This is a genomic window from Sphingobacterium sp. MYb388, from assembly GCF_037479535.1.
Taxonomy (GTDB): Bacteria; Bacteroidota; Bacteroidia; order Sphingobacteriales; family Sphingobacteriaceae; genus Sphingobacterium; species Sphingobacterium anhuiense.
This window is the reverse complement of sequence record NZ_JBBGYV010000002.1, coordinates 461,371-519,041: the sequence shown is the minus strand read 5'-3', so window position 1 is coordinate 519,041 and position 57,671 is coordinate 461,371. Positions and strand designations below refer to the sequence as shown.

The 57,671-nt window shown below is 36.7% G+C and carries 36 protein-coding genes and 1 pseudogene (2 of these 37 only partly in view); 15 read left to right on the top strand and 22 right to left on the bottom strand.

The window, feature by feature from the left end:
- From WH188_RS08100 to WH188_RS08085, 4 genes are all read right to left on the bottom strand, one after another.
- Positions 1 to 1,850 carry the 5' portion of a SusC/RagA family TonB-linked outer membrane protein gene (locus WH188_RS08100; RefSeq protein ID WP_339423743.1) on the bottom strand. The gene continues 1,738 nt to the left of window position 1, outside the view, so only the first 1,850 of its 3,588 coding nucleotides appear in the window; it begins with the start codon at positions 1,848 to 1,850; its stop codon lies beyond the left edge, outside the window.
- A 201-nt stretch (positions 1,851 to 2,051) separates the two neighbouring features.
- Positions 2,052 to 3,164 (bottom strand): FecR family protein, encoded by a 1,113-nt coding sequence (locus WH188_RS08095; protein ID WP_339423742.1) that lies wholly within the window; start codon positions 3,162 to 3,164, stop codon positions 2,052 to 2,054.
- Between the two features lie 134 nt (positions 3,165 to 3,298).
- A complete protein-coding gene (locus WH188_RS08090) occupies positions 3,299 to 3,910 on the bottom strand; it encodes an RNA polymerase sigma factor (RefSeq protein WP_339423741.1) in 612 nt (203 codons plus the stop codon).
- Between the two features lie 635 nt (positions 3,911 to 4,545).
- Complete coding sequence (locus tag WH188_RS08085) at positions 4,546 to 5,976, bottom strand: L-serine ammonia-lyase (RefSeq protein ID WP_339423740.1); 1,431 nt, start codon at positions 5,974 to 5,976, stop codon at positions 4,546 to 4,548.
- A gap of 313 nt (positions 5,977 to 6,289) precedes the next feature.
- On the opposite strand from WH188_RS08085, the gene trxB reads away from it, so the two are divergent.
- Positions 6,290 to 7,258, top strand: coding sequence for a thioredoxin-disulfide reductase (gene trxB, locus WH188_RS08080; RefSeq protein WP_339423739.1), 969 nt, complete (start codon positions 6,290 to 6,292; stop codon positions 7,256 to 7,258).
- A 247-nt stretch (positions 7,259 to 7,505) separates the two neighbouring features.
- Complete coding sequence (locus tag WH188_RS08075; RefSeq protein ID WP_339423738.1) at positions 7,506 to 7,967, top strand: Lrp/AsnC family transcriptional regulator; 462 nt, start codon at positions 7,506 to 7,508, stop codon at positions 7,965 to 7,967.
- A gap of 421 nt (positions 7,968 to 8,388) precedes the next feature.
- Here WH188_RS08075 and WH188_RS08070 read toward each other — a convergent pair whose 3' ends face one another.
- Complete coding sequence (locus WH188_RS08070; RefSeq protein WP_339423737.1) at positions 8,389 to 11,328, bottom strand: M16 family metallopeptidase; 2,940 nt, start codon at positions 11,326 to 11,328, stop codon at positions 8,389 to 8,391.
- A gap of 257 nt (positions 11,329 to 11,585) precedes the next feature.
- Between WH188_RS08070 and WH188_RS08065 the strand changes: the two genes are divergently transcribed.
- From WH188_RS08065 to WH188_RS08050, 4 genes and pseudogenes are all read left to right on the top strand, one after another.
- Positions 11,586 to 12,485 carry an alpha/beta hydrolase family protein gene (locus tag WH188_RS08065; RefSeq protein ID WP_339423736.1) on the top strand — a complete coding sequence of 300 codons (900 nt, stop codon included), beginning with the start codon at positions 11,586 to 11,588 and terminating at the stop codon, positions 12,483 to 12,485.
- A gap of 405 nt (positions 12,486 to 12,890) precedes the next feature.
- On the top strand, positions 12,891 to 13,466 hold the full coding sequence (locus WH188_RS08060; RefSeq protein ID WP_339423735.1) for a Crp/Fnr family transcriptional regulator: 576 nt from the start codon (positions 12,891 to 12,893) through the stop codon (positions 13,464 to 13,466).
- A gap of 70 nt (positions 13,467 to 13,536) precedes the next feature.
- A complete protein-coding gene (locus WH188_RS08055) occupies positions 13,537 to 14,232 on the top strand; it encodes an alpha/beta hydrolase (protein WP_339423734.1) in 696 nt (231 codons plus the stop codon).
- 36 nt (positions 14,233 to 14,268) lie between these two features.
- A pseudogene (locus WH188_RS08050) lies at positions 14,269 to 15,066 on the top strand (zinc-dependent alcohol dehydrogenase family protein).
- A gap of 508 nt (positions 15,067 to 15,574) precedes the next feature.
- Here WH188_RS08050 and WH188_RS08045 read toward each other — a convergent pair.
- Entirely contained in the window at positions 15,575 to 16,633 is a 1,059-nt protein-coding gene (locus WH188_RS08045) for a succinylglutamate desuccinylase/aspartoacylase family protein (RefSeq protein WP_339423733.1), read from the bottom strand.
- Positions 16,634 to 17,499: 866 nt separating this feature from the next.
- Between WH188_RS08045 and WH188_RS08040 the strand changes: the two genes are divergently transcribed.
- Positions 17,500 to 19,665, top strand: coding sequence for a TonB-dependent siderophore receptor (locus WH188_RS08040; RefSeq protein ID WP_339423732.1), 2,166 nt, complete (start codon positions 17,500 to 17,502; stop codon positions 19,663 to 19,665).
- A 230-nt stretch (positions 19,666 to 19,895) separates the two neighbouring features.
- Here the strand turns inward: WH188_RS08040 and WH188_RS08035 are convergent, their stop codons facing one another.
- The 11 genes from WH188_RS08035 to WH188_RS07985 all read right to left on the bottom strand — a co-directional run bounded on the left by WH188_RS08035 (position 19,896) and on the right by WH188_RS07985 (position 44,453).
- Positions 19,896 to 21,458 carry a SusD/RagB family nutrient-binding outer membrane lipoprotein gene (locus WH188_RS08035; RefSeq protein WP_339423731.1) on the bottom strand — a complete coding sequence of 521 codons (1,563 nt, stop codon included), beginning with the start codon at positions 21,456 to 21,458 and terminating at the stop codon, positions 19,896 to 19,898.
- Positions 21,459 to 21,524: 66 nt separating this feature from the next.
- Complete coding sequence (locus WH188_RS08030) at positions 21,525 to 24,683, bottom strand: SusC/RagA family TonB-linked outer membrane protein (protein WP_339423730.1); 3,159 nt, start codon at positions 24,681 to 24,683, stop codon at positions 21,525 to 21,527.
- A gap of 473 nt (positions 24,684 to 25,156) precedes the next feature.
- Complete coding sequence (locus tag WH188_RS08025) at positions 25,157 to 26,071, bottom strand: hypothetical protein (protein WP_339423729.1); 915 nt, start codon at positions 26,069 to 26,071, stop codon at positions 25,157 to 25,159.
- A 44-nt stretch (positions 26,072 to 26,115) separates the two neighbouring features.
- Positions 26,116 to 27,744: a RagB/SusD family nutrient uptake outer membrane protein gene (locus WH188_RS08020; protein ID WP_339423728.1), complete on the bottom strand. Its 1,629-nt coding sequence runs from the start codon at positions 27,742 to 27,744 to the stop codon at positions 26,116 to 26,118.
- Positions 27,745 to 27,756: 12 nt separating this feature from the next.
- Entirely contained in the window at positions 27,757 to 30,894 is a 3,138-nt protein-coding gene (locus WH188_RS08015; RefSeq protein WP_168127242.1) for a SusC/RagA family TonB-linked outer membrane protein, read from the bottom strand.
- Positions 30,895 to 30,922: 28 nt separating this feature from the next.
- On the bottom strand, positions 30,923 to 33,787 hold the full coding sequence (locus tag WH188_RS08010; protein WP_339423727.1) for a glycoside hydrolase family 31 protein: 2,865 nt from the start codon (positions 33,785 to 33,787) through the stop codon (positions 30,923 to 30,925).
- Between the two features lie 172 nt (positions 33,788 to 33,959).
- On the bottom strand, positions 33,960 to 37,961 hold the full coding sequence (locus WH188_RS08005) for a hybrid sensor histidine kinase/response regulator transcription factor (protein WP_339423726.1): 4,002 nt from the start codon (positions 37,959 to 37,961) through the stop codon (positions 33,960 to 33,962).
- 284 nt (positions 37,962 to 38,245) lie between these two features.
- Positions 38,246 to 38,824 carry a fasciclin domain-containing protein gene (locus WH188_RS08000; protein ID WP_339423725.1) on the bottom strand — a complete coding sequence of 193 codons (579 nt, stop codon included), beginning with the start codon at positions 38,822 to 38,824 and terminating at the stop codon, positions 38,246 to 38,248.
- A gap of 4 nt (positions 38,825 to 38,828) precedes the next feature.
- Complete coding sequence (locus tag WH188_RS07995; protein ID WP_339423724.1) at positions 38,829 to 40,202, bottom strand: RagB/SusD family nutrient uptake outer membrane protein; 1,374 nt, start codon at positions 40,200 to 40,202, stop codon at positions 38,829 to 38,831.
- A gap of 9 nt (positions 40,203 to 40,211) precedes the next feature.
- Entirely contained in the window at positions 40,212 to 43,304 is a 3,093-nt protein-coding gene (locus WH188_RS07990; RefSeq protein ID WP_339423723.1) for a SusC/RagA family TonB-linked outer membrane protein, read from the bottom strand.
- 288 nt (positions 43,305 to 43,592) lie between these two features.
- Positions 43,593 to 44,453 (bottom strand): HD domain-containing protein, encoded by an 861-nt coding sequence (locus WH188_RS07985; protein WP_339423722.1) that lies wholly within the window; start codon positions 44,451 to 44,453, stop codon positions 43,593 to 43,595.
- A gap of 308 nt (positions 44,454 to 44,761) precedes the next feature.
- Between WH188_RS07985 and WH188_RS07980 the strand changes: the two genes are divergently transcribed.
- The gene (locus tag WH188_RS07980; RefSeq protein ID WP_339423721.1) at positions 44,762 to 46,081 is read left to right on the top strand and encodes a serine hydrolase domain-containing protein; all 1,320 of its coding nucleotides are present in this window, start codon (positions 44,762 to 44,764) and stop codon (positions 46,079 to 46,081) included.
- A gap of 348 nt (positions 46,082 to 46,429) precedes the next feature.
- On the opposite strand, the gene WH188_RS07975 is transcribed toward WH188_RS07980, so the two are convergent.
- From WH188_RS07975 to WH188_RS07965, 3 genes are read right to left on the bottom strand one after another with little or no spacing between them, the layout of a single operon-like run.
- Positions 46,430 to 47,374: a HipA domain-containing protein gene (locus tag WH188_RS07975; protein ID WP_339423720.1), complete on the bottom strand. Its 945-nt coding sequence runs from the start codon at positions 47,372 to 47,374 to the stop codon at positions 46,430 to 46,432.
- Positions 47,367 to 47,702 carry a HipA N-terminal domain-containing protein gene (locus WH188_RS07970; RefSeq protein WP_132770668.1) on the bottom strand — a complete coding sequence of 112 codons (336 nt, stop codon included), beginning with the start codon at positions 47,700 to 47,702 and terminating at the stop codon, positions 47,367 to 47,369. The genes WH188_RS07975 and WH188_RS07970 overlap by 8 nt, the downstream gene beginning before the upstream one ends.
- Positions 47,683 to 47,901 carry a type II toxin-antitoxin system Y4mF family antitoxin gene (locus tag WH188_RS07965; protein WP_132770669.1) on the bottom strand — a complete coding sequence of 73 codons (219 nt, stop codon included), beginning with the start codon at positions 47,899 to 47,901 and terminating at the stop codon, positions 47,683 to 47,685. The genes WH188_RS07970 and WH188_RS07965 overlap by 20 nt, the downstream gene beginning before the upstream one ends.
- Before the next feature lie 369 nt (positions 47,902 to 48,270).
- Here WH188_RS07965 and WH188_RS07960 point away from each other — a divergent pair, with 369 nt between their 5' ends.
- On the top strand, positions 48,271 to 50,472 hold the full coding sequence (locus WH188_RS07960) for an alpha-galactosidase (RefSeq protein WP_339423719.1): 2,202 nt from the start codon (positions 48,271 to 48,273) through the stop codon (positions 50,470 to 50,472).
- Between the two features lie 76 nt (positions 50,473 to 50,548).
- Here WH188_RS07960 and WH188_RS07955 read toward each other — a convergent pair whose 3' ends face one another.
- Entirely contained in the window at positions 50,549 to 50,923 is a 375-nt protein-coding gene (locus WH188_RS07955) for a winged helix-turn-helix transcriptional regulator (RefSeq protein WP_132770671.1), read from the bottom strand.
- Between the two features lie 91 nt (positions 50,924 to 51,014).
- On the opposite strand from WH188_RS07955, the gene WH188_RS07950 reads away from it, so the two are divergent.
- The 6 genes from WH188_RS07950 (at position 51,015) to WH188_RS07925 (ending at position 57,037) form a co-directional block, all read left to right on the top strand.
- The gene (locus WH188_RS07950) at positions 51,015 to 52,007 is read left to right on the top strand and encodes a quinone oxidoreductase family protein (RefSeq protein WP_339423718.1); all 993 of its coding nucleotides are present in this window, start codon (positions 51,015 to 51,017) and stop codon (positions 52,005 to 52,007) included.
- A complete protein-coding gene (locus WH188_RS07945; RefSeq protein WP_339423717.1) occupies positions 52,000 to 52,473 on the top strand; it encodes a cupin domain-containing protein in 474 nt (157 codons plus the stop codon). The genes WH188_RS07950 and WH188_RS07945 overlap by 8 nt, the downstream gene beginning before the upstream one ends.
- Before the next feature lie 415 nt (positions 52,474 to 52,888).
- Positions 52,889 to 54,637, top strand: coding sequence for a hypothetical protein (locus WH188_RS07940; protein ID WP_339423716.1), 1,749 nt, complete (start codon positions 52,889 to 52,891; stop codon positions 54,635 to 54,637).
- A gap of 10 nt (positions 54,638 to 54,647) precedes the next feature.
- Complete coding sequence (locus WH188_RS07935; protein ID WP_339423715.1) at positions 54,648 to 55,349, top strand: hypothetical protein; 702 nt, start codon at positions 54,648 to 54,650, stop codon at positions 55,347 to 55,349.
- 705 nt (positions 55,350 to 56,054) lie between these two features.
- Positions 56,055 to 56,534 carry a hypothetical protein gene (locus tag WH188_RS07930; RefSeq protein WP_339423714.1) on the top strand — a complete coding sequence of 160 codons (480 nt, stop codon included), beginning with the start codon at positions 56,055 to 56,057 and terminating at the stop codon, positions 56,532 to 56,534.
- A 134-nt stretch (positions 56,535 to 56,668) separates the two neighbouring features.
- Positions 56,669 to 57,037 (top strand): nuclear transport factor 2 family protein, encoded by a 369-nt coding sequence (locus WH188_RS07925; RefSeq protein WP_339423713.1) that lies wholly within the window; start codon positions 56,669 to 56,671, stop codon positions 57,035 to 57,037.
- 83 nt (positions 57,038 to 57,120) lie between these two features.
- On the opposite strand, the gene WH188_RS07920 is transcribed toward WH188_RS07925, so the two are convergent.
- Positions 57,121 to 57,671, bottom strand: the end of a protein-coding gene (locus WH188_RS07920; RefSeq protein WP_339423712.1) for a GH92 family glycosyl hydrolase. It continues 1,693 nt past the right edge of the window; only the last 551 of its 2,244 coding nucleotides appear in the window; the start codon falls outside the window, past its right edge; its stop codon occupies positions 57,121 to 57,123.

Below are 57,671 nucleotides of genomic sequence, written 5' to 3'. Positions count from 1 at the left end.
TTATCTGTACGGTTGTCCTCATATTGAAACATAGGTCGGATCGTCAATCCAGGTATTATTTTAATGTTCAAGTTAACATGATACCGCGTGTTCAACTTGGAAATGTTATTGAAATCGCGTTCCAGTTCATCTAAGTGATTAAAACTCGTAGAGAAAAGTTCAGGAGTTGTTTCGGTGATATTATTATATGCATTATAATAAATCCTCAGGTCTGACCGACTTCCATCCGCATCATACAGCCCCATATAAGCGGGCGCACTCAAGGGATCAATCGCAAACCTACTATTATGTTGTCTACTTTTCCCGATTACACTGTTAACCCCATACTCTGCGTCTAGCCAATCATTAAACTTATAAGACCCCTTGTAGAAAAGATTTACTTGCCGGTCGTAGGCATTTATAATGCCACCATTGTCATCCCTGTAATTAATGACAAGGTTATTCTGGGCTTTTCCTGAATTTGTCCGAAATGCAACATTATGTTGTTGCAGGAATTTATTACGAAGTGCATGTTTTCTGTAATCCTTTAGGAAATCATTTTCCTTATACTTGTTCAACAATTCATTAAGTTGCCCTTCGTTAAAATTTGCAGGATCTGATTTGAATCGGTAGATTGCATAGTGAACCGGGGTAATCATACTGCCTTGTGCTACAGAAGATTCAAAAGAACCTATCGGATCTGGTATAGTACCTCCTCCGCCATTAAACCACCATTCACTATATTTACGCTCATAATCGACCTGTTCTGTAGCTGTCATCATATTGTAATAACTATAATCTGGCTTTTCTGTAACCGTTAAATTTGAACCAAATTCCACTATAGTCTTGCCAATTTGCTTAGCGCTTTTTGTGGTCACTACAATAACGCCGTTTGAAGCTCTGGCTCCATAAATCGAAGCGGCGGCAGCATCCTTTAATATAGTGATGTTTTCCACATCATATGGATTGATATCGGCAATTGAGCCTTCGATTGGTAATCCGTCTACTACGACCAATACCCCCATATTAGCCTGCATTGTACTCACTCCTCTAATCGTTGTCACCCCCTGGTACTGGACTAAACCAGGTACAGTTGCTTCAAGATTATCTAAAATATTTACTGTATTACGTTTCTCTAATTCTTTGCTACTCATCGTTGAAACAGATCCAACGACGTTTTCTTTACTTATTTTTTGATAACCGGTATTGACAATTGAGACTTCGTCCAATAGCCCTACCAGTGCAGATAATTGGATAATCAGGTAATCTTTACCTTCCAGATGGGAGGAGGTCACTTTGAACTCACGCGATTCATAGCCTAAAAAAGTTACAATAAGCACATCTCCAGCTACTAATTCATTTAGCGAAAAAGAGCCGGATTTTTCCGTTGATTTAACCACTTGCTTTCCTTTAACTTTCACTGTAGCGCCAGAAAGAGGGCTACCTCTTTCATCGGTTACCACACCAAATATTTCTTGTTGCACTGATTTTTTTTCCTGAACACGCGATTTAGAGCTATTTCTTGTCAATACGACAGAACGTCCTTCTATAGAGTAAATGATATCGCTATTAGCAGTGATTTTTTTAAGAACTTCATTTAGGCTTACGTTTTTGACAACCAAATCAATTTTATCAAAACTGTTTAGTATATCTCGATCTAATAAAAAATCATAACCAGTCTGTTCCTGTAGCTGGTTAATGATGGCTTCTAAGGAAGCATTCTTTTTATTCAGGGAAACAACCTGCCCAAAGGTTGATCCTGAAACCTGGATTATAAAAATTGTCATGAAGACAAAAATCAACTTCATAATAAGCAATACTTTAGATGGCTGTACTATATGCCGTACGAGATAATTAAAAGTATTTTCCATACCTTTGATAATGGTTTAGTTTCTGTACAATAATTGGGTTAGTTAGTCAATTGAATGTAGAGATTTACTTCACTTTTTGGCCGTGAAGTGGTGGTACACTTTGCGGCTTTATTCAGTATATCCTACTACTTTAAATTTGTCAAGGTACTTCTCTTTTCTTCTTCATAATTCTCTTAGGTTGTTAATGTATAAATTAGATTGTCATTGGGTTACATAAATTTTGCGCCCCTTCATATTAAAATGCACTTTGTTGGTTCGCTCTATCTGTCTTAATACTTCCGCTAACGTATTATTTCTAGAAATTCGTCCCCATAATTTTAGATCCATGGGAGCAGACAATGTAAATTCAACATCTACATCATACCAAGTTGATAGCATAGCCATAGCAGTCTTAAGATCCCCATCAAAAGTAAAATAGCCGTTCTTCCATGCAACTGCGGTTTCTACAGCTTCTTTGCGTACTGCTAATTGACCATTACGATTTATAGACTGCTGCCCAGGTCGCAATTTTTTTGTTTCTATTTTCGTTAAAACATTCACTGAGCCTTCGAGCAGAGTGGTTTTAATATTGCTTTTTTGATAAGCATTAATATTGAAATGTGTACCTGTTACCTGTACCTTTTGTTGTTCGGTTTCAACAAAAAAGGGAAGCTCATCTTTGGCAATTTCGAAATACCCTTCTCCTTCTAGCTTCACCTCTCGCTTATCCTTTCCTTCGAAATTTATATCGAAAGTTAAACTAGATGCTGCATTCAACCATACTTTGGATTTATCAGGGAGAATAACTTTAAAAGTTTCACCATTTGAGGTAGATAGTTTATGTATAACATTCTTTTCAAGACGATCAGTCGTTTTTCCGTAAACCAAAAAACCATCTTTTGACTTAGATATGGAAATTCCTGCTTCTTCTGTAAGTTCTCCGTCCAGTATTTCTGATAGTTTTATCTGATGACCGTTTGACAACGTTAAAGTCGCCCCTGTTGTCCCGGGGAGAATTTCTTGTTCGACGTAATTATTCGATTCTTTATGAATTATCTGATTTTGAAAAAAGTAGAGTACACTAATACTGCCAATGATAAATAGTGCTGCCGCAACTTTCAAAAAGCTAGATCTGTAGAAGGTGCGCTTATTTTCGATTGCAAGTGCAGCCCACATTTCCGATTTAATCCTTTCGTAATCTTCAACTTCAGTTTTTTCGGAAATATTTGCAAGCAATTGTTTCGCATACCACTCCTCAACGACTTTCTTTTCAAGTTCGTTACTATTATCCTCCAAATAATTGGTTAAAAGGTCACGTCCGGTCTGATTGTCCATAATAATTTACCTATACCCCTGAATTGTTAATCATATAATAAGTAATACCCTTGAAGAACATCAAGGGAGTAGAAGAAATTAAAAAAAAAGTAACTTTAATTTAATAATTAGATTTTAAAAAACAGAATAGTCCTTTAAAAGCTTCTAAACAAGGCTAATATAAGTAAACCATAAGTGTTATACTTTGAAAGTCGTTCCCGTAGTATACGTAGTGCGTTTTGAACTTGTTTTTTTACGGTCGCTTCACTTATATTTAATACTTTAGCAATTTCTCTATGTGAAAGGTCTTGGACACGGCTTAATTGAAAGACTTCCTGCATTTTAGTCGGTAACTTAGAGATTTCGTCGGCAACGAGCATCATCATTTCCTTTTCATCAAGTTTCTCAATAGTATCGTAACTGACCGAAGAAGAATATTTCCCTAATTCAGTAAGGTAGTCGGATCTTGTCTTTCCTTTTTGAATAAGCTTTAACACCCTATTTCTTGATGCTATGTATAAATATCCCGCCAGATTTTCTTCGCTCTTTATATTTTCACTCTTCGACCAAATCGAAGCGAAAAGATCTTGGACTAAGTCCTTTGAAGCATTTTCATCACGAAGTATATTATTCACTTTGTAATACACCGTGATGGCGTAACGATCATAAATTTCCGTAAAAGCAAGACGATCCTGTTCCTTAATCAAAGAAATGAGCTCACCATCAGTAAGTTTTTTATAATTGATTACATTTGACAGGTGCCTCATCTTTTTACTCCAAAATTTAAAATTGATATTTTGCTTTTAATAGGAAAGCCTTATAATTTAATTCCTAAAAAAACCTAAAATTTATGATTATTTAAAGTAAAATTAACAATTTTTAAGACAAATCCTTCTTACAATACACTGAATATGTCATTTTTTCTATCAGTTTTAATGCTATTGCTCATTATTATTGAAAAATTCAAAAGTTACAAAATCTACCTGATACTGTTCTGAGTGCTTCCAATTTATTAACTTTTGACTAACAAATGTACTGCACGTTATAATATTGAGCCGACTTTTAGCTGATAATCAGTAATCAAGATTGCTGTACATTGAACATAGAGTGAAAATCTACTTTTTAATTAATAACGGAAATCAATGCTAAATTGAATTTCTTTTGTAATCATAGAGACAAATACGAGAGTCTTTTTTTAATGAGACGTAAGATAATATAATTTCTACCAATGATGCTTTGACTTTAAGATCACTAGTATCTATGTTAGCAGATTTTTTTATTCCATCAGATGGTTAAAAAAATATTTCTAAGCAATACTATGGAACTGATTTCCTTAAAAATATTATGGTTTCTGTAGATTTATAAATACAATGGATAATTAAATCAGCTGGAATTTTTTTTTTTAACACTCAGCTAGACTTATTGGAACTTTTTTCGCCAGTCCGCCTTCCGCTGTTTCTTTGTATTTGGTATTCATATCAATTGCTGTTTCCCACATGGTAGCTATTACCGCATCAAGACTCACCTTCGCTTTCATCGGATCTGAATTTAAAGCTAGCTGGCTAGCCAAAATCGCTTTGATAGCCCCCATCGAGTTTCGCTCTATACAAGGAACCTGTACAAGGCCTCCAATCGGATCGCATGTCAATCCAAGATGATGCTCCATCGCAATTTCTGATGCCATGATAACTTGTCTAGTAGTACCACCCAAGCATTCGGTTAAAGCCCCTGCAGCCATAGCAGAAGACACACCAATCTCTGCCTGACAGCCACCCATGGCTGCAGAAATAGTAGCGCCCTTCTTAAATATTGAACCGATCTCTGATGCTGTTGCAATAAATTGATAAACAGCCTGTTTATCGGATTTGCCACGAAAGATGATCATATATAAAAGTACGGCGGGAATAACGCCCGCAGAACCATTTGTCGGTGCTGTAACGACTCTTCCAAACGATGCATTTACTTCATTAACTGCAAGTGCAAAACAGCTTACCCAATCTAATATTGATTCAAATGATTTCTCACCCATTCCAATCTTTTTAATCCAACTATCGAAATTATTATAATTACCTGCTTTTAACCATTTCTTATTTAGGTCTCCAGCACGCCTTTGAACGTTCAACCCTCCTGGAAGATGCCCAAAACTATGACATCCTTTATACACAGAAGCACTGAAGACTTCAAATATATCATCCATTTTCCTTAATGTTGATGCTTCATCCCTCCATACTAATTCATTTCGAAATACCAGTTCGGATATTTTGCAATCTAATTTGTCGGTCCATGATACTAAATCAGCAGCAGTATCCACAGGGTAAGGTAGATTGAATTTTGAAAAGGCAATCGACACTTCTTCCTTCTGCACCACAAAACCACCTCCAATGGAGTAATAGTTTTCACAAAAAGACGAACCGTCATTAAAAAATGCGACAAAAGACATTCCATTTGGATGGTAGCCATCAATTTTGTTCCAATGAAAAATTAGGTTATTCTGATAATCAAAATCGATTTTATGGACACCTTTCAAGAAAAGTTGGCGACTATCTTTAATTCTGCTATACTTAGGAAGTACATCATCAACATCAAAGATGATAGGGTCATCTCCGGATAGTCCGAGTAATATGGCAACATCAGTTCCATGCCCTAGTCCCGTTTTGGCCAAAGAACCATAAAGATTAACAACAAGGCTGTTAACATTCTCAAGTTGATTGATTTTGACGAGAGCATTAATGAATGACTGTGCAGCACGCCATGGGCCCAAAGTATGGGAACTCGAAGGTCCAATACCAATTTTAAACATATCAAATACGGAAATTTGCTCTTTCTCTCTCATTATCAATAACTTTTAATAGTAAATTTTTAAAACTAAATTAGTTAGAACTAAAAATGGTAGAAACAGGTTTATAGCTCTCTTATAATATTTAAAACTTAAATCAAATATCAATAAATTCAAAAATAATATCAAAACAGTTCTATTTTTACCGAAATTTCTATTGCTTAAAACTCACATAACAAGAAAATATTCAGTTACCGAATGTTATAATGATTGCATTTGATAATTTTTTCAAATATTTAACAGGTGATATAATCTTCAATTTATTCATCCTATTTTTGAATTAATTACAAACTTAAACAGTCCATTATTTATGAATGAAATCTTAACTGAACATGTGCAATGTTTAATAATTGGTTCTGGACCTGCTGGATATACAGCCGCTATCTATGCTGCAAGGGCAGATTTAAAACCAGTGATGTATACAGGTATGGTGCCTGGAGGACAACTTACACAAACCACTGAAGTTGATAACTTTCCAGGCTACCCTAAGGGAATAACGGGCCCATTAATGATGGACGATTTGAAGCAGCAGGCACAGAGGTTTGGTGCAGATGTACGATTTGGAATGATCACTCGAGTAGAATTCTCCGCAGATGCCAATGTGCACCTAATCGAAATAGATAACGGAAAAACAATAAATGCACAAACGGTTATCATCGCTACAGGTGCAACTGCGAAATGGTTAGGAATTGAATCGGAAGAGAAATATAACGGTTTTGGAGTATCAGCATGTGCAGTATGTGATGGTTTTTTCTTTAAAAATCAAGAAGTTGCGATTGTAGGTGCAGGAGATACTGCTGCCGAAGAGGCCACATACCTTGCAAAAATGTGTACTACCGTCCATATGCTAGTAAGAAAAGCGGAATTCAAAGCTTCCAAAGCGATGTTTGCCCGCGTAATGAGTACTCCAAATATAAAAATCTATTTTAATACAGAAGTTAAGGAGATACTGGGTGATGATCGGGGTGTCAATGCTGTTATTACCATTGACAATAATACGAACGAACAATTTGTTATACCTGTATCAGGCTTATTTGTCGCGATAGGCCATACCCCAAACACTGCTATTTTTAAAGGAAAGATAGCATTAGATCAATATGGATATATAAAAACATTACCAGGATCAACAGCTACAAATATACCAGGTGTATTTGCCTGTGGCGATGTTCAGGATCATATCTATAGGCAAGCTATAACTGCAGCAGGCACTGGTTGTATGGCTGCACTGGACGTTGAAAGATATTTAGCTCATCAAATGGCCGATCTATCATTTTTCTAAATTGCACTTTGGATGCTAAAGTTACAAAATAGATATTTTTGAATATGATAAATGCTTATTTATCATATTCAACGAATATTCGCATAGATAACTACAAAATCATTTTGAAGCATAAAACCTTAAAAATAAAGTGTAAATTTCATAGTAAAAAAATTAACATCCGGAGATATACTTATTTCAACTGTTATCGACATGCTATTCTACTGGTTATAAATCATGATAACTATCACCTATTAAAAAAAAGCAAATGAATAAACTAGACGATACAGATATTAAATTACTACGATTGCTGCAAGAAGATGCGACAATGAGTAATAAACAAATGGCTTATGCCCTTCATAAATCCATTCCTGCGATTCACGATCGGGTTCGGAAACTTAAAGCCAACGGCTATATCAAGAAAATAATTGCCATCTTAGATCGACAAAAAGTAGGTATTGGATTAATTTCCTTTTCACAAGTTTTTTTAAAAGCGCACACTGCAGAGGTACTTAATGACTTTGAAAAAGAAGTGTCAAAATTTTCAGAAGTAATGGAATGTTACCAAATGGCAGGATCATATGATTTTATGCTTCGAATTGCCACCCGGGACATGGAAGCCTATCACGTCTTCCTAAGACACAAATTAGCCGTTCTTCCACAAGTAAATACCGTACAAACGTATTTTGTCCTCTCAGAAACTAAAAGTGACACTAAATTTCCAATTTAATTTACTAGTGATTAGAAATTTAAAATCTTTTATATCACAAAAAAATTGGTCTGCATCTCTCATTTTGCTAATACAGTTATCTAAAATTAAAATAGATAATTAGTTTAAAAAGATAAAATGCTTTAGAAATGGAATTACATATCAGAATAACATGTAAAAGATAAAGCAATTTTAAAAAAATCAGCTTCAACATCACTAATATAATAGCTAAAAAATTATAAAAACGAAATTATGATCGGGTTATAATGATAAGTTCAGAAAAGTTCAATTCCTTTGCGATCTATTATTACTAAATATAATATTCTTTAAAACGGTTCTGCTTGGATAGATTTAAGTAAACAATCTCTAAAATAAAAAAGGGCCATCGTAAAATAACGTGACCCCCTTAAAAAACTAAAATATATCCGGTATAGATATGCTATTAGTACCCAAATATTTCACTTAGATCTAATTTTTTCATATCGCCAAGACTGGTAATATTGCTATCATTTAAGTCTTTTTCATCTCCTACGATACAATATGTGTACGGTTTTTGGCTGATATTTTCAGTATGAAAAGCTTTGAGATCTATATAAGAAAGTTGAGGTATTTTTTCATAAATGACTTTCCGAGAATCATCTGTAAGACCTAAACGCTGAGCACCCAAATAACTGGAAAGGATACTAACACCGGTAACACGTTCGCTAGCTAATGACTTTAAAAGATTTGTTCTTACAGATTCCATAGCAACAGTAGACTCAGGCAACTCATTGAGGAGTTCATTCATACCACTTACCGCATCTTTAAATTTATCTGATTGTGTTCCGATATATGCCCCAACCATACCATGGTTTGCTTTCTTTTGGGGTTGACCATAGTAAGCATATGTTGAGTAAGCTAATGCTTTTGATTCACGAAGAGTCTGAAAAACAATACTCCCCATGCCACCTCCAAAGTATCCGTTAAAAAAAGTGATGGTAGGCATCTGATTTTTATCAAATAATCCAGAATTTCTTAGCCAGAACAATTCTACCTGCTTCATTGAATATTGTGCAAATAAGACTTTATTTGCATTTGTTGGTTTTTCCACAAATTTTAGTCCTTTTTCTAATGAATAATATGAAGTATTTTTATCTTTCAATGGCTTTAAATCCACCACTAAATCAGTAACTGCTTTAGGACCATAATACAAAATACGATGTTTTGCATTTGCTAAATTATGCAATACCTCAACTAGATCCTTAGGATTTAATGCGTCTAATTCTTGGTCAGTGAACGTATAATTAAAAGGATTTTTTTCACCATAACGTGCATAAGCTTTTAAACCCTCCATGATAGTCGCTTTACTTTCCTTTGCATTTGCTCTGGCTTTTTTCAAGCGCTCTATATAAGATTTGAATGCGGCATCATCTACGATGCAGTTATGTAAAAGATCCTGTAATAAACTTACAGATTCTTTAAAATTACTGTTCAAGCCAGAGATGGAAACACTACTTTCTTCATTACCGGAGGAAACAGAAAAATCTGAAGCCAACTTATAGAACAATTTGCTAAATTCCTCGCTTGTTTTATCTTTTGTACCCAAAAATTCCAGATAGCCTACTGCTATACCCAATAACTTATTATCCCATTTACCGAAATCAAAATGATAGGTCAAGCTAAAAAGTTCGTTATTTTTATTTTGAACAGCTAATAATTCTAAGTCTTGTAAATTTGATTTTGAAAGATCCTGCTCAAAATTTATCCATTTCGGTTTTATATCCTGCTCGGGCATCTCATTGATCTGTTTTAAAAATGCAGATTGCACATTTCTATTTACAGTGATCGGGGTAATAGCTGGTTTCTCAACTTTAGCGACATTCATGTCCTGCCCTTTTTCCTTCAGAATGGTCACATAGTTGACATCTGAAAGGTATTTATTTGCAAAATTTACAATGTCTTTTTTTGTAATCTTGGATAAACGGTCTGTATATGCCAGTTCGTTTGCCCAGTCTAGCTCTGAAGTAAATGTAGACATCAACTGTTCCGCAGTTTGATTATAATTTTCGTACAGTTTAATCTGTGATTTCTTTTCATTATTGACAATTGAAGTAAGAAGGTCCTCTGAAAAATCTCCTCTTTTTAATTTATCCAACTCCATTAATAAAAGTTTTTTAACTTCTTCTAAACTCTGGCCTACTCCAGGATTTCCCTGAAGAAGCAACATCGAATAGTCCTTCAAATTATAAGAAAATGCTCCTGCACCTAGCAATTTTTGCGATTTCACAAGATCAAGATCAATCAGTCCTGCCGAGCCATTTGTAAGCACATTGGCCATGAGATTTAATAATTGTGCGTCGGAACTGGCCGCACCTGGGAAGCGGAATCCCATCAAAATATATTCTGAAGATGGACCTACAATTGTTTTTGAAATTGGCGTCGTGATAGGTTTTTCTTTTTCAAAAGTATAAGCCGGAACTGGCTTGGATTTCATAAATGAAAAAGCATGATCAATACGCTTGATTACATCTGTCGGATTAAAATCGCCTGACATAATGATTCCCATGTTGTTGGGAACATAGTAGGTCTCATAATATTGACGAATTGCTTTCAGAGATGGATTTCTGAGATGTTCTACCGATCCCAGAACAGTTTGTTTTCCGTAATTATTATTAGGAAACATTGCTGCGAAAATTGCTTCTGTTGATTTGCTATTATCATTATCCAGACTGATATTCTTTTCTTCATAAACTGACTCAAGCTCGGTATGAAACAATCGAAGAATAGGATTTCTAAATCTCTCGGCTTGTACAGCTAAATATTTATCCACAACATTGTTTGGAATATCCTCTACATAAACCGTTTGCTCGAATGATGTAAATGCATTTGTACCCTTTGACCCCATGCTGCTCATCAGTTTATCATACTCATTTGGAATAGCATATTTAGAGGCTTCGCCTGATACGCGGTCAATTTCTTTATAAATAGTGGCACGTTCGGTATCATTAGTGGAATGATTATATTTTTCATAAAGATTGTCCACCTGATCTAACAAAGGTTTTTCTTTTGACCAGTCTAAACTCCCAAATTTATCAGTACCCTTAAATAGCATATGCTCCAAATAATGAGCTAATCCAGTATGATCTTTCGGGTCTGTCTTACTACCTGCCTTAGTGGCGATATAAGTTTGTATACGGGGCTGTTTTGTATCTGGACTAAGTATGACCGTAAGACCATTCTTCAATTTGTAAAATCGGGTCTTAATGGGATCATTAGTTACGTATTTGTATTGATAACCTCCTTCTGATGCTTCTTTCCATTGATACTTATCTACTTGGGCATAAGTACCCGTAGTAATAAACAATAGAGAGAGAAAAGCTATTGTTTTTAGGTTTTTATTCATAATAAAGCTTTTGTTTTAAAATAGTGATATGAAAGTTTGATTGTAAATAATTTAACAAATTATTTTATAGCAATTATCGAAATTAACAACACAAAATACAATGCAAACACTAAAAAACAAGAAAAATCACTTATTTAAAACAGTAAAACAATAAAAAAAACAGATCTCCACTTAATTAAGCAGGCTCTCAATTAATTTTTCTGTTTATGAGCAATAAATTAACCGTGCTAGCAAGTTCACTATCCAAATAATAATATATGAAAGACAGTAATAAAAATACTTCAGCGGAAAAACAACATGGCGGACTGAACCGTCGAAGCTTTAAGAGCAGAACTATACTGATCGGAGCCAGTCTTGCTTTAGGGCCATTATCATGGCTTTCAGCTTCAAGGAAAACAGTTGATAGCACGTCAATGGAAAATAATCTAGGTACAAGTCCCGAAGACTTCATCAACGGAATGGCTGAGATGATGTCTCATTCCACACGTACACCTATATTAAGAACACCAAATGAATATGATATGGAGCATGAAGAGATCTTTTTTCAGGCTATGGATGGCGTAACGATAGAAGGACGTTATATTCCCGGGAAATCGGATAAGCTGCTAATCTTTAATCATCCGATGCCCTGCAATCGTTACGGATATCCTGGACACCTTGAACCTTGGAAAAATTTTGGAGAATTTGAGGTAAACTTTCTTCCGGAATACAAAATCTTGCATGACGCAGGATACAATATTCTAACCTATGATATGCGTAACCATGGTAGGAGCGTTATGGGAAGCGGAGGTATCAACGGACATGGATTATTGGAATACCGTGATGTGATAGGTTCGTTGCGCTATGCTAAATCACGTCCTGATACGAAGAAAATGAAAGTCGGTCTGTACAATCGTTATCTAGGAGCCAATGCAACTATTGTTGGGATGAAGAAGCACACCAAAGAATTCAAACATATAAAGGCAATGATTGTACTTCAACCCGTAACACCTGCTGTATTTGTACAGAAAGCTTTGGAAAATCAAAAAATTGATAACGGACTTGAACTATTTGACAAGGTATTTTATATAAAAACAGGTTTTCATATCGCCTATGTCTGGCCTCGATTTTTCAAGTGCGGTAACCCTTCCTACATTAGTTGTTCAAGTGAAGGATGATTTTTTAACCAAGCCTTCAAAACGTACAGGAAATATACTACAAAATTTCCTCTACTCACAAGAAACTCTTCTGGATTGAGGGAACGGATCAATGTTTTCAGGGCTACAACTACTTTGGGAAAAATCCACAACTGGTACTTGATTGGTTCGAGAACCATATGTAGGAGTCTACAAAACTGGTAAGTTTTGTTTCTAGAATCTTTGATGTATTTATTTAGCCGACATTCTAAAAAATTATAACTGAATAACTCCTATGGAAAGCATTTCACTATATTTGCTTTTGAAAGAACATAAAAGATACTAAAAAATCAATAAGAATAGTTTTTTTATTCACAAAAGTGATCAATTAATAAAATTTATTTCAGTTTATTAATGTGGTTAATATATATTATTTTTCAAAAGGATATGGATAATAATTTCAAATTATACAGTAATATTTTTCACCTAAGTGAATTCCATTTCGACAAATTTTTCCCATTGCTCAAAACAAGGCTTATTGAAAAATCAGGATACTTTTTAAGACAGGGAGACCGTTGTCAGTATTTTGCATTTGTAAAAAGCGGTACATTACGTAGCTTCCATATAAATGACAAAGGAGCTGATATCAGTTATAATTTCCACTTTTCTGGGCAGCCATTTACAGAATATGAGAGTCTTTTGTCGAATAAGGAATGTACCTTAAATATCCAAGCTGTCGAAGACTCTGAATTATTTCTTCTTCACAAGGATGATCTTAAAAATCTGTATTCCGTTGATTCCTATTGGCTGTCCTATGGACGAGAAATGAAAGAGATGTTGTATTTGGAATCCAGGAAGAGAATTGAAGATCTGCTTTATTTTGATCCGGAAACTAGATATACAAATCTACTAAAAAAAAGTCCTCATATCTTTAGGTTTATACCTCAAAAATATATTGCAAGCTACCTTGGTATCACGCCACAGTCATTAAGCAGAATAAGAAAGCGTATTTCTAAAAGTTAACTTAAGTGAATTTTTAAGAAAGCAATATCTTGTAAATTTGTCTTAGATAAGACAATCTTAAAGAATGGAAATGACAAAAAATCTGACAATAATTTTAGTGCATGGTGCATGGGCAGATGGTTCTCAATGGAAAGGTGTTATACCTTTTATACAAAAAGCAGGTTATGTCGTTAGAGCCGTACAGCTTTCACTATCTTCTGTAGAAGAAGATGTTGCAAGAACAGTAGATATGATCGAAAATGCCGGAAGTCCGGTTTTGCTGGTAGGTCATTCCTATGGTGGCATAGTCGTAACTTCAGCTGGAAATCATAAGAACGTTGTAGGAATAGTTTATTTAGCAGCCTTTGCTCCTGATACAGGGGAAAGTCTGGAAATGCTGTTGGGAAGAAGGCAAAGTTACGGTGCTGAAAATATTTACCCCGACAAGAAAGGATTTCTCTGGTTTAGAGAAGAACAATTTCATAATTCGCTTTGTCAGGATCTTGATGCTGAGAATGGAATGGTATTAGCCGTTTGCCAACGTCCCATCCATAGCGTATGTATTGGCGCAGAAATGAACGATCCTGCTTGGAAGAATAAGAAATGCTGGTACCAGATATCAACCGATGATCAAATTTTACCGGCTGAAACCCAAAATGAAATGGCAAAGAGAATGAGCTCGGAAAAAGTATTCAATTTGGATGCAGGACACCTTTCTATGCTTTCTAAATCCCAAGAAACTTCATCAATTATTCTAGAAGCAGCTTCTTATATCGAAGAATTTTGAAAATAAGAACGCTCAAGGACTAAAAAATTAGACCTGATGCTAGCTAAGGGAGCTTTTGAGAAACCGCTACCACATATTCTAGGATCAGACGCTGTTGGAGTTGTAGAGCAAATCGGCAGCAAGGTTACGGCTTTCAAACCCGGGGACCGTGTCTCTACTCACTACATACAGGGTTGGCAAAATGGGAAACTAAAACCTGAAGATTTGAAAACGCGTCTGGGTATAGAGCAGCGTGGCGTATTTTCGGAATACATTGCAGTACCGGAAGAATTTCTAGTAAACGCACCATCCACTCTGATCTTTGAGGAGGTTGCTGTTACGCCTTTGGCGGGTGTAACCGCTTGGGAAGCCATTTCAAATATTAACGAACTAATGGCGGGACAAACTGTCCTGTTGCAAGGTACCGATAGTGTTTCCATTTTCGCCCTGCAATTTGCAAAGGCAAAAGGAGCTAAAGTGGTGATCCTTTCGGGTAGTGATAAAAAATTGAAAACGGCAAAAGAACTGGGAGCAGATGTGACCATTAACTATGTTTCGGAACCAGAGTGGACTGATAAAGTGCTGGATACAACGGCCGGTTTAGGAGTAGATCTGGCACTGGAGATGTCTTGAACAGGAATTTACCAAACCTTAAAGGCTACAAAATTTGGTGGCAGAATTGCCATTGTCGGTATGCTTGGCGGTATCAGTGCTGAAATATCCGTACTGGATGTAATGCTGAAAAGCATTTCCATAACCGGAGTACAGGCCGGCTCAAAAGCTTCATTTGAAGACATGAACGAATTTATCGAGAACAATCAGATCAAACCAGTAATTGACAAAGTATTTCCGTAAGACCATTCTTCAATTTGTAAAAACGAGTTTGAATGGGATCATTAGTAACATACTTGTATTGATAACCTCCTTCTGTTGCTTCTTTCCATTGATACTTATCTACTTGGGCATAAGTACCCGTAGTAATAAACAATAGAGAGAAAAGCTATTGTCTTTAGGTTTTTATTCATAATAAAGCTTTTGTTTTAAAATAGTGATATGAAAGTTTGATTGTAAATAATTTAACAAATTATTTTATAGCAATTATCGAAATTAACAACACAAAATACAATGAAGAGGCTATAAAACAAGAAAAATAATATATTTTAAAACAGCATAACGATAAAAAATACAGGTTACTAATGAATTTAATAGAATCTCAATTAATTTTTCTATTTATAAGCAATAAATTAAAAGTTTGGTTGTGAAGAAGTTTGCTGAATAATTTTCTAAAGTTCAAAGAATGTGCTATTTAAAGCATTGATTTATTTTAACAGTAACAATATATTTTCTAAATATTCACAAACTCTTATTCTGAAAAATTATCATCAATACCAATGCAGCATAACGTCTCTCCTATGTTGACAGGGGGCGTACCGATTTTATAAAGAATCACTCCGGTTGCCGGTGCCAAAATTGTACTGATCTTATTACCGAAAAGATCAGTGATAAAACCGATCTCATCATCGCGTTGCACATGGTCGCCAGCCTTGATATTGCTATAAAATATACCTTGAACAGGAACCGAAATATATGCTTGTTTGGTATACCTGATCTTTTTAAAGGAAGTCGGACTAATATCTTTCTTATCATACATCTTCAAAGCAAATAGCATACGGTAAATAGCATCATTGGTCTTTGAGACTTCGTCTTTATTCCAGTAACCTAGTTTTCCAATTTCTATGCTTAATGCAGTAATCCCTTGACTGACGGCTTGCTTAAAAGCATACATCGCAGGTTGATGAGCATTGAGAATATAGGGATAGGACACAATGGTATCAAACCCACTAATCTCACTGAGATGAGCAGCCTTTTTAGTCTGTGCTTTGAACTCTTCATTATTATAATAACATATAAAAGGAATAAGATCTTCTCCTACATCTCCACCGTGCATATCCAAAAGCACATCTGTTGCGCTAAAAACTTCGCGTGTAAGAAAATCTGCCATCACCTCAGTAATGCTGCCATTGGGATGACCTGGAAAAACCCGATTCAGATTCTTTTCGTCCATTGGATTTACGAATGGAGTACGGCTATAAAAAGATGGTACATTGGCAATTGGAATTATAATTAGATTTCCCTTTAATTTTTTAGGATCTATTTCTTTACGCAATTGCAATAGCGACAATATGGTCGGATATTCCATTCCATGAATCCCGGCTATAATGGTAAAAGTAGGTCCCTTTTCTGAACCGCTAACCAATGTGATAGGAATAGGTACAGTTCGTTTATCTCTAGTAGTTAACTGAAAAGTAGTATCGGTTATAACTGATTTTTCTTGATCTAAAATACGCCGTATACTTAATTTCTGTGCCTTTAAAGATTGAAAAGTGATCAGGATAAATATCAAAAAAGAAAAATGCTTCATATAAGTACCTGCTAATGCAATGATGTTGCAAATATATTGAAAAGATTAAAAAAATCAATTATATTTGCATCGGTTTAACATATTATCACATCGCTTTTGAAATCATTCACAACAATATTGCTATTGATCTGTATCGTTATGATGAGCTTAAGCAAACTTTTTATAGTTGTGAGTTTTTATGCAAACCGTTCCGAAATAGCGGCAAAGTATTGTGTAAATAAAAATACGGTGACAATGCACTGTAACGGTAACTGTTTTTTGATGAAGGCTTTGAAAAAAGAAGGCCAAAGAGAAAAAGATATTCAAGAAATTTTCTCCAAATCTACCTTATTAATTTGTCATAGTTATTTCCCGATATTAAAAAAAAACCGTCCTTCTACAATTTTTGACCAAAGTTATTCACTACTTACTGATGTCCCTTTGTGGAAACTAAATCTCTACAACCGGTTACTAAGACCTCCTACTATCTATACCACATAATTATATTTTTATAGCAAATTTGCTAAAAGTCTGCTACCAAAAGTTGTACAATTTAATTATAGGTACGCATTTTCTTATCTCAAATACTTAAAAATAAAAATCGTAAAGGAGTTGCCTTTATTCAATAGAATTTATTGATGAGGGATATAGCGCTTTGTCCTTAACGAGAAGGAAAAATTGCACATACGTGCTTCGCACAACACTATAACATAACATTCAAAATTAGCACATTCATTAGTTAAAATTCAGGTAAATACACGACCAGCTATTTTGATGCGTACTGCGAACAATTTAAAATATTAAACCAACATTGATCTAATAGACACAACTCTAAAAAAGTTGTATTCAAAATTTTTCAACTATTTATAATTCAACATCCGTAACTCATGTCTTTACGTCCAATATATTTTAAACTCTTCTTAACCCATGCAATCGTCTCTTTCCTTTTTACCTGTAGAGTAACCGCACAAACTACAGACTCCCTTAAATTAAACCGGTTAGATTCCGCATATGTGAAAGGCCGTATCAGTGATAAAGACAGGTCTAGCTTTCAGACTGCACGTTTAAATATTCATGATCATGAAAATCCACAAGTAACGACGAGCGTGGGAATAAAACTTACGCAGAATAGAAATTATTATACACAAACAGCTATGCTGTCTAATGCAACCGGAGTGACACCAAGCTGGGCGGGACTAGCTCCCAATTTTTCAATCCGCGGTTTTAGAACTAGAAGTAATTTTAGAAATGGCCTAAATGCTTATTTACAATATAGTGATGATAATAGCAACATACAACAGTTAGACGTGGTCAAAGGGCCTAGCGGCACCTTATTTGGAGGCGCTAATATGGTTTTTGGAGGACTCATCAATGTGGTTACATATGTTCCCGTAGACAGTACTTTTACCAATTTCTCACTTACAGCAGGAAATAATAATTTTCAGCGTGCAAGTTTGGATGTCAATACTGTTTTAGACTCCAGCCATAATCTGCTATTCAGAATGTTCGGCACCTATGTAAACAGAAAAAGCTTCCAAGATCAAGGTTTAAATAAAAACATATTTTTATCTCCAAGCTTTAACTATCAAATAAATACCAAGTTAAAAGTAAAGTTTGAAGCTGAGTTTTTAAGGAAAGAAGCGACCAATAGTCCATTATTTACTCCGGGAAATCCTAAATTAAATGGAAAATTAGTGAATATAGAAAATTCAAGAAATTTAATGCTTGACTACAATAGATCGTATACAGATAATAGCATATTATGGAAAACAACATCTATTAATCTTTATGGTAAAGTGACTTACTTAATATCTGATAAGTGGCAATCAGAAACGAACGTTGCCACAACTTATGGCACTTCAAGCGGTGATTACCAAACCAACTTATTGACCAATGATAATAATTCAGTAGCAAGAAGAGTATTACGTTATGATGCGGAAGATATCACTAACCACCAAGTACAACAAAATTTCATTGGCAATTTCAGTATTGGTAATTGGTACAATAAACTCCTAATAGGTCTTGACTATTATCATTACAGTTATACAGCAAACTATAAAAATGCTGGATACATAGATACAGTTTCTATTAGAAACCCTTCTTTATCGGCAAACTTATTTAATGTAGATCTTATTAGTAAATTGGTTATTTCTAAGCAACCAAGTCACACAATAGCACCTCAAAATACGTATGCTGCGTATGTTTCAAATGTCCTTAAACCATTTGATGCGCTATCAATCATGTTAAGTGTCAGATATGACCGATTAATAAATAGTGGTACGAAAGATTTAGTATCACAGACCACTACGGGCGCATTTAATCAAACATCTTTAACACCTAAGATCGGTTTTACTTATCAGTTCATACCTAAAGTATTTACTTTATTTGGCAACTACATGAGTGGTTTCCAAAACATTGCGCCCACAAGTATCAACGGTATATTGTACAGTTTCAAACCGCAGTACGGTAGCCAGTGGGAATCAGGTCTAAAAATTTCTTCCCTGCATCAGTTGTTGGAAGCGACAGTAAGTTATTACGATATTAATATCCGCAATACTGTTATGGCAGATCAAAACGACGCTACAAAATATATACAAGGTGGCAGGCAGTATAGCCGTGGAGTAGAAATCGACATCCAGACGGAACCTATAAAAAATTTATATTTACATGGCGGAGCTGCTTACAATGACAGTAAAATAACAGAAGCAGAAGATGCAACAAAAGGTCTAAGGCCAGTTAATGCAGGACCTAAATGGTCAGCTACATGGTATGCAAATTACCAATTTCCAGTATATGGTGACAACAAATGGACGGCAGGTATTGGAGGAAATTATATCGGACAGGATTTAATAATCAACAGCAAAAAAGCTGGAAGTTTTTCCACAGACGATTATACACTTTTTAATGGTATGGTCAGTTATCAATACAAAAAGTTCAAATGCAATTTTACGGCAGACAATATTTTTAATAAACATTATTATTACGGAGGGAGAGGGTTTATTACTCAGGGCAATTTACGTCAGTATAACTTAGCTTTAAGTTTACATTTCTAAAAAAGGTACACCCTCCTCATAATAGAAAAAAAATCGAATAGATAACATGAGTCCTGTAATTGTAGATTTACTATGCTTAAAGGGTTTTGAAATCACAGATCTCCTTTCGCTATTTAAATAAATATTTAGATTTCAACTACAGGGACTCAAAATATAACTATTCAAAATTTTATCAATCTCAATTAAAGTATAACGGCCAACAAAAATATTGGCCGTTATACTTTAATTTTTTATTGTTTGTCCCACCAAACGCGAGATGTCATCTGGTCTCCTTTATCCAATCGGCTAACGGCCTGCTGGTAATTAGTTGCATTGACTGTTCCTTCTTCTGTTGGATAGGTAAATCTTCTTGGAATGGTACCGTTTGTTGCATTACCAATATAATTAACCTGCTTTAATACCGGATATCCTGATCTTCTCCAGTTAGCAAAAGATTCATACTCATCCGAAAATGTATTAATATAGTATTGTGTATTGATCTGCTCCAATGCCTTAGATTCAACAAATGGATTTTGTGTTAAATAACGTGCTATTGCACCGTCATCTATACCGGCTATACTAAATTGGGCAAATTGCTTCATCGCAGCTTGGACTCCTGCTTCATAATAGTTTTTAGCTGAACCAGATATCCATCCTCGATATGCCGCTTCAGCTAACAAAAGCTGATTTTCTGCATAAGTCACTAAAAATGTAGGTGCATCTAGACGAGCATAAGTATATCTATTGACAACAGAGTATTTATTCATTGCTCCAGGATACAGTGGATAGTCTTCAATAAAAGTCGCTCCTCCTTTTATCTGATCATAACCATTAGGCATGCCGACTTGTTTACTCGCAGCGGTATCACCTCTTGACCAACGGGAATCATCTACTTTAATAGCAGGATCTGCTACAACAGTTGAAATGAATCGTAATCTTGGATCATTCGTATTTTTCAATAAATTGATGAACGATTCACTCATGCGGTAAGCATTAGGATCTTCGTGCGCGTAAATCTTGGCGAATGGTTCTGCACTATTGTTTGCTGTAACCGCACCGGGATGTAATACAAGTGCACTTTCATCGTTACTGGTAAACAGACCTCCTGAAACGGCTGTATTAACCCAAGTTTTGGCCAGTTCTGCATTTACTTTGGAAAGACGCATTCCCAAACGTAACATCATAGAATACGCAAATTTTTGCCATTTGACTACATCACCTTTATAAATGATATCTGCATTTCCAATTGTAGAAGTCTTACCATTTAGATTCGTTGCAGCTTCCTTAAGTTCTTTCAACATATCCAAATAAATGGACTCCTGGGTATCGTAAACGGGATATCCTTTTCCTTGATAAAAAGCTTGACCTGCCTCAGAGTAAGGGACATCACCGTAAAGATCTGTCATTCTGTGAAAAATAAGAACTTTCATGATCCGTGCCATCTGGTATTCCGTATAAAAATTCTCCTTATCTTTCCAGTTCTCCATTAAATCCACAACGTCACGAATACCGTTAGGATACATACGATCCCAATATGCTGCATTATAGCCTGCACTGTAGGTATATTTATCGCCATTCCAATAGCTTTCTACAGATGCTGTATGCTGGATCATTGTACTGATATAGATCAAGCCATTACGCCATGCTTCATACTCTGTACCGTAGCCATATTGCTGTACATTTGTAAAGATCAATTTATAATCCATATTATCTTTCCCTATCGCTTCTGGATCGACATTCACGTCTCCAAATTTAGTACAAGAGGACAGTCCAAGTCCAAGTACAGCACAGAGGTATAGTAGTTTTGTTTTCATTTTTTCTTTCTTTTTCCTGTTACTAATTCTCAATCTGATCTTTTAGCAAACTGCTAAATCATTCTTTTAGAATTTTAGATTAAGGTTAAAACCAACATTTCGTGTCATTGGATAACCATTCAATTCAAGCCCTTGAGCATTGCTAGTATTATAAGCTGATTCGGGATCTATATTAGGTGTGTTTTTATGAATTGTCCATAAATTGCGCCCTACTAAAGATAACGAAGCACTTCTGAAAGGTGTTTTTGACAAGATTGAACTCGGCAACTTATAACCAAAAGAGATCTCTCTTAACTTAACAAAGCCTGCATCATACACAAACTCTTCGGTAAAAGACTGATCTACAACATATTTCCAATAAGTTTCCGCATCGACGGCAGTGGTATTCGCCGCACCAGAAAGATTAACTCCTTTACCTACAATATTACCATCTCTACCTTCTAAAGTTGCTTTGTGTAAACCGGAGCCATAAAGGTTTAGGTTTGTACCCGAAAAGATCTTCCCTCCTAACTTAACATCCAACAACATGCCTAGGCTAAAATTCTTATAGGTAAAGTCATTTCTAAATCCGCCTGTAAATCTATGGACACCGGTACCAAGTACTTCTACTGCGTCAGAGCGAACAGGAAGACCTTTGTCGTCAAAAATACGATTTCCAGATGCATCTGTTTTATACTTGTAACCAACGATCTGTCCATAAGCTAGGCCAACAACATTCTGTACGGAAGCATTTCCCGATCTTGAAAGTCCACCCTCGAAAATCAAGTTATTTTGAGCACCAAGACTCATCACTTCGCTATCATTGAAAGCAAAATTTATAGAACTTTTCCATGTGAAATCAGTAGAGCGGATGATATCCCCATACAACATTACCTCAATACCTTTGTTGCGCAATTCCCCTATATTTTGAATTGCTGAGGAATAACCTGATCCAGTACTTGTAGTTACACGAACAATATCATCAGTTGTTGTTTTTTGATAAACAGCTAAATCCAAGCCCATTCTATTACCCCAAAATTCAAGATTTGCTCCAGCTTCCCATTCACTAATGCGCACCGGTTTCAAATTGGCATTTGGAACAGTCTCATTTTTAATCGTTCCGATCGGTTGGCCTTGAATCTCAAACGACTGCATTTGATATGCCAATGCCGTTTGATAAGCGCTAGTTCCATTAGAGGATGATGCTCGAGATAGTCTCAATTTACCCATATTGATCCACTCAGGTAAATCAAGATGGTCCGTAAATACATAACTTAAACTGGCTGATGGATATAGATACCCATTATTTTCAGGATCAAGTGTTGAAAACCAATCGTTACGTGCGGACAAGTTTAAAAACAGAAAATCTTTAAAGCTAAAATCCGCGGTACCATACAAAGATTTTACTTGATATTCATTATATAACTTTTTGAAAGTACGTGTACCAGCCGCGACATTTCCTGTCGAATAAAAACCATCTAAAATAAAAGGGCGGATACCGCCGTCAGTTCCCCAAGTTTCACTGCGGGTTTTCTGATGGTTACCACCAACTGTTGCCGAGATCGAAAAATCACCAAGTTTTTTCTTCGCACCGATGAGGTAATTAAAATTTGTTTCTTCAAATTCGGTATTATATTCGTTGATATATCCATTTGGATCAGCGGATGCACCTTTAGGTTGAACCTGTTTGAAAGCTAGGTTGTAGCCATCACGTGTGGCAGCTCCTTGTGCATACAACCAATCGGTTATATCATAACGCAAGTTGAATCCACCTGTGAGTCTTTTTTTAGTAGACTTATTTGACTTACGGTTTTGTAAAAAATAAGGGTTATTAAAATAAACGTTATTTCCGGGTTGTAATTCTTTTCCAAATTCATCTACCTCAGCTTCCAACCAACGAACATCATAACCATTTGCTAAGTAAAGAAGACTTGCATTGGTATTTCCATTACCATCTGAAAGATTTGCCCGGTTATCGACAAACTCAAAAATATAATTAGCATTGATACCCAATTGTACCTTTGGCGTAATTTTATATGTAGTATTTAAATTGGCTCCACGTTGATTAGACTTGGCATTTGGCAATATTGAACCTTCGTACATATTGTTTAGACCGAGACGAAATGTTGATTTTTCGTCACTACCGCTAACTGCTACAGATGTTTGATTGCTTAGGCCTGTACGGTAGAAGTTCTTCCAATTGTCGATCGGAGAATAGGCATAATTATTTCCAAATTTGTTGACGGCTTGACTTCCGTCCATTTTCGCTCCCCAACTTTGGTTATAGGTATCATTTGCAGCACCAATAGCAGCAGGTTTAATCCCCTGTCTTCCTTGACCATATGTGTCCTGAAAATCACGAAAATCGTATATTGTATTTACGGTCATGTTGTTATTCAAATCGACGCCTATACCTTTACTACCCTTTCCTGATTTGGTCGTGATCATAATTACACCATTTCCACCTCGATATCCATAAAGTGCAGAAGCTGCTGCTCCTTTTAGCACCTGAATATTTTCAATATCATCGGCATTGATGCTATTCAAACCATCACCCATATCCATTCCTCCATACTGTCCAGCAGAACCTTGATTACTATTAGTTAGCGGAATACCATCGACAACATATAATGGCATGTTATTGCCTGTCATTGAAGCTGCACCACGAATAACCACACGGCTACTTCCACCCAGGCCAGTTGAATTACCCGCAACACTAACCCCAGCAACTTTACCGCTCAACGCATTACCTAAATTCGGGTCACGAGCAGCTGTGAAATCATCTCCTTTGACAGAAGTGGTCGAATAACCCAAAGATTTCTTTTCGCGCATGATTCCTAGTGCTGTAACGACAACTTCTTCCATCTGAGTACTTGAAGCTGTTAACCTTAAATCAAGCGAGGTCTTATCTCCGACAATAACTTCTTGAGTTTCATAACCTATAAAACTGATAACAAGCGACTGACCTGAGGTTGCAGCGATTGTATATCGGCCAGCTGCGTCGGATTGAGTTGCGATATTAGTTCCTTTCACACTAATGGTCACTCCTGAAATTCCCTGTCCTGTACTAGCGTCCTTAATTGTACCGCTTATTGATTTCTGAACATTCAATGTACTTCTATCCTTACTTGTAAAGGATAAGGTACTTGCTGCCTGTACCTGTGAATAGCTAGTTGCGAGGGCTACAAGCGGTATAATCCACTGTTTGGTCGCGATCGCCAGTTTAATTTTGTCAGAATGCCACATAGTTTTTTAGTTAATAAATGGAATAGTTTTACAATTGTTAAAAAACAGAATATCTGCCTTTTTTAATACCTTAAGCAAACGGTTGCTTTATGGTTTGGTAAAAATAATATAATAATTGTAATTTAGACATATAAAATCAAAAATAAACCTACAATTAAAACCTTTTAGCTAAATGCTAGACCTCAAATATTAAATGAATGGAATTAATAAAAAGCACGCAGTTCATATAAGAACGAGTAGGCTTCAGGGACAGAGAATAGCGGAAGTATAACTAAACGCCAAAATAAAAGGTCTAATTTTCATTAGACCTTTTATTTTATAATAACTATTGATACTACGATCAATCTATCTCTAGATTGAAAAATTTTGCTAAACGGATGCGCAGTAGATTGTAGCATGGCAAGATCAAACAATCTTGATTTCCGTTTTTCAGTATCTGTTTTTATGGAAAGCTCAATACGTAATTCCCATTACTAATCGCTCGATTCCAAACTTTCTCGATAAGCTTTACTAATAAAATTATACGTCAACATGGCGGCACCTTCTTGCGAAAGAACAGGATCTCGTAAAACGGCCAGTTGCATGGTATTTTCATTCAACGACATAATACGAACATCGCCCCAATCGACCACGATACCATCTTGAGGTTTACCATGTAAGGGTGTTGCATCAACCATACGGATCGTCTTCTTGTCCGTATCAATCATAAAGGATCCTTTTTGCTTTCTACCTAGCATATTGTGGTTGACGATTACATTGGCGCCTCCTTTCAAATTAAAAGTCATTTCTCCATAATCACCCGCTGGCATAAGCCAGGTATTTTCTTTCCAGGTGGGATCCCAAAGCCAAGAATCGCTATTAAGAGGCTTTCCTTGCTGGTTGACATTGCCCCACCAGTCTCCTGTTCCATAAAAATATAACGGCCCTTTAAAAACTCTAGACAGTCCATTTTGATCTAGATCCAGATACCAGGTTTTCTCTTCTCCTGCTCCACCTGCCAACAGTGTCCAGGTTTCGTCACTGATAAATTCGGCATACATATCATCTACCTTAAAAGTGGCAGGTTCTCCATATACAATACCACCGCGGGTTTCAACGCCGAACTTCACTTTGTATTCTCCAGGGAATGGAATTCTCAGGGTAACCTTTTTATCTTGGCTACGTCCCTGAGGATGCTCCCACAAGGGTGTATATTTTGCATCCACCAAACTGGTCAAGTAAATAATATTGGGATTCGAAGCATCATGTTCAATTTTATACGATACACCCTCTACAATCTGGGCAGGCGCAATATCGATATCCCCTAATTCATATTTTTCAGGAGTACAGGCTCCAAACAGAACTATTCCAATAAAGAAATAGATGCTATACTTTACTATATTTTTCATCTTTGTACAATTTTTATCAAAGCAAAATTCAACGATCGGCTTTACTAATTCCATCCGTCATTTTGTTTTAGCACGCCATTCGATAGGGTGATCTGTTTATTAGGAATCTGCATAAAACCTCTTGTCTTTAAGAAGTTCTCTTTTTTAACGGTGACTTTTTCAGGAACAGAACCACTGAGCACATCTTCGGAAGTTTCCAGTATGCCCGCAGCATTATTTAATCCCTGTCTTAAAACGTCCCAATAACGAATTCCCTCGAAGGCAAACTCAAATTCTCTTTCTCTCAAAATAGCAGCCTTGGATACAGCGGTAGCTGTGAAGTTGCTTTTGTAAGCTCTTTTTCGCACATCATCAAAGTATTTTTGAGCATTGCCCGAACCCAGCTCTGCCGCCATCAGTAATACATCGGCATAACGGATCACAAAATAATCTTGATCTTGAGAAAGCTGCATATCTTTCTCTCCCCCCGTATTGGTCGTTCCGTCCGGTAAAGCGGTTGGTGCATATTTCTTTACGGTATATCCGGTATATTCACGTTGATCTCTCAGATCAAAATCAGTAATGCCCTCGCCATCGATGTCTATGATAGAAGCTTGTTTTCGCGTATCATTATTACTAAATTTATTAAAGAAGTTTTTACTAACGGTACAGGCGCCCCATCCTTGACCATAAGGAGACCAGCTTTTACCTCTGAGCCCTAAGAAAACGACCCAGCGATTGCCATCAACATAACCATTATAGTTGGAGGTATTATTGAACTTTTGCGCAAACACCACTTCTGAATTCCCTTTTCCGACGTACTTGGATATATCTAACGAGTTGTTGGTTTTGTTAGGAATATAACTCGCTGCCGGCCATAGCGCACTGAAATTTTGTACTAAGGCAAACTGCCCACTGCTGATCACATCTTCTAATCCGGCGAGTGCTTCGGCTTTAGTGACACCTATATCTTCAGTACCATAGTATCCGGTATAAAATAAATAGACACGTGCTAATAATGCTTTTGCCGCTAAAGGTGTTGCCCGGCCATCATTGGTTCCTGCAGCCGATTTTGGATAGGCATCTGCAGGAATATGACTTGCCGCAAACTTAAGATCTTCGACAATCAGTTTGTATACATCCTTAGGATCTGCTTGGGGTATATTTTCATTAGTAGCACTCGTTAGCAAAGGGACTTTTTCAAATAAACGCACCAGATCAAAGTACATCAAGGCGCGTAAAAATTTTGTTTCCCCCTCAATCCTTGCTCTAGCAGCGGTTTGATTAGCAAAGTCTGTCCCGTCCAATTTACCCAAAAGGGTATTCGCTCTAAAAATACCGGCATAATAATCTGACCAGGTACCATCAAAAATATTATTATCTGAAGAGGATTCTGAAATATCAAATCGATCGATCGCTTGAAATGCTCGCCCATCTGTGGTACCTGTACCGCCAAAACACTGGTCTGCGGCAACCTCAGCTGTTAAATAAAAGGACTGGCTACCATTGGATACAGTACGCTGATAACCATCGTAACAACCCACTAAGGCCATATCTGCATCGGCTACTGTTTTATAGAAATTACTTTCTAAAACACTTGTCATCGGCTCGACATCGAGAAAACTGGAGGAACAAGAGTTGAACAGTAAGGCCGACATTAAAAAAGAACTGTATATGAAATGAGATTTATTCATGATTTTTAGTGTTTAAAATTTAACGTTTAGACCAAACAAGACACTTTTAGGTCGTGGATAATAACCTAAGTCTATACCTGAAACCCAACCATCTGTGCCGTAACCGATTTCGGGATCCATCCCGTCGTATTTGGTGAACGTGAATAGATTTTGACCCTGTACGTAGAATCGGATCTGATTGGTGAATTTCCAGCGGAGAACTTTGGATAGATCATAACCCAATGTAATGTTACTGATGCGCAGAAAATCGCCATCTTGCAGGTAGAGATCAGAGAATTGCCAGTTTACATTTGTTTCAGTAACCCTCGGTATGGTATTGGAAGTGCCTTCACCAGTCCATCTGTCCAAGATCCGTGTGGTGTAGTTTCCTTGTTTGTTCGCATGGTTGCGATAGGACTGTACGATCTTGTTTCCTACCGATCCATAGGCTTGAATTGAAAAATCGATCCCTTTATAATCCAGGCCTAGATTAAATCCATAGGTAAAACTTGGCATACCTACACCTAGATTTACTTTATCGGTTGCGTTTATAACACCATCGCCATTTTGGTCTACATACTTGACATCACCAGGTCGTACGTCTGCCTGTAGAACACCCTTTCCGGTATCTCTCCATGCATCAATTTCGGCTTGATTTTGAAATAAACCATCGGTTTTATATCCCCAAAAATATCCAATCGGCTGACCGTTTTCGGCACGATAAAACTCTTCCGAGTTGTCATAAAGCATAGCTGTTCGACCATGAATAATACCGTCTTCAGTCGGAATCTGACCAACTTTGTTTTTGTTATAAGCACCATTGACACCAAAGTTATATTTCAGTTCATTGACGCGGTCAGACCAATTGACCGCAAGCTCAACCCCTGTATTCTTGACATCTCCACCATTGATAAAAGGTGGCCTTGTACCTGTTGTGGCCAGTACGGGCGCCGTAACCAACCAGTCTTTAGTTGTTTTTATATAGAAATCGGTAACAATGTCCAAACGATTATTGCTAAATTTGGCGTCTATACCGATATTGGTCTGCTCGGAAGTTTCCCATGTCAGGTATGGATTAGATAACCGGCTTGGATAAGCTCCAGCAATATTGTTATTGCTTGTTCCAAATACATAGTGCGCTCCGGGGTTGCCAGAAGTGATACCCGTTGAAGTACTTATCGGCGAAGCATATTGAAAATCATCAATATCTTGATTACCTACCTGACCCCATGATGCTCGAAGTTTAAAAAAGTTTATCGCACTTAAGTTGTCTTGAAAAAAATCTTCAGAAGAGATCACCCATCCGGCAGATACCGAAGGAAAATAACCCCAACGGTTGTCTTTGGAGAATTTGGATGAGGCATCGGCTCTTAGGGTTGCATTTAAAAGATACTTCTCTTTGTAATTATAACCCATACGTCCAAAATAAGATACCCTGCGGGTAATATTCTCCGGTTTACCAGCCACTGTGCGGGTTTCTACAACATTACCTTTCTCATCTAAGTGCGCCTGACCTGTGGTATTATCCAAGTAAGCATGCGAAAAATCATTGAACTGCGATAATAGATTCCAATTGGAAGCAGATAGATATGTTCCTTGATAACGCAATGATTCCATACCCACCATAGCTGAAAACCGGTGATCGCTATTGATACTAAAATCATAGGATGCTGTATTAGTCCAGGTCAGCGTATGACCTTTGCTCATGTTCTGAGAAGTTGTCGTATGATCTTCGTTGTAGGTGTAAATTGAAAAGCGGTACATGGGCGTAAAGCTTCTGTATTCGGATGCATAATAATTGAATCCCAACAGCGACCTGACTTTTAATCCCTTGATTGGTTCAATTTCAGCAAATACATCGGCCAGCAATTTCTGACCATCATTGCTATTATTGGAATTGGTCATCATGCTACCATAGGGATTACCGTCTCCATTGTACCAAGGCGAATTGGAAGTATCGTTAAATGGACTTCCAAAAAGACCATTGTCCGAATAGACTGGAGACAATGGCGATGTGCTAAATGCACCACGTAGCGTATTGCTGTACTGATCTCCAACACTTACACCTCTATTTTTTATGTAGTTGAAATTGAGATGCTGTCCTATTTTTAGAAAGTTATTCAATAATTTATGTTCCGAATTACTGCGGAAGCCATAGCGTTCGTAGTTGGAAACATCCTTGCCCCCAACAATCCCTTCTTGAGCAACATAATTTAAGGACATTGCGTAGGTTGACTTTTCCGATCCACCGGTTAATCCAATATTATAGTTATCCATCCGGGCATTGTCTTTAAACATGTGATCCAGCCAACTGGTATTGGCTAAACCTTCCATACCATCAAAATTGATAACGGATGCCCCAGAATTAAGCGACTGTTCATTCATGATGACTTTATATTGGTCGGCATTCAATAGTTTTGCTTTGCGGGCTACATTCTGAATTCCGGTAAAGCCATCAAATGACAAGATACTTTTACCGGCAGCCCCCATTTTTGTAGTCACTAAAACAACCCCATTTGCAGCCTGAGACCCGTAAATGGCTGCAGATGCGGCATCTTTTAATACATCGATCGACTGAATATCTGCCGCATTTAACACCGAAATATCTCCTCCGGGTACACCATCTATCACATATAATGGTCCGGAGTTGCCTATTGTACCTAAACCGCGAACGACAACTTTCATGTCTGCTCCCGGTTGCCCTGAGGTCGATGTGATGGATACACCCGGTGCCTGTCCTTGAAGTGCCTGTAGCGGATTGAGCTGATTACGTTTTTGCAGATCCTCGCCTTCTACTTTAAGATTTGCTCCTGTATTTAATTTCTTTTTTTGTACGCCATAACCAATGACGACCACCTCATCCAGATCGGATACCAATGGTTGTAGACGAATAACCAGATCTGTACCTGAGGCCGCAATTTCTTCTGTTTTATAACCGACATAGGAAATGATCAAGATCGTTCCTTTTGCTGCAGGTATGGAAAATTTCCCAGATTCATTACTACTTGTTGAGGTTGCCTGATTTTTCACTTTAATACTTGCGCCCCCGATTGGCAAGTTGGAATCAGCAGAAACTACTGATCCCGAAAAGGATTGTGCACAGACAACTGAGGTCATGCCCGTCATGACGACGACGGCAATTCCCTTTTTAAACAATTGCTTACTTATCATATAATTTAAAATTTAAAATCGGTTGTATTTATTTTAGTTTAACCTGTAGTGTTTTTCCGAAATAAGAAATCATCTTTGATTTTTTGGCCTGTATATCAATACCGGCGCCGTGAGCAGGATCAACAAAAATGATATTGAATTTTCGATCCTTCAGCATGCCATCAAACGTACCAACACGGTCTGCTAACACGAGTGTTTTCGTCTTGTTGTCATAGGTCATGTCGATACGACTATATTGTCCTTTTTCGTAATTATAGTTGATTCCTTCATCTTCATATAGCGCAAATTCACCATCTGCACCATCGTAAACATACAGGTTGATCAGATCTTGTTTTTGCTCAGTGGTAAACTGAATGGTTCTGCCTAATGGCAATATTGATCCTGCTTTTACAAATACCGGCATACGCTCATAAGCAGCTTCTGCTGTAATATCTTGTCCTCCCCGACTCATTTTGCCCGTGTAGAAATTGTACCAATCTCTTCCTTCTGGTAAATGAATGACTCTCGAGGTCGCTCCCATTTCTGTAACTGGACTGATCAATAAGGATGGTCCCCACAGGTACTGGTCATTAATATTAAACCCCTTCTGATCTTTGGGAAAGTCCATTGCCAGTCCACGAATCATCGAGTAGTCTTCAAAAAATGTCTTTGCGGCTATACTGTAATTGTAAGCCAGAAGTTTATAGCGCAGATTGATGTAATAAACCATGCTTTTATATGCTGGATGATCTTCTGGCGCTATATTAAAAGGTTCGCGAAATGGAAATTGACCATGAGCGCGGAATATAGGCAGGAAAGTTCCATACTGATACCATCTAGCATTCATTTCGCGCCATTCTTCCTGATCTGCAGGATTGGGCTTATGAAACCTATTCTCTACTAAAAAGCCACCGGCATCCATCGTCCAGTAAGGCGTACCTGACATTGAAAAATTGATTCCAGCAGCAATCTGATCCTTCATATCATGCCATCTTGAAGCTATATCGCCACTCCACGCTGCTGCCGCATAGCGTTGCTGGCCCGCAAAATAGGAACGTGTTAAAATAAATACACGTTTATTGGGATCTGTTTCGCGCTGTCCCTCATAGATTCCTTTCGCATTTTGAAGTGGAAATGCATTGTAATAGCGGACTGATGATCCGATATTTGGCTGAAAGACAGATTTGCGTTCGTTCAGATCGATATTTGAATGTATATCAGGTTCACTGGCATCCATCCACCAGGCATCGACGCCAATTTGAAAAAGATTTTTATCTAATAATTGCCAAAATCCATCGCGTGCTCCTTTATTGAAGGGATCATAAAAAGTCGATGTATATCCTTTTCCAATCCAGTCTTTCCGTCCATCATAAATATTTCTGGTGTAAATCCATTTATTGTCGCTGAACTGTTTGTAGACGGTAGATTGTTCATTGATCTTGGGCCATGCCGAAATCATCAACTTATAATTTTGATCATGTAATCTTTTGATCATCCCTGCTGGATCAGGGAATCGCGTCTTATCAAACTGTTGGCTTCCCCAGTCGGGTTCTGACCAATATGACCAATCTTGTACGATATTGTCTATGGGAATTTTTCGGTTTCGAAATTCTGTTGCCACACTTTCAATCTCCGCTTGCGTTTTATACCGTTCGCGACTTTGCCAGTAACCAAAACTCCACAGTGGCATAATCGGTGCTTTTCCTGACACGTGGCGATATCCAGAAACGACTTCATCCATCGATTGACCATGTACAAAGTAATAATCAATCGCATCACCGGCTTCAGAGTTAAAAGAAAACATATTTTTACGTGGCTCTGGAATAGGGCTTTGCCAATTGAAAGTAAAATAAGATTCTCCACCGTCTGGCAACCATTCTATACGGATATCATGACCCTCATCCCGTTTAAATTGCTGTTCAATTTCAAAGGTTCCTGCATTCCAGGATTGTCGCCACCGATCAGCGACCAAATGTCCATCAATCCAAACTTTCATGTAACCCGAGTATTTAAAATGAAGCACATGTTTTCCTGAATAGGGAGAAGATATACGGCCTTCGTAGATAACTTTACTGTCTACGAGTTTGACATCTTTGGGAAACTTATGCTGATCAGTCAGATAACTATATTCGATAATTGATTCGGGACGTGACAGGAAAACTTCTTCATTTTTATGCTTATTCACATAGGTTGCTGTCAACCAACCTTGCTCGCCCTCTTTAGAAGTTAATTTAAACGCATTGAGAGGCAGAAAAGCACGTGTATCTCCAGCTTTGGTGATGGAATAGTTGTGCCATAAAAGCCCATAATTGTTTGTCGAAACCAGAAAAGGAATTCCAATTTCGGTATTATATTGCAACAAAGTCACCTGTTTACCGCGATTGTAGTTCATAATCGCATTTTGATGCTGCCCAAGTCCAAATATGCCCTCAGCGGTGTCTACAATAAAATCTTGATTTAATCGATAAAATGCATCGCCAGCATAACTGTCGGGAATGAATGCATCTGCATTTCTTTTTGATTCACTGAAAATTCTCTTGCCTGATGAATCAAAGAATTCGACTTTCCCGCTCACCAAAGAAACCTTAGCGATAAGATCCGATGTTGTTAAGTTGATCGTCGAATCAGTTGGTTGTACATGAAAGGATTTGAGCTGACGTTGCAAAGAGTCTACAACCACCAAACTTGCTTGTGATGGAAATGGATCTCCATAAGGAAGTGCAGTGACGCGAATGATTTTATCCGTGATTACATCCAGATAAACATCTTGATCAATGGCACTTTCAGATCCCTTGAAACTGACCTTGACGCCTGATTGGGTTTTTATAAAATTGGATTTATTCACTTGCGCATTTCCATTATGGACAAGTGCAAAAAGCATAATACCGCTCAGAGCAAACTTTAGGTTTTGCATATATAAATAATTACTGGTTTAATTTTGGTTATTCCCTTTTACCTTATGAATTGGTAGGATCAAATATAGCGCAGTAGTTATTTCCAGGAGGGGGTGTTATGTTAACAATTAGGGTATCTAATGTTAACTGGCGTAATCTATAAAGACCCCTAATAAATTACAACATTTTAACTTACAGACTTTTACGATAATAGGAAGGTGAAAATCCAAAAGTAGCTTTAAAGTATTTCGTAAATTGTTTGGGATTACTAAAACCAACTTCATATGCAATCTCTGAAAGCGATAAACTGGAATGTTGTATGAGGTGCATCGCTCTTGTTAGACGGATATGCCTGATGTATTCTGTTGGTGAATATCCGGTAATGGCTAATATCTTTTTATAAAGTCCTACCCGGGTCATGTGCATGTTTCCTGCTAATATTTCGACAGATAACGTCGAGTCTGACAAATCTCGCTCGACTTCAAGAATGAATTCGCGGATGAACTTCTCGTCGGCAGACTCTACCTCTGGCTGGTTAAGTTCGATTGCGATTTGCTTTTTGTATTTTTTGACCAGGGATGATTTTTGATCCAGGACACTGGCGATTTTAGATTTCAGCAATTCAAAATTAAATGGTTTTAGAACATAATCTGAAGCCCCTGCACGAAGTGCCTGCAGCTGTATTTTTTGATCCAGCACAGCGGTTACCATAATGACAGGAATATGTCGGTAACGTTCTGATGATTTTAGATACATACAAAAATCGATACCGCTTTCACCAGCAAGCTGAATATCGGCAATCACTAAATCATACTCCTTTTTTGTCAGATGGTCTTTTGCTTCCTGTACGGTACAGACACCATCAACTAAGTATTCATCGTTTAAATTTCTTTTCAAATATTCTAAAAACTCGACATGATCTTCAATCAGCAAAATCTGATTTCTCTTGTTGATTTGTTTCTCTGGGAGTACTGATGTTTCCGAAATCGCTTCAATCGGTATTTCAACCACAAAACATGATCCTTCTCCGACTTTGCTCTGAACGGAAATATTTCCATTGAGAAACTCGACATATTCTTTCACAATGGCTAATCCAATACCTGTACCTTGATTTAAACGGCCACTGTTGATATCATATTGAAAATAACGGTCAAATATCCGATTTTGATATTCTTCCGGTATCCCGGGACTTTGGTCTTTAATCTCTAATCGCCATATATCGAGGTCATCGTTTTGTTCCTTAATTGTGCTCGTGATATGTATTGTACCTCCCGATCTGCTGAACTTAATGGCATTGGACAATAGATTGAATAGGATACTTTCCAATTTTCCTTTGTCAAAATTACCGAAATAATGATCGCGGTTATATATTACTTCAATGCGGAGCGAATTGACTTCGGCCAATTGGAAAAAGGGCTCAATCTGTTCTTTAGTAAAAAGGATTAAATCGCCATATTCGTCCATACGGCTAAGCTGGTTTTTTTCCAGTTTTCGAAAATCCAGCAATTGATTGACCAAAATCAATAGACGAGATGCATTTTTATTGATCAGTCTTAAATTTTCTTTTTTATGTTGATCTGTTTCTTCTTTTAGAAGTTGCTCAGATGGGGTCAAAATTAAACTGATCGGCGTTCTGAACTCGTGGCTTACGTTAGTAAAAAAGCGTGTCTTCAACTCTTCGAGTTCTTTGGCTTGCAACGCTTGTTCTTTGACCATTATCAATTGATTTCGTGTCTTTGTCCGCAGTTTTACCCACGCTTGCCACAGGTAAATACAGGAAATAGAAATCAGCACGTAAAGCATTAATGCCCAATTGCTCCTCCAAAAAGGAGGCTCAATCACGAGGGTTAATAATAATGTTTTTTCAGACCAGCTTTCATTATCGACTGAATGTCGGATGTAAAATCGGTATGTTTTGGAATCAAGATTCGTAAAATTGGCCTTCATTGTTCCGGTTTCAAAATCAAACCATTCCTCGCTGAGTCCATCCAACTGATACTGGTAAATCCGATTATCCTGCTGCAAATAATTAAATGAGGATAGTTCCAAGGAGATCGCATTTTGATCATATGGCAGTTCTAATTTTTTCACATTTGTCAGTGCCTCATCATAAATCACCTTGCCGTTTACACGTTCGCCAACATTGATTTTACGATTAAAGAGATAGATATTGGATAGAACAGGTGTTATATTTTCTTTTGATCCCAAAATTTGATTTGGATCAATAATATTATAACCATTGGGGCCTCCAAATATAAGCTGTCCGTTATCCATCTTTAAAGCTGAATTTTCATTAAAGACATTGCTTTGTAGTCCCTGCTCTTTGGTGAAGTTACGAATGACAAATTGCTTAGCATTTTGATTGGGAACAATTTCAGATAATCCTTTTGCTGTAGAAGCCCACATATTGCCCTTATTGTCTTTGATTAATGCCAGTACGGCATTGTCAATCAGACCGTCGCTCGTATTGAGGTATTGGATCGTTTCATCCTCAATGATATTTATTCCCTCTTGAGTGGCTACCCAGATGCAACCTAGCTCATCTTCCTTAATATCATATATCAAATCATTGGAAAGACGCAACTTTCCTTCTTTTTCATTAAATTGATGTATTTCTCCATTTGACCGAATCAATTCGATGCCTGTAGCAGTTCCAACCCAGATATTATTTTTTGAATCTTCAAATAAAACAGATACATAGGTACTGGAAATTGTCTTTCCCTCACGCGAGCGATAGGTGGAAAACGTTTCCGTATCCTTATTAAACAAATATAAACCAGCAGATAGTGTTCCGACCCAGAAACGACCTCTTGAATCTTCAAATATTTCCCAGACGCTATCGTCTGGTAATCGATCAGCGCCTTTGTTGTATGTTTTGAAACTTTTACCATCGAACCGACTCAATCCCCCGTGGTAAGTACCTACCCAAAGTATATTTTTTTGATCCAGATACAGACTTACGACAACGTTACTGGGTAAAGAAGTTGCATCATTTGGATTGTGTAGATATTGTTTATATACTTTATCTTGAAAGTTATAATGCAAGAGACCGCCACCATTTGTACCGATCCATAAGTTATGATTTTGATCTTGAATAAACCTGTTGACATCATCAAATGGCAATGTTTTGGCGTATCCTGCATAATTTTGGTATACCGGAAAAAGCAGTAAGTTTGGATGATAATAACTGATACCGCCCTTATATGTCCCAACCCAGATAATACCTTTCGGATCTTTATACAGGGATGTAATACTATTATAGGGTAAACTTCTTAAATTATACGCCTCGTGATTGATCACAATAATTGATTGCATCTTTTTATTAAAGACGTTGATTCCACCATGATCAGTAGCTAACCAAATGAGACCTTGTTCATCTTGAACGATACTGCCTACAAATACATTCGAAAGTTGCTCTTTGATGTGACTGATCTCATCCGATCCAGCTCTGACCCAAAATACGCCGATTGGAACATCTTTTGAATAAATCCACAGATCTCCTTCGCGATCTATAAATAGACCATACGTAACGCGCTGTTTGCTGGCAGGTAAAGAAAATTGTTTAAGAATCTTCCAGGTCTTTTTTTGTACGAGCTGTGTCAAACCGTTTTCATAGATTATCCAAAAAGATTCCTTCGAATAATTTACAACATCGACTATTTTTTGATTCTTAAGTGGTGAAAATTTTCTCGTTTCTTTTGAAATCGTATGTGTTAGCATGAATGAATTATCGCTGTACAAAACAGCATATTCATCATCTTCAAAATGGCGGATAATTTGAGGATCTCCGATCGGTAAATTCCATGTCTGAAGAATGGAATCTATATTTTGAATGATTACTCCTTTTTTTTGATCGTACACATTCATTTTCGAATGGGTACGGATCCAAATTTGTTGCCCTGGTCCTTCAAACAATGCCGATATACGATTACTGCTCAATCCAAAGCCTTTGTTTGATGAATAACGGAAATTTGTAAATTGAAGTCCATCAAATCGACTAAGTCCAGATTCCGTTCCAAACCACATGTAATTATATTGATCTCGTAGGCTGCAATTGATATGGTTATGTACCAATCCTTGATCGGAAGTGATGTTCTTGAAAGAATAGACTGTCCCTTGCTCTTGACCGAAACAAAAACTAGTAATCCATGAAAAAAAAAGTATACTGATCGAAAGTAAGGTACTACGGAGCATCAAAATTTATAATTAGTACTGTAATACCAATATTAACAAAAATATTATTCAAATAAGAATAACCGATTGAAGTTTCGACATTTGTGTAGACAAATTATATGGATCTTTAACAAGCGATGAGGGGAACTGATACTGAGCCAGCAGAACGGGAAAGAACAAAAAAACTATTTAATCAGGCTTTAAAAATAAGAAGTAATTGGATCAGGTCTTGAACATCCGGTACTTTCTCAAAGAAAATTACGTTCCTGCATTTTAACTGTTGTGGAAATGCAGGAACAATATACCTATTTTACCTTCTCGGAATAGAAAACAACCTGATCAACAATATGGATGACACCATTGTCCGGAACAAGATTTGACGTACGGATTTGCCATTGCTTATTGGTTCCTTCATTGATGAGCCCCACATACGTACCGGTATGGGATAAATACATGATCTCACCTTTTTCAGTCTGATATGCAATGGGCTTGTTCTTTGGAGACAATGCAGGATCATTAAAATTCACTACTGCTTTTACAATATGATAACGCAACATATCTTTCAGTATGGATACCGGTACTGTGCCAATAGCGTCGTAATTATTTTCTTCTAAATATGCCTTAAACGCACGATTCGTGGGCAGAATAAAGGTCGATTTCTCTGTACGTTCGTATAATGCTTCATCCTTAGCTAGCGTAATTGCTTCTTTTAGGGAAGACAAAGAATCATTTTTTTGGATATAGGCCCATGCAGACATATTTAATTTGCTATTGTCTTCTGCATAATCGTATTCAAAGCTGTCCTGTACTTCGCAACTAAAAAAAGTAACCAGCACAACAAAACTGCACAGCAAAAGCGTAACGATATATTTGATCTTCTTCATATGATTATCTATAAAATTCATTTTGTTTCAAATTTGGATTTTTTAATAGTTCGCCTTCGTGTATTGGCCACAGGAGATTTCGATTGTCCGAGAGACCGTTGATCGGTTTTATGGTTGAAATTGCAGTACCAGTCCGTACAAGATCAAACCACCGATGTCCTTCAAAACAAAGCTCTATAGATCTTTCGTGCAAAATACCGGTTAGTAAGTTTCCAAATTGGATGTTGGCTTTATTTTGATCCAAAGCAACGAGTCCTGCACGAATGCGGATACGGTTCAGTAAGTCCAATGCTTCAACGGGCTGGTTTAAATTTGCATGTGCTTCGGCCTTCAGTAAGAGTATATCAGCCACTCTGGTAAGTACCATATTTCCTGCCGAAGGTTCTGGACTCTCGTCATTAAATCCCTGTCCAAAAAATTTCCAGATCTTACGTGGCTGTACTTGGGACACATCGTAAATCCGTGGTTTGCGGAGATCCCCCGGTTCGATAGACGCAATAAAAGATGTACTGGGTACATAGTCACTATCTGATCCCATGGCGTACCATATACGGAGGTTATTGGTCTGTACTTCATTGTAGCCGACTTCAAAAATACTTTCAGCACTGCTCCCTTTTACAAAAATGTTATTCCAATCCTCGATCGACACCAAGGTATATTGCGGATCTGCGAGCACCTTTTCGGACATTTCTATGGCCTGCGCATATTTCTTTTGCCACATATACAGTTGCGTCAGAAATGCATAAGCAGCTCCTTTGGTGATTAACACGCGATTCCCGGCACCTGAATAATTTGTAGCACAATTCTCCGTCGCGAGCATCAAATCTTCCTCTACCTTAGCCAATACTTCAGCCTCCGTGTTCTTTTTGACAAACAGATCTTGACCCAAACCCTCATACGGTTCGATGACTAAAGGTACCTCCCCCCAGATCCGAACTAAGTAAAAATAAGCGAGTGCCCTCAACGCATGTGCCTGCCCGAGTAATTGTTTTTTTAGTTCGCTATCCTCATCTCCAAATGCTTGGGGAATATATTTGATTGCGTAATTCGCGCGGGATATAACGGTATAAAAATTATCCCACCGTGCTGAATTGATAATTGGCGTTAGCGTATTTTGTTGCAGCGCTCCAGGATCACCGGCATGACGGGTCACCACATTATCAGCCCGGCCCTCGCCCCAGTGGGCATAATTTTGACGGAAAAGAGTTTGTAGACCATTATAGATTCCATTGACTCCAGCTTGGGCATCACTGGGCTTTTTATAATACCCTTCTCCAGAAAAATTGCTAATAGGTTCCTTATCCAGCAATGAATTAGAACAGCTGGTAACAGATAGAAAAAGAATAGACCAAAATATGTATTTATACAATTTTTTCATCGTTATTTATTAAAGTCCAAAGATTAAACCAAACGTAAATGTGCGGCTCTGTGGGTAAGAACCTTCATCCAACCCTACACGAAGGCCGGAATAGGAATTGACATCGGGGTCAAAGCCAGTATATTTGGTCCAAGTGACCAGATTCGTAGCAGTAACAAATGCATCCAGCTTGCGCAGGCCGATCCGTTTGCTCAAAGCTGAATCAAAAGAATATCTTAAATTGACGTTCTTTAATTTGAGATACGAACCATCTTCAACCCATCTACTTTGGACCCTGCTATCGGACTGTTTTGGATCGTCCCGAATCAATCGTGGAAAATCTGTTTGATCCCCCTGCTCCCGCCACCGATCAAGGGCATCGGTAGATAAATTGTTGTAACGAACAATTGAGTTTCGTTGATGATTCAATTCGTTGTAAATCTGATTTCCGACAGCATACTGAAAAAACACATTCAGATGAAAGTTCTTATAGCTAAAATCGTTGGAGATTCCGCCGAAATACTTAGGCTCTGCATATCCGATTATCTCCCGGTCATTCTGATCGATAATTTTGTCATTGTTGACATCCTTCCAAATGGGGTCTCCACCTACAAAGACAGCTCCGTTGGCACCGTTTGTTAGCTTGTTTGTATTGTCTTCGTCACGCGCATACACGCCAAGAAAATTCCAGCCATAAAATACGCCAATAGGTAAACCTTCTTGCAGTATATGGAAATTACCGTTTTGGATATGCCCATTGGTCAATAAATTCTTAGGTAAAGAGGTCACTTTATTCCTATTCAAGCTAATGTTTACATTCGTGCTCCAACGAAAAGCGCCTTCTAGATTGCGGGTCTGTAGGCTAAATTCCAGGCCCCGATTCTCAATCGAACCTATGTTTTGTGTAATATATTCAAAGCCAGAAGTTCCGGGGGTAGGCACATTATACAGTAGATCCTTTGTTTTCTTCAAGTACGCATCTGTTGAAAACAGGATTCTATTTTTAAAAAACCCTAGCTCTAAGCCCAGATTATATTGGTGGGTAGTCTCCCAAGTGAGGCTCGGATTGGGCATCACAGTTGGCGCAGCACCCGAAAAATCCAAATAGTTTGTTCCTAAGGTAAACTCTCCTCTTGATGTGTAATCACCGATGGCTTCATTTCCAGTACTTCCGAGGCTAAAACGGAGCTTACCGTCGCTGAGCCAGCCCAGATTTTTGATACCTTCTTCTTCCACGAAACGCCATCCTGCGGATGCAGAGGGAAAGAACCCAAACCGCCGATCACGGCCAAAGCGAGAAGAACCGTCAGAACGAAGATTGAATTCTAACAGATATTTGCTCTCATAATCATATGTAACCCGGCCGAAATAAGAAAGCATAGCATGTTCGGAAGCGACATTTACACCCTGGTTCGAAATCACAGATGCACCATTTAGGGTACGGATATCATCGCTTGGAAAATATTCTCCATTGAGACCTGTTCGGTCATAACGCCATTTCTGAAAACTCATCCCAAATACCGCCCCAATATTGTGCTTATCCGCTACATTTTTGGTGTAAGTAAAGTAACTCTCATTTCCCCAAGTAAGATTTCCAGAAGATCGTACAGCACCGCTATTGTATCCTTCGCGGTAGTCCAGTATCGATGGCATAAATTCATCTTCCTTCATTGAAATATAATCCAGATTGACATTGCTCCGGAACTTAAGATCCTGATAAATATCAATTTCTAGATATTGGCTTCCAATGATACGATTGCTCTTATTGAGATTGGTCGAAAACAAAGCCATACCGACAGGATTACGCTGTCCAATCATATAGCCGTTCAGTGATCCATCAGGCAAGTACATCGACATATTTGGTGGCCTTACCAATAAACTCCTGATAATACTCAAATTCCCTGATCCAGCAGCATTCGTTCGGTTGTTGACCGCGTTTGTGTAGGAAATGCTCTGCCCTATCCGCACACGATCTGAAATTGTAAAGTCAACATTCAGTCTGGAGGTAAACCGTTTATAATTCGAATTTAATATGACTCCATCTTGATCCAAATAGGACGAACTCCAGGCGTATTTTGTTCCTTCATTACCTCCTCTTACAGAAAGATCCAACTTATATTGTTTTGCTGTACGCATCAATTCATCCTGCCAGTCTACATCACCATTGTTCATGGGGTTGAGGGAATCGATAATCGTATAGAAAGGGTCTTCTGGGATTGTCATCCCACGATAAGAGTCCAACACTGCTTCTCGGTATTGTCTGGCATTAAGAACACTTAGTTTTCGCGTCAAGGAACTCACTCCTGCATTTGCATTCAATATCACTTCCGGCTTACCAGCTGCACCACGTTTGGTCGTAATCATCACAACTCCATTGGCAGCGCGGGAACCATAAATTGCTGTTGAGGCTGCATCTTTTAGGATTTCAATAGAGGCGATATCGCTTGGATTGATATCCGCCATTGGATTTAGACCTGAATTTTCTGTACCATTTAAAGAAGAAATAGAATTGGATTCCAGCGGAATACCATCCACAACAAAAAGCGGATTATTACCCGAGTTCAGCGAAGAACTTCCCCGGACACGGATACTCATCTCTCCCCCAGGTGCTCCCGAATTGGACGATACCTGCACGCCGGCTGCCCGTCCCTGTAAAATGGAAATCGGATCCTGCAACGTTGTTTTCTCAATTTCAGCAGCACCCACAGAAACAATAGCTCCTGTTAGATTTCGTTTTTTCTGACGGCCGTATCCCACCACAACCGTTTCTTCGATCACATTGGAAACAGGTGCTAAAGCTATTGTATAGCTTGTACGCGTATCTATTTTTATCGTCTGACTGGAATATCCCAAAAATGAAAAAGTAAGCGATTGTCCTATTGCCCCATTGTCTAATACAAAACCACCCTGTTTATCTGTCGTTACGGTCGTACCATTTTTATCGTCAAGCTTTATCGTAACCCCGAGTAAAGGTGTCTTTGTCACCGCATCGATCACTTTACCAAGGATCGTTTTTTGCTGCGCTGCCGAAGCGCAAGGAATAATGAATAGGACATGCAAAAAAAACAAGGATGGTGCATAATACGACAACCATAGTTTACATTGGGTAGCACTAAATTTCATACAAAGGTTTTAAGTTTAGATCATCTAAAAATTGTCGATAACGATTAATAAAAAGTATTTTAATGAAAACATTTACATTAAAACTTAAGCATTATCAAATAATTAACGACGAAAAAAAACCTATAGTATATGAAGTAATACATTTTGTAACATTATTGTTATAAATATAGGTTTCCTGCTCCTGAAGCACACACTTATTCTGACCGATTTATGAGGGGAATTGGCAGATATAAATTTATTATATAAGATTAATGAGAAATTTAGTGATGGTAAAAAAGATTTCCTTTATTAAGTACCTATGACCATAGGCTTTAGTATTCTCTCTTTGAAAACCTCTCCAGATCGAGATTCTGAAAAACTTTCAAAACCTTCCAAATTTTTGATTTTTTCAAGTTCGGCATTGAGATCAGGATCGGTCTTTATTATGGATAAAACTGCAGGATCATCTTTCCAAAGATCTAATAAAACAAGAATACCTTTTTCCAGTCCCAAAGCAATCAATTCTGCAAGCTTGGTATTGGCGAATATATGTTCCGGTTTTCTGAAATATGCATTATTGAGCTGAAGATATTTACTGGTAATCCATGAAGCTACTTTTTCACTCTGAACACCAATCTTACCATCCTGAACACCAAGTTCGCTTATAAAATCATGTGCCTCCACAATATCGATTAGGCCGAAATGATATAAATCCCTAATGGTATAATCTATTCGATCTGCACAAAGCGCAGGTAGCGGCATCTCAAGCAAAGTATGCTTTGGATCTTCCAGTAAAGAAGTACTGAATCCATATTTAGTGAGAATAGAGGGGATAGTGGACGTTGCTATTACCTCTTCAAAAATTTGCTCATGATAATCTTCGCCTTTATGCTGCAGAACATAATCGATAACATGTGAAAATGCCGTATGGGAGACATCGTGCAAAAGCGCAGCAACCTGTTCTTCCAAACTCCCTCCAAGTTTCCTCACGAGAAGCATAACGCCGGTAGAATGTTCATATCTGCTGTGATCAACATGTGGAGAAACCAAAAAAATGGCACCTCCCTGATGAATATTTTTTAACCGTTGAACAGGCTCCGAGTTTATTAGCTCGCTAAGAATATCTTCAAGTTCGAAATTGCCGTAAAAAATATCACTTACTATCATCATTCAAATATAAAGTATTTAAGGTAATGATAGAGGTAAAAATGAAAACACCCTTCTTTGTACAGGAATTCTATTAAAAAAAATATTTACAGTGCAATTGAACCAGTATGATTTACTATAAAAACTTATTTACACTGTTGGGCTCCATTTTTTAAAACACAATTCTAATGATCGCATGGATTTTATTCAAAGAAAATCAAACTCGTAAAGTATTAAAATATAAACTAAAACAATTATCTTTAAAGTCTAAGAAGCTGTAAATTACGACAGGCTCTTTATCCATCAAATTAAAAACCATAAGACAAATTATTATGCTTAAAAAAATTTCAAGTTACTTCGTACTTCTTTTGATCTCGACTGGTAGCTATGCGCAAAATATCGATTCACAAAAACTAGACTCGTATTTTGCATCACTGGAGCAAAATAACAAGTTTATGGGAAGTGTGGCTATATCAAAAAATGGTACACTTATATATTCCAAATCGGTCGGCTTTTCTGATCTTGAAAACAATAAGAAAGCAACTACAAATTCTAAGTATAGAATTGGCTCCATTTCAAAAACATTTACTTCTGTTTTGGTTTTGAAAGCTGTAGAAATGAAAAAACTAAAACTAGATCAAACCATCGAAAGCTTTTTTCCGACGATTAAAAATGCTAAAAAAATAACCGTAGAACATTTATTAAGCCACAGAAGTGGAATACATAATTTTACGGATGACAAGGATTACCTGACCTGGAATACACAGCCTAAGACCGAAAAAGAAATGGTAGCAATTATTGCAAAAGCGGGCAGTGATTTTGAACCTGACAGCAAAGCGCAATACAGCAATTCAAATTTTGTACTGCTAACTTACATGCTTGAAAAAAGTTTCAAAAAAAGTTACACAGATCTGTTAAAAGAATTTATAACAAAACCTCTTGATTTGAAGAACACCTATATGGGAGGAAAAATTAATCCAGCGAAAGAAGAATGCAAATCATATACCTTTAATGAGAAATGGATTCTTCAACCTGAAACAGATATTTCTATACCTCTGGGAGCTGGAGGAGTTGTTTCTACACCAAGCGATTTGGTCGATTTCAGCAATGCACTGTTTAATGGCAAATTGTTGAATCCTGAAAATCTTGAAATCATGAAAAGCATCAAAGATCAATATGGGGTAGGCTTATTTCAAATTCCTTTTTATGATAAAATTGGATATGGACACACCGGAGGAATTGATGGTTTTAGTTCTGTCTTTTCTCATTTTGATGACGAAAATATTGATTTTGCTTTAACTTCAAACGGAACTAATTTCAATAATAACAATATTGCTATTGCGTTATTAAGTGCAGTTTATAATAAACCATATGATATTCCAAATTTTTCCAGCCATGAAGTATCTTCAGAAGATCTGGATAAGTATTTAGGTATTTATGCGTCCAAACAAATCCCCTTGAAAATTACGATTACAAAAGACAAAAAAACGCTGATGGCTCAAGCAACAGGACAGTCGGCATTTCCTCTTGAAGCAACAGAAAAAGATAAATTCAAATTTGAACAGGCAGGGATTGTTTTAGAATTTAGACCGGAAGAAAAAACAATGAAATTGAAACAAGGTGGTGGAGAATTTCTGTTCAATCTGGAATAATAAATCAGTAGGTCAAGGTAAGACATTCTAAGCCGATTACAATATAAAATGCTTGTAAATATACGATTTGCAAGCATTTTATATTAACCAATGACTTGTCCTCCAATACTTTTGTAATTTTTATTATTTAAATAAAAATTTTAGCCCCTTCTTTAATTTTAATTATAAAATCAGTTTTAGCACCTCTATAACTTACACAATTATACTCATACTTTTTTTTGCGAACGCAACTTTTAGCGTCTTATGTGATGTCCCTATCTCAGGAAACGGAATCAGAAAATCCCTATAACACTTCTAATCCATGATTTCCAAGTCCTATTTGAATATGAAATGTAGAAAAGAAAAAAACTATAAAAATAAACTTGCTCTTTCCTCGACTAACGTTTTGAATGCAGATTTATTATCATCGTTTAAAAAAGAAATATCAATGAGCTGTAATGCTTTTGGATTCCATTCTAGTATTCTTTTGTAAACCGTTTTAACTTGCTTATCATTTAAACCCAAAACTTCAGCCAATCGATTAAAATATCCTTTACTAAAATTCATCTTTTTCCCGCCTAATAATAAAGCTGTATCTTCCTTATCTTTAGGAAAAATGATCTTGACATTAAGCAAATCGTAAGCTGGAGAAAACACCCAGCCCATAGAAGAATCGTTTAGCATAGAAAAGTTCTTTAGATGCATATCGTTATTTCCAATGATAAAGTTAAAAACAGTTAGTTCAAAAAATCGACGTTTATCTAACAAAATATGGTTTGACAATTTTCCTATCATATTACCCAACAATTCCATACTACCTTTATACTTGTTTTCCAACTCCAATATCTGTAAAAAGTCTATCATATGATTTTTTGAACCATCTACATTGCGATCGATACGCTTAGTAATATAACAGAGCTCTCCAGTGATTAGTCTGATCATAGCATATGGAACTGTTTTTATATTAAATAACTCTGCTAATTTCATGGATAAATGTTCATTTTCTGGCATTTGGCTATACAAAGCATTTTGTGGCTTTAAAATATAATTACCTTCCAAGGCGTCTAAAATCGTTAATCGTCCTCGTTGACCATCAGTTAACAAATTTTTTATCCAGCCCAGAGAAAGTTTGGGTTGTACACCTGGTACTGTGATTGAATGTTGTACAGATTCTCTTGCCAAAAGTTCCATTTCATCCAAACGATATGGTAGAACGGGAGGTTCCTCTGCTCCATAAAACAATTTAGAGCATTTAGGATGATAGTCAATTTCCCTTTCACCTAATTCCTTATAGCAATACAGACATTTATTCATCTTCGTTTAATTCTATAGGGTGTACGGATACTGCGCCAATACTGTTTTGACAACAAGCCAATAATAATCCCATTCTATCATTTTGATTTAATTTCCAACTTGCACTTGCAATATCTAATAACCAGCCTTCAGGTATCAATCCGTCAAAAAATGGAAACATGGACACGCTATTATACGGGTATTTCCTTACAGGCATTTGAAATGTTATAAATTGATCAGGAAATTCTTTAATATATCCTTCATTATATTGAAAAACATATGTCCCTTCTTCTGTTTCCGTAAGTGTTCCTGCAATAATATTATTATATTTAATGATTCCCTGTCTCATAATCTTTAGCATTAACTGGTCCTAAAAAATGTCCAAAAAGCATTAACACCTGATTTACTTTTGTTAGACTTAAATTATCTTTACCTTGCTCAATCTTACGGACAACTGTTAAAGCTACTCCAGCACTTTCAGCAAGATCCTCTTGTGTGAGTCCGAGTTGCTTTCTTTTGGATTTTACAAATTCTGCTATTATATTCATTTTATATGCTTTTACATATAAAAATAAGAAAAAATATCAAATTATATGCATAAGCATATAAAAATATGAAATAATGATATATTATATGTAAAAGCATATAACCCACTTATTATGTCGCTTTTGCCCAGGCATTGATATCTTGAGTAAATTCATAAGCCTCAACCCTACAAACCATAAAAAAATAAAATAAACAATCTGCAGTTCTGATTATAATTATTGATCATTTTGAGAACAATCTAGCAATCACTATCTTAGTTGAAACGTTACTATTTATTATAGTCCACACCGATGCATCCGATCAATACGATTTGGAATACATTAGGCTTTAATTAAATAGTGCTAATTACTTCAGAACCCTAAACCAACAATATGACAAAATTTATGCTACTATTTTTGTTGCTCCCTATTTTTATTGATAGTAGTGCACAACAAACGCAATTGCAACTCAAGACAACAAAAAATATCATCCTCGAAACTGCTGGCATCGCACTGGTTCTGAATGTAGAGGAAAACAAAGATGTCAATATGGTCTACCTTGGAAATAAGCTATCAAAATCGGATGAATACACACAAGTAACCAGGCAATATAAACAAGCTCATGATTATACCAGCATGTATCAATCTGCTTATGCGGCCTCGGGCACCCGAAACTTACTTGAACCTGCTATAAGCGTCGAGCATGCCGACGGTAATCAATCTTTAGATCTTAAATATATCGACCATAAAAATGATATCAGTATTGCTGGCAAACAGCATGTCACCATTTTTATGAAAGATGAACTGTATCCTTTTTATGTGGAATTACATTATCAGGCAAATTATCAGGACAACATTTTTGAACAATGGACGGTTATTCGGCATGAAGAGAAAAAAAATGTAAAACTAACCAAATTTGCTTCGGCTAATCTTAACCTGAAATCAGACGATTTTTACTTGCGCAGCTATCACGGTGACTGGATAGCCGAGATGCAACCAGAAACAGAAAGACTTACCCATGGTATCAAAACACTGGACAGTAAACTGGGTACCCGGACCAACTTGTTGATGAGTTCTTACTTTGCCATTGGTATGGATAAGACATGGAATGAAACACAGGGAACAGTATTACTAGGTGGGTTGGATTGGAGCGGCAACTTCAGAATTGATTTTGAAAAAGATCCGCAGGATAATTTAAGAATTATTGCAGGCATTAATAATTATGCATCGCATTATGCTTTAAAACCTAAAACAGCTTTCACTACCCCAAAATTCACCTATACGCTGTCGACGAAAGGTGTAGGTGAAGGATCTCGTAATTTTCATAGATGGGCAAAAAATAAGCGCCTGGTTGATGGAAACGGAGAACGCCTCACCTTGCTCAACAACTGGGAAAGTACCTATTTTGATTTTGATGAAAAGAAGATCTTTCATCTGCTTGAAAACACCAAAAAATTAGGTGTTGATCTTTTCCTGTTAGATGATGGTTGGTTTGGAAATAAATATCCCCGAAATGCGGACACATCTGCATTAGGAGACTGGACTGAGAATAAGAAAAAACTACCCAATGGAATTGCCTCAATCACAAAAGAAGCCGATAAAGTGGGTGTGAAATTTGGTATCTGGGTAGAACCTGAGATGATAAGTCCCAAAAGTGAACTTTATGAAAAGAAACCAAACTGGGTGGTGAAGCAGACAAACAGACCTGAATATTATTTTAGAAATCAGCTCGTGCTGGACTTATCCAATCCCGAAGTACAAGATTTTGTCTTCAACACTCTTGATCAATTATTACAGAAAAATCCTTCTTTAGCTTATATCAAATGGGACTGTAATGCTGTGATATACAATGCATACTCGAGTTTCCAAAGTGACCAAAATAATTTCTATGTTGACTACACGTTGGGCTTATACAAGGTACTGGAACGATTCCGTGCCAAATACCCGAAACTGCCGATGATGCTTTGTTCTGGTGGTGGTGGACGTATCGATTACGGTTCATTAAATTACTTTAGTGAATATTGGCCAAGTGACAACACCGATCCTTACGATCGGATCTTTATGCAGTATGAAAACTCCCTGTTCTTTCCCGCAATAGGAAGTGCAAACCATGTCACCACTTTTGGGAAACAGGATCTAAAATTTAAAATTGATGTAGCTATGATGGGAAAAATGGGTTTTGACCTCAACCTAGAAGAATTGCGTCCGGAAGAACTAAGCTTCGCACAAAAAGCCGTCAAAACATACGATAATATCAAAGATATCGTGTGGCATGGTGATCTTTATCGCTTTTCTAATCCTAGAGAAAATAATTATGCTAGTCTTGCCTACATAAACAGCGATAAAAGTAAAGCAGTGATGTTCAATTACCTCACCTTTTATAACCATGTTTTTAAAATCACTAAACCGATCAAATGGCAAGGTTTAGATCCGAATAAATCGTACAAAGTCCAAGAAATAAACCTGAATAAAGACGATAACACGATCGCTGAAAACATGATCCTATCAGGAGACTTCTTAATGAATATCGGATTAAATCCTGTTTTAGAAAATAACAGAAGAAGCGTAGTCATCCTGTTGACAGCTACTCCATAAGTAGATCGATCACTTAACAACTTTAAATATCCTATTTCCTTTTCCATTCGACGGGGAAAGGGAATAGGATATTTTATTACAACGAATTTTTAATTTTATCTCTATGGATCAAACCCCAGTTTACCAGCGTCTCGGTCACCGGAAATACTGATTTCCCGTATTCTGTTACAGCATAAATGACCGTAATGGGTTTGGTATCTTGAATGGTTCTTGTAATCAGTAAATTGATTTCAAGCTCTCGGAGTTCTTTCGTAAGCATTTTTGCTGAAATTCCCTCTATCCCTCTTTGCAATTTCTTAAAATGAATTTGTTGATCCGTTCTGTTGGTCAGATAACGCAAAATCATCAGTTTCCACTTACCTCCCAATACATCGAGACTGTCGCGCATGGCAAAAAGCTCTTCTGTACATGTCGCCGGTCTTTCTACACCATTCTCTATAATATTTGCCATAATAGTTACCTTCATGTTACTAGTTACCAACAGTTAACTAGTGGCAAATATAAACTATTCTGCGTATACCTTTGTATAAAATAAACACGTCATGAAAGTAGTTATACTCAATAAACAGGGTCAGCTGGAAGATGGATCTATTCCTAAACCAATACCGAAAGACCATGAAGTTTTGATCCAAATAAAAGCGAGCGGTTTTAATCCTATCGATTACCAGATGCTGCAAAATGAACATGAAAGAAAACTGATCAGTTCACCGATATTGGGACGAGAACTGGCAGGAATCGTAGTGGATAAGGGTGCTCAAGTACTTGATCTACAAATCGGTGATGAGGTATTCTGTGCTAGTGGATCAATGGGCAGCAATGGTACATATGCTGAATTTATTACAGTTCCTGAAGCTATTGTTGCTGTAAAACCCAAGCGAATTTCCTTTGAGGAAGCAGCGGCAGTACCATCGGCGGCGCTAACTGCTCTACAAATTTTTAATCGGCTCCAAATCAGTCCGAAGGAAACAATGCTGATTACGGGAGCTACTGGAGGAGTCGGTTCGTTTCTTGTCAAGATATTAGTGGCGCATAAAATTAATAATATCATGGCTACTGTAGGTAGTGAGGATAGTACTAAACTGCTCTTGAATATGGGACTAAAGGAAAATCAGATCGTCAATTATAAACTGCCTAATCTAAGAGATAACCTGCTTAAAGCAAACAACAATCAACCATTTGATATCGCAATCGATCTGGTTGGAAACGAGATTGCCGAAATTACAGCGGAATTACTAAAAATTAATGGAACCTATGTTGATGTTACTTTTATGAACACCACAAAATCCCGTGAAACGCTCTTTAATAAAGGAAGTAGCATATTGAATATCTCCAATTATGCACACAGCATGACCAAAAATTACGCCTACTACAAAGATAATCTCCAGCGTCTTGCGGAAATGATCCAAGACGGAACCATAAGTCCGCCAAGTTATAAAATTGTAGGCAAGCTTTCCACTGAAACAGTGCTGGAAGCTCATCGTATGCTTAAATACAATCAAACGAACGGAAATAAATTAATAATGATCCATGAATAAAATACCAAGAAGAATCGTCACCGGAATCCAAAACGGAAAGTCTGTGATCCTTGAAGATAAAATTGTAACAAATGCTGTAGAACATTTTCCTAATTTGGTGATATCAGATGTTTGGAATACGCAACAGATGCCTGCCAGCCTGGATTATGAAATGCAGATCCCCAATAAGAGTTTCCCTGAAACGCCAAAAAACGGAACGTATTTTCGTTATGTCTCTATCCCTCCTGACAAAGAGCTTGGTCTAGATGTAAAAATTGGACAGCCCCATCCGATGATGCATCAGACCTCCACATTGGATTACATCATCATCCTTTCAGGAGAACTTTATCTGATCATGGAAGAAGGTGAAACCCTTTTAAAGGCGGGAGACATTGTCATTCAGAAAGGAACGAACCACGCTTGGAGCAACCGCTCTGACAAGCCATGTATACAACTTGCCATTTTAATTGACGCAGTACAAGAATAATTAGTTATCATCTTCTGAATGATGAGACTGTCAATACATTATTTCTTGCGGAAATTTCAGGTTCCAAATTTGAAGGCATTCATAATATGTAATAAAAGTCAGAAACCTGACAATTTATAACCTATTCTTGAATCCAATCAGAAATCGATCGATCAGAAAAATTCTAAAGCTAAAGTGTTTTTATAATCACTAAATGAAATTTTATTAAAAAGAGACTTAAGGTATTAAATAATTTTAGTTATTTTTGGCGACAAATAAAAACCATCAATTAATCTATATGCGTCGCAAGAACTTACTATGTATTTTTAAATTATACATATGTTTTAATTTATTATGTCTTATTTCCTGTAAATATGAAAGTGAAGACTTGAATTTTCATGAAATTAAACAACCTGACAAGAATGTAAAGGTCACCATGAATGTCGCGGACGTGCCTAATGGTGAAACTATTTACATCTATGGTGCAACCGATCTAATGTATACGATCAATGCCGCTCCTGGAGCTGTTACTAAACAAGAATTTTATCTTAATAATAAACTGATTGTTGGCGAAAAGGAAGTATTGCATTTAGATCCCTCAGATCTTACAGGAAACGATTCTGATATACTGAAAGTAAAAGTAAATCTTTCTTCAGGAAATGGAAGTTTAGCTGAAGTTTTAGGTGAAGAGAAATCAAGTTTTGAATTTATATATCCAATAAAATATGTAAATCCCCAGATAAATTTGAACATTAATCAACGGATTAATTCTTCTAAGAAATTAGAAATCTATTGGAACAAGCCAAATCTTGAAGGAGCCGAAATTGAAAGTTATGAAATTTATAATTTCGACAATTTAGATCAGATTTTTATTAATAAAATTACAGATCCTAGCAAAACTAGTTTTATCGATGATGATTATTCCTACGGAGCTAAAACATATAAAATAATTACAAAATATAGGGGTAACAAAGTTCCACCAAAAGAAGATTTTTATTCTGTACAATATAAAGTTTTCACAAGCAACTATTTCAAGACAAAGACCTTAAAAAACCTAAGTTTGGATATACAATGGACCCATCCTGATGGCATTGAAAACAAATACGTTCTCGTATGGAAGGGAAATGTACTAACCATACCATTAGGTAAAAATAATGCTGAAGTATATAGACCAGCATTCCCTTTTCAAGAAGAACAGTATTATGAATTGTATATCTTACCAGAAAAAGCTGACACATGGGATTATGCTAAATATCCGAAGATTATCAACTACTTTAAGGAGCAGAAATACGGCGATCCCGAAGTAGACAATGCGCATCTTATCTTGGTTGAAGGTGACGTTAAAAACAAATTAATCCTTTCTATGAGAAGTAATAAAAATGGTTTTGGAATTCGAAATTTTGGAATTGATGACCTTGTCTTGAAAAGTAAAAATCCAGATCTTGTCCAATATCCTTATTATATCAGTTCTTTTAAAGTTTCTCAAGCGACTGGAAAAGTTGCAGTTCATTTAAGAAGCGATGTTTATGAAACTAAGCCAAAAATCGAAGTGTACTCAGATTTTACTTTCAGCAAAAAAATTAGAACTTATGTTAGCGATGATTTTCCAGTCTATTATTTGACCAATGATGATAAAATCCTTGTTGGTAACAATAATTTATATGACTATGAAATTTATGATTTAAACTCTGGTAAATTGTTGAGTAAAAAAAGAGAAGCCAATGGACAGTTCTTTCCTGGTATTTCCGAAGACGGCAGATATACCACAAGTTCTGGGAGCTATAATAATGGTTGGTACAAAATTTATAGATATGAAAATGATCAATATACAGTAATAGCCGAAAAAACTGGGAGCCGTACCAGAAACGCTATTGAATTTCACCCATTAATTCAAGATCAGGTTGTTCTTCAATCCTTTGATAATTATTTTTCAATTTGTGAATTACCAAGTTTAAAAGTAATTAAAAAGGTGCCTGGAGAATTTATATGTTTTGATAAATTCACTGGAAAAATATTATTTAAAGATGAGAATTTCTCTTCTAATTCGCTTATTAATGTTATGGATAGTAAATATAGCAGTATTGTCTTTAGCCTGACGACAGGCCTTTACTTCCATCCTTTCGCAGCGAGACTTTTAAACAATAATATTATTCTAAACAACAATTATGTCAATATTGGCCAATAGCCTAAAAATTATGAAAAAACTAATATTAAGTATTGCATTGTTACTGATGACTATAACCTCAATGGCGCAAATTGGGTTTGGCTATAGATTTGGCATTGGTAATTATAAAATGTCCGAAATGAGTTCATTCTTGAATGTCATTCAAAGCGGAATTAAATTAGATTATCCCGTACCTATTTCAGTTACCGACAATTTCCCAAATCATTATACCAATAATGGTGAAGTGACATATTCCGTTAAAAATAGTGACTACGGGATCAATGTCACTTATTTATCAACAGGAGGTCGATTGGCTTATTCGGATTATTCCGGCGCGATTGCTTATAATTTGAATGCAAATGCTTATCGTATCGGAGCTTTATATCGAAATTATTTCTTCCAAACCAATCAAGGACATGAGAATAATCTATCCCTTTTTGCGGAGATTTCTCCTGCAGTAACATTCAATAATATTACTTCAGATGGATATTATGAAACGCAATCAGGTCGAAAGGAAATTGATAAAAAGCATATTGTTGAATCCAAATCAACGGGTTTTTCCATTACACCTTATGTTGGTGTGCAGTGGAATTTCATAAAATCTTTGGGTGCTAACCTTGGTGTTGGTTATAATGCTGAAATCCCTGGTAAAAGCAGTGAGATGAGAGATAGTAAAATTGATTGGACTGGGCTTCGTGTTGGATTAGGCTTGAGTTATAAATTCATAAATTAATATATTGCGTTTTATCATTTCAATGTATGCTATGAAATATTACATTACTTGCTTACAGTAAATGATATCTTTTTTAAATGCGCCAAGAGTTTAAATAAATAAAAAAAGCCGTTTTGCGTAAGTAGATCGGCTTTTTTTATTTATTCAATCTTCAGAATTATCGTTTACCATTAAGAAAACTTACTAATTTATTTATATCATTAAATACATAACATCCTGCTAGAATCTTCATTTTATATGCTTTTACTCACAAAAGTATCAAGTCAAGATAAACAATATGCAAAACATATCGTTTGATATATTAAACATGACTTTCATCATTATAATAATGATTTACTAAAGCAAAACCGTTAGTTATAATTTCTAAGAAACTGCAACTATTAGATTACACCCACAAACAAAAAAACTTAATCCATTGGTTCATATGTGCTATGGACTTGCCTCATCAAAAAAAACAATTATGCATTAATAAAAATTGGATAATAAAAATATTTTCTTTTCTTTGTAAAAACACAAAAGAAAACACTTTCATAATGAACAATCTAGGACAGATTAATATTAACATCTTGATTAACGCTACAGTCGTGGTCATCGTCATTTTTTGTTCAAAATGGGAGGTTAATACTTTGTAAGATATTTAAAAATAAATAATATTATAAAAAGCTTCCCAAAAAATTTGGGAAGCTTTTTTTTTGATTCCATGTTATGAAAAAGAAAAATATGACCTCTAAATTGTTCACCTTGAATTGCAAAAATCAACGTGATTTACTACCAGATATCATTTCAACAATGTATCAATTAGGATTAGAAATTGAGACCATTTCGCAATCCCGTACAGATATTCCGGAAATAGTATTGATAACGATTGAGGTAGCTATGCCTGGAATCTTAATCGATAATACACTACTCAATCTTAAAAAAATAGCCGATGTACTGGATGTTACAATCACTTTTGGTTCTGTTTTAAATGCTGCATTGTTTAAAATATCATTTGACACAAATGAAAACATCTGGGAAATTTTACATCGCTATAATGTACGCTGTGTTTCTATGGAAAATAACACCTTGTTAATACACCAAATTGCTAAGGAAAGTGATATTCAAAGGTTATACAATGCCTTAGAAGGGCCTGGACTAATATCTTTTTCGCAGTTGCCACTTTCAAATTATCAATCTACCATTTAATAGCAGTTTCGGTACACAGCAATTATCCATTTATGCAACAGGAGTATGAGGAGAGTTATTCTTTAAAAGTTTATTAAATTAGTAGTGGACTAAAAATAAATCATTGAAGTTGGACGCTAAAAATATAATAACCAATGATAGAAACAGATATTTTAGATCAGGAAAATAGACTTTATGAAGCGATCAAGGAAAGTAATATAAACGTGCTTGAAGAACTGCTGCACGATGATCTGCTTTTTGTCCTTCCAAGCGGAGACGTCATAACAAAGGAAATGGATTTACAGAGTTACCGTGACGGTAATTTAAAAATCCGTGAGCTTATTCCCCATGTTGAACATCTAAACATCATAGATGATACAGCAGTGATTACGTTGACCTTGGAATTAAAAGGAAATTACAGTGGTCAAGACTTTGAAAGTAAGTTTCATTACATCCGTTTTTGGAAAACATTCCCTAGTGGAATAAAAGTAGTTGGAGGAAGTGGAAGGATTGTTCATGTTTAAACGGGCAGTACCATTTAAAAGCGTTGCAAAAAGCCATTAACTTTTTGCAACGCTTTAAATTAAAACAGTGCTACTGCAACAACTTATTTCTTATACCATACTGGCCCAGGTTTGTTCCCCATTTCGAATACCAACGTCGCACCCGACATCAATTGCTGATGCGTGATGTAACTGGTTTCAAGTGGTTTTCCATCTATTGAAACAGATTGGATATAAATATTCTCTTTACTGACGTGATTGGCTTTGACTGTAAATTTCTTACCGTTAGCAAGCGTAATTTCACTATGATCAAAAAGCGGTGTACCGATCTCATAATGGCCACTGACAGGATTTACTGGATAAAAACCTAATGCACTGAAGACATACCATGCAGACATCTGTCCACAATCTTCATTGCCACTCAAACCAGAAGGAGTATTTAGATACAGTTTTTCCATTACCTCAGCAGCATACTGCTGTGTTTTCCATGGCTGTCCTGCAGCATTGAACAGATATAAGGCATGATGGCTCGGTTCATTACCATGTGCATACTGCCCAATCATACCTGTGCTAAAAATAGGCAGTTTGGTCGTATCTGAAGGATGGAAAGTAAACATACTATCGAGCTTTTGTCCAAAGCGTTCCTCACCACCGA

Excerpts from the sequence above, each read along its gene's own strand:
- WH188_RS08095 (WP_339423742.1), bottom strand. The coding sequence starts at position 3,164 with ATGGACAATCAGACCGGACGTGACCTTTTAACCAATTATTTGGAGGAT.
- WH188_RS08090 (WP_339423741.1), bottom strand. The coding sequence starts at position 3,910 with ATGAGGCACCTGTCAAATGTAATCAATTATAAAAAACTTACTGATGGT.
- WH188_RS08085 (WP_339423740.1), bottom strand. The coding sequence starts at position 5,976 with ATGAGAGAGAAAGAGCAAATTTCCGTATTTGATATGTTTAAAATTGGT.
- trxB (WP_339423739.1), top strand. The coding sequence starts at position 6,290 with ATGAATGAAATCTTAACTGAACATGTGCAATGTTTAATAATTGGTTCT.
- WH188_RS08075 (WP_339423738.1), top strand. The coding sequence starts at position 7,506 with ATGAATAAACTAGACGATACAGATATTAAATTACTACGATTGCTGCAA.
- WH188_RS08070 (WP_339423737.1), bottom strand. The coding sequence starts at position 11,328 with ATGAATAAAAACCTAAAAACAATAGCTTTTCTCTCTCTATTGTTTATT.
- WH188_RS08065 (WP_339423736.1), top strand. The coding sequence starts at position 11,586 with ATGAAAGACAGTAATAAAAATACTTCAGCGGAAAAACAACATGGCGGA.
- WH188_RS08060 (WP_339423735.1), top strand. The coding sequence starts at position 12,891 with ATGGATAATAATTTCAAATTATACAGTAATATTTTTCACCTAAGTGAA.
- WH188_RS08055 (WP_339423734.1), top strand. The coding sequence starts at position 13,537 with ATGACAAAAAATCTGACAATAATTTTAGTGCATGGTGCATGGGCAGAT.
- WH188_RS08045 (WP_339423733.1), bottom strand. The coding sequence starts at position 16,633 with ATGAAGCATTTTTCTTTTTTGATATTTATCCTGATCACTTTTCAATCT.
- WH188_RS08040 (WP_339423732.1), top strand. The coding sequence starts at position 17,500 with ATGTCTTTACGTCCAATATATTTTAAACTCTTCTTAACCCATGCAATC.
- WH188_RS08035 (WP_339423731.1), bottom strand. The coding sequence starts at position 21,458 with ATGAAAACAAAACTACTATACCTCTGTGCTGTACTTGGACTTGGACTG.
- WH188_RS08030 (WP_339423730.1), bottom strand. The coding sequence starts at position 24,683 with ATGTGGCATTCTGACAAAATTAAACTGGCGATCGCGACCAAACAGTGG.
- WH188_RS08025 (WP_339423729.1), bottom strand. The coding sequence starts at position 26,071 with ATGAAAAATATAGTAAAGTATAGCATCTATTTCTTTATTGGAATAGTT.
- WH188_RS08020 (WP_339423728.1), bottom strand. The coding sequence starts at position 27,744 with ATGAATAAATCTCATTTCATATACAGTTCTTTTTTAATGTCGGCCTTA.
- WH188_RS08015 (WP_168127242.1), bottom strand. The coding sequence starts at position 30,894 with ATGATAAGTAAGCAATTGTTTAAAAAGGGAATTGCCGTCGTCGTCATG.
- WH188_RS08010 (WP_339423727.1), bottom strand. The coding sequence starts at position 33,787 with ATGCAAAACCTAAAGTTTGCTCTGAGCGGTATTATGCTTTTTGCACTT.
- WH188_RS08005 (WP_339423726.1), bottom strand. The coding sequence starts at position 37,961 with ATGCTCCGTAGTACCTTACTTTCGATCAGTATACTTTTTTTTTCATGG.
- WH188_RS08000 (WP_339423725.1), bottom strand. The coding sequence starts at position 38,824 with ATGAAGAAGATCAAATATATCGTTACGCTTTTGCTGTGCAGTTTTGTT.
- WH188_RS07995 (WP_339423724.1), bottom strand. The coding sequence starts at position 40,202 with ATGAAAAAATTGTATAAATACATATTTTGGTCTATTCTTTTTCTATCT.
- WH188_RS07990 (WP_339423723.1), bottom strand. The coding sequence starts at position 43,304 with ATGAAATTTAGTGCTACCCAATGTAAACTATGGTTGTCGTATTATGCA.
- WH188_RS07985 (WP_339423722.1), bottom strand. The coding sequence starts at position 44,453 with ATGATGATAGTAAGTGATATTTTTTACGGCAATTTCGAACTTGAAGAT.
- WH188_RS07980 (WP_339423721.1), top strand. The coding sequence starts at position 44,762 with ATGCTTAAAAAAATTTCAAGTTACTTCGTACTTCTTTTGATCTCGACT.
- WH188_RS07975 (WP_339423720.1), bottom strand. The coding sequence starts at position 47,374 with ATGAATAAATGTCTGTATTGCTATAAGGAATTAGGTGAAAGGGAAATT.
- WH188_RS07970 (WP_132770668.1), bottom strand. The coding sequence starts at position 47,702 with ATGAGACAGGGAATCATTAAATATAATAATATTATTGCAGGAACACTT.
- WH188_RS07965 (WP_132770669.1), bottom strand. The coding sequence starts at position 47,901 with ATGAATATAATAGCAGAATTTGTAAAATCCAAAAGAAAGCAACTCGGA.
- WH188_RS07960 (WP_339423719.1), top strand. The coding sequence starts at position 48,271 with ATGACAAAATTTATGCTACTATTTTTGTTGCTCCCTATTTTTATTGAT.
- WH188_RS07955 (WP_132770671.1), bottom strand. The coding sequence starts at position 50,923 with ATGGCAAATATTATAGAGAATGGTGTAGAAAGACCGGCGACATGTACA.
- WH188_RS07950 (WP_339423718.1), top strand. The coding sequence starts at position 51,015 with ATGAAAGTAGTTATACTCAATAAACAGGGTCAGCTGGAAGATGGATCT.
- WH188_RS07945 (WP_339423717.1), top strand. The coding sequence starts at position 52,000 with ATGAATAAAATACCAAGAAGAATCGTCACCGGAATCCAAAACGGAAAG.
- WH188_RS07940 (WP_339423716.1), top strand. The coding sequence starts at position 52,889 with ATGAATGTCGCGGACGTGCCTAATGGTGAAACTATTTACATCTATGGT.
- WH188_RS07935 (WP_339423715.1), top strand. The coding sequence starts at position 54,648 with ATGAAAAAACTAATATTAAGTATTGCATTGTTACTGATGACTATAACC.
- WH188_RS07930 (WP_339423714.1), top strand. The coding sequence starts at position 56,055 with ATGAAAAAGAAAAATATGACCTCTAAATTGTTCACCTTGAATTGCAAA.
- WH188_RS07925 (WP_339423713.1), top strand. The coding sequence starts at position 56,669 with ATGATAGAAACAGATATTTTAGATCAGGAAAATAGACTTTATGAAGCG.